The organism is Paenibacillus sp. WC2504, assembly GCF_052682475.1.
In genome coordinates, this window is the sequence record NZ_JBQZFH010000001.1 from 2,345,587 (window position 1) to 2,403,257 (window position 57,671).

Below are 57,671 nucleotides of genomic sequence, written 5' to 3' on the forward strand. Positions count from 1 at the left end.
CCATTGATGGTTATGCTAGAGCACGGTGAATGTTATTTGGATGATGTGATTGCTCATTTTTTGCCCCACTACAAAGATACGGATAAGGCCAACCTGACGCTCCGTCAACTACTCGCGCATACAAGCGGGATACCTGGACAGCAGCCCTTATATCAGACATCGCCTACGAAAGAGGAGCTATTGGCTGCAGTGAGAAATCTTCCGCTGCGATTTGCGCCTGACACCGATGTTGAATATTCCTCACAGGGTTACATGATATTGGGGGAAATCATAGAAGCAATTGCTGGTGACAGTCTGGATGTCGTGCTTAAGCAGATGGTATTAGAGCCGATTGGGATGAGTCAAACCCTGTTTAATCCAGGCGCACAGTTGCACCCGCGTATTGCCGCAACTGAATATTGTGAGTGGCGTGGCACTACCGTGATTGGAGAAGTTCATGACGAGAATGCAGTCGTGATGGGAGGAATGGCTGGTCATGCGGGATTGTTCAGCACTGCCGAGGATATGAGTCAGCTTTGCCAAGCGATGCTTCGGTTAGGAGAAACTGCAAAAGGCCGTTTCTTACAGCCAGAGACGGTTCGTCTGATGACAAACAATCAGACATCTTCTTTAAAACTGGCCAGAGGGCTTGGATGGCAGGCGAAGGATAGGCATGATTCTCCTGCGGGTGACTTGTTCTCCATGTCCTCCTATGGGCATACCGGTTTCACGGGAACCAGCATATGGATGGATCCGGAAGATGATGTGTTTGCTGTACTTTTGACAAATCGCGTTCATCCTAAACGTACCAGCACGGCTATCAAAAGGATTCGCTCCATTTTCCACAACTTGGCTTTTCTGTCGGTAAGAAGTTAGTGTTTATCAAATATACGGAAATTAACGGAGGACAACGATGAGTGTAATTTCGAGCAGATTAAAAGAATTAGGTATTGAGTTGCCAGTTCCAGGTGTACCTGTAGCAAAATATGTGCCAGCTGTAACAGTTAACAATCTGGTCTATACATCAGGCAATGATTGCCGTAAGGATGGAAAGCTTATTTTTGAAGGAAAGCTAGGAACGGATTTGACGATTGAACAGGGACAATTAGCAGCAAGACAAACGATGATTAACCTGCTAGGTGTATTGCAAGCGCATCTGGGTGATTTGGATCGGGTGGAGAAAGTAGTGAAGCTATTAGCCTTTGTTAACAGTGCGAGTGGCTTCGAGGATCAGCCGTATGTCATTAATGGAGCTTCGGAGCTGCTTGAGTCTGTTTTTGGTGAAAATGGCAAACATGCCAGATCGGCCATTGGCACATCCGATTTACCTTTTAACACGCCAGTGGAAATTGAAATGATTGTTCAAATCAAATCATAGGATGCCGCTTCTCGTTCAGTAGAGCGGAGGAGGTAGTTTTAAAAAAAGAAATCGTGGTTAGATGAAAAGTCGCATTTGATGCGGCTTTTTTTATTATGCCTGAAGGTAGGGCCAGTAGTTCCCCGAGAAGCCGGGCTAAACAGCTGAGGGCGCAAATAGTGCCCTCAGGATCCGCTAATTACCGCCGCGTGCAGCTTGGCAAGTCGGCGGGTAGGCTTGGCCGAGGCTGCGGCCCGGCTGTGGGGAACTACAGGGCGCTATTTCTGAGAAATAGGCCCATTACTGCGCCGAAGGGGAACTGAGGTCCCTTATTTCTAAGGATTGGGCTAATATTCCGCCAAATACATAGAAATAAGGGCCAGTAGTTCCCCGAAAAACCGGGCTAAACAGTTGAGGGCACAAATAGTGCCCTCAGGTTGCTCTATTTGCCGCCGCGTGAAGCTTGGCAAGTCGGCGGGTAGACTTGGCCGAGGCTGCGGCCCATTATTTCAATGAATTTTGTTTTTTTATCCTCATCAAAATCAGATGGAGTAGGATACTTCCAATATGTGTTAAGATATTAACGACACTCCATTTTTTAAATAGGAGGAAAATTAATGTTCATTCCACTTTCGTACTTGGGACGACCTAGTTACGGGGAGCCCTCTTTTAGTTGGTTCTCCTTTAAGAGAGATAGAGACAGGTAATATTGAAAATTTCAATTTACATTACACAGGAATAGTAAAGCATTTTATTTTGTATGGCCTGGAGAATGATTGGAATGGAACAAACAGAATAGTTTTCAAAGATGGGCTAGAAATACTAAGTAAGCTGGGATATGACGTTATACCGCTAAAACCATGACAAATTATTGCTCCGCCGCGGTATCGGTACAAGAGAGTACAGGGACATGGCTGCATTTGCATGGGGATTTTATAGAAAAAATTTTCCCTATGTCGATTTCACCATGGTTCATTCGTCGTACTATTTAGAAGGACAAATCTTAGTGAATCAGTTAAAGGAGAAATGGACAATGACAAAAGCAATTTCTAAAGGACGACTATGGACGGCGAGAGTGATGAGTGGAATAGCCATTTTATTTATGCTGCTTGACAGTATCATGAAATTATTTAAACCTTCATTTGTTGTTGATTCTGTCAATTCACTTGGTTTCCAGGAGCATCATATTTATGTGATGGGCATACTCGGACTTCTTTCAACCGTTCTTTATATAGTGCCACGTACAACGATCTTGGGTGCTATACTGTTGACCGGTTATTTTGGAGGCGTAATGGCAACTCAGGTTCGTCTAGACGCCCCGCTTTTCTCCACGATTCTGTTTCCCGTATATCTGGCAGTGTTGGTTTGGGGAGGTCTTTGGTTGAGGAATGAGAAAGTACGCAAAATCTTTTCTTTGCAACAGTAGTGTGAGTGGGGTAAAAGAGGAACATGATTACATGAAAAGTCGCAGGTGATGCGGCTTTTTCATTTTATATTGGGTGACTACAACATAAAATACATTCATTTAGGTAAAATTTATAAGAAAAGCTTGAGTAAGACGCAACGTCATACTTTAAATTAATGGAGAGAGGAGAGTGTGACTTGGGTCAACAATATTACCATACGAGCGAATTTGCAAAAAAAACATCTGTAACTATTCGTACTCTTCAATATTACGATAAGATGGGCGTTCTTTCCCCTTCGGAGCATACACAAGCTGGATATCGATTGTACTCTAACGAAGATCTGCTCAAGATGCAACACATTCTGGCTCTGAAGTTTCTCGGTTTCACTTTAAGCCAAATCAAAATCCTGATTCAAAAAGGTCCACAGCAAATTTTGCCCGCTTTACAAACACAAAAAGAGATGCTGCTGGAAAAACGCGCGCAGCTCGATTCCATCCTTTCTATAATCGGAGAAACGGAGAAGATGGAGAAGGACGGCGTGGTCGACTATCATTCAATCGTCAAACTAATGGAGGTTATGCAAATGGAATTGAAACCGGAATGGGTTAATAAATATTTGACCCCTGATGAACGGAAGACGATGCGTAATCTGGCTATAAATTCATATTCACAAGAGGCGTTAAAAAAGCTTTCAGACCAGGAGTTCATCGAAGAATCGCACCTCCAATATACCCTATTTCGAGCAGAGCTCAAACGGCTTGTGGCAGCAGGTGCCGATCCAGGTAGCCTGGAAGCCCAGAATCTGGCACGTTCCTTAACGGAACTAAACGCACGCCGATCGCAGGGAGACCCAGAAATCCTTAAAGGAATGGAACAGGCCTGGCTTAACTTCAACTCGCTTCCCAGCGAAAAGAAGCCGCAGATTTACACGCTATCCATGGAAGAGAGGGATTTTATCAAACAAGTATTTATCATCATGTACAAGCAATCCGCCGACTAATAATAGCATCTGTAACCTAACGGCAGCTCTCGGAAAGTGGATTTTGACTAAGGGAGAGGGGAAAGCGTTTGAAAGTTAAATATCGAATCGAAGATAGTGATCTTGTAACAAAGCTTGATAAAGAATATGGGATACAAGTTGAAAGCGTTAACTTCATACCCCTGGGGGATTCAGCTTACTCTTATTTGTTGAATTGCACAAACGGGGAACGATACTATCTGAAATTATATGACCATCAAAATGACAGACAAAGAAGTAATACTGAGAGACTTCAATACTACTTACCATTAACTTGGCAAATGTATCATCAAGGACTTTTTCGGAACATTACATATCCAATTAAGAATCAGAATGGTGGTTTTAAAACAACTTTCACTGATATCACTGTAGTATTGTTTAATTTTATTGAAGGGGAGACATTGGCGGAAGCCTATCCGTTTTCAAAGGAGATTCTTGAAACCATTGCTAAATCAGTGGCACTAATTCAGAAAATTACCCCTTTTATAGAAAAGACTGCATTGTTGACAGAAACATTTGATATTTCGTTTGAGTCTGACCTTGAGAAGTGTATTTCGCTGCTTGAGAATACCAAAACATTTAGCAATTCTATTAAACAGACCCTAAGAGAGCATGTTTTGGTAAAGAAAGAACAAGTTTTTGCCTTGTTGAATCTCGTGCGTAAGCTTCGTGGCATAGCCCTAGCTGATACAAAAGAGAAAGTACTGTGCCACGGTGATATTTGGGGAGGTAATTTGATTCGTTGTGAGAATGGGTTGTATTTTATAGATTGGGAATCAGCGATGATTGCGCCTCCAGAATATGATTTGGTTGGCTATATAGGTGAGGAATTCGGTGTTTTTTTCTCAACGTACGAAAAGCATACAGGCAAAATTGTGACGATTAATCCTGACTTATTACGGTTTTACTCTTATCGTCACCATCTCAGGAATCTAACTAGTTGGTTAATGAATATTCTGCATCGCAACACTGAAGAGGAGCAGAATGAAAACGATTTGGAAATGATTCTTTGCCATTGTATGAACCGTTGGGATAGTATTGAACCAAGGATTAGGGTTGTGGAGGCTTTGTTGAATAACAGGAGGGACGGATAGATGAAAACGGATATGAGGCGGGGGCATAAAGCGCCGGCGTTGCAAGAGGCATACGGCGCTAATCGTCCGCAATCGAGTGTGAACGGGGGAGGTGCCGCTTATCAGAAACTTCAAACTGCGCATCAAACGTTAGGCAATCGGGCAGTACAGCGGATGGTGGAACAGACCTTTCCCAGGATAAAGGAACATCCCGGACAGGAATCCTCAGCAGGTCCCGTAGTCCAACGTTTGGAGGACAACGAGAGCTTCAAGAAGAGGACACCGGTCATGTTAAGACTGATGAACAAAATTAAAAGTGTCGATAGCGCACTCGCTGATTATCATAAGGTGGCTGAGAATGATTACGCTCAACGAAACACGCAACTGGAGAAAATCATAACGGAATGCAATACATATCTAGATAATCATCCGAAAAAGGATTTGGTTCCTGGGGTGAATGAGCTGAAGCGGCAGGCGATTGCAGAAAAGAGCGTCATCGAGTTGATCGCACAGGCTGAAGGTGAGTCGGGAACGCAGAAGTTTTACAATATGGTCGAAGCTCAGGATAAATGGCTGCTTGTGAAGAACGATGTGCCAGGTCTGGGCCGCATCGTATTTGGTCCGATGTTTGATAAAATTATCGTGGAGCTAAGAGCGACTCCCGGAGCCATCGAAGAGATACTGCAGCACGAGGCCGACCAATTGAAGGCTATAGCCGACGATTCGGATACGCCCAATATTACGAAGCAGGTGCTGGCCGAGGTCTTGGGCAATAAGGGTGAAATCAAAATGAACGCGTTGAACCCGGGAGCACGCTTTACGAATGATAAGGAGAAGAAACAAGGGGTGCAGGAGAAGTATGTGGTCAATCACGGTCTCAATGCGCCGGGCGGCTCGGCGGAGCGGCTAGGGTCGCTTACCCATGAATTTACGCATGTATCTATCTCAGAGAAGTTCGACAACACGCCGTTGTTCTTCGCCTTCGATCCGAGTACGAGTGAGGACGAGGTGATGCAGCTTGTGAATAAGCGCCACCAGCATCTAGACACGCTGATCAGCACCCTCGACTCGGGGGAATTCTCACAAGAGCAGCTATCTCTGCTCAACATGAAGCTAGAATATCCTCGCAAAGGAGGCCCAGGGGGTGTGCAGCGATACATTACAAACTTTTTCCAAAGTAATAAAATAACGGCACAGGAGAAACAGAAGGCCGAATCTTTGGTTAATAAAGGAATGGACAATACAGTCATTGAATTTGATACGGTCATCAATCAGATGCTGATCTATATGCATCAGTGGAAAATTGCCTTGGAAAATCCGTTCTACAAACTACTGCGGGCGGTTGCCGAAGACGCTTACAACCACCGAATGGGGGCATAGTAGCGGAGATTACCATATATCATTAAGCGTGTTAATGGCTTTAACCTCAAAAAATCTTCACCAAAACGGTGAGGATTTTTTGAGGTTAAAGCCATCTTGATGAAAATGAATCATCTTTATATTAACGTTAATCATTAGTAAGAATGTTAGTTCAACACAACAGTTTGTTTAACGAGACGGCAGCCGGTCATGGCTGCCGTTTTCCATTGAAGTAACGAGAGATTAATGAAAAAAAGATAATTTCAAAATATATTGGCACAATATAGAAAGAAAAAATCATAATTTACAGGAGATGAGACAATGAACATTTCAAAACAAATTGCTCTTGTAACAGGAGCTAACCGTGGTCTAGGGCGTCATCTTGCAAATGAGCTTCTCTCCAGGGGAGCAAAAGTTTATGCGGGCGCCAGAATACCTGAATCCATTGATCTTCCGGGAGTGATTCCACTGAAACTCGACATTATCGACGAGAAGTCGGTTGCTGCGGCGGCAGAGGCGGCTAACGATGTAACTTTGCTAATCAATAATGCGGGATCGAGTACTGGCGCGGCGCTACTAGACGGGGATATGGAAAAAATTCATTTGGAAATGAATACGCATTACTTTGGCACACTCTCGATGATACGCGCTTTTGCTCCGATTCTTGAGACAAACGGCGGGGGAACGATCCTGAATATTTTATCTGTTCTATCCTGGTTCAGCTCCAGCGGTTATGGTGCGTATTCAGCGGCAAAATCAGCACAATGGAGTTTAACAAACTCGTTCCGATTGGCTCTAGGACCTAAAAATATTCGTGTTTCTGGCTTACATGTAGGATTTATGGATACGGATATGACGGCAAACATTCAAGCGCCAAAAGTGAGTCCAGCTGAAATTGCCCGAATTGCCATCGACGGGATTGAAACCGATAGCTTCGAAATTGTGGCAGACGAAACAAGCCGCAAAGTACTGCAGAATTTATCCGGTGGTGTAAGTGCGGTTTACCCTCAATTATTTAGTAAATAAGGGTCTGCTAACGTTGAATTTGTTAGTGTTTCGCCGCAAATCGCCGAGCTAACGCCACGCACAACACAACCCCCATATTGACAATAAAGATGGGCCATCCAATGGTTTCGTGCAATAATAAAGCGGATAATACAAGGCCAAAGAAAGGCTGAAGGAGTTGCAGCTGCCCGACAGCTGCAATTCCTCCTAGCGCAAGACCGCGATACCAAAAAACGAAACCGATGAGCATGCTGAATAAAGAGACATAAGCAAGGCTCAAGAGCGACGTAACACTGGTACTAGACCAAGAATCCGGCTTGAAATAAAGCGAAAGCAGTGCCATAACGGGCAGCGACAGGATAAGCGCCCAAGAGATCACCTGCCAGCCCCCTAATCTCCGTGAGAGTCTAGCCCCTTCCGCATAACCGTAACCACACGCGATAATAGATGCCAGCATGAGTCCATCACCAATAAGCGAAGATGCAGCTCCATTTGTTAAAGCGAATCCTACGACAAGGGAGCTGCCCAAAACCGATAGTATCCAGAAGATCGGTCGTGGACGTTCACCACCTCGCCATACACCGAAGATCGCTGTCGATAGTGGCAGAAGCCCCACGTAAATAATCGCATGCGAGGCCGTGACATATTGGAGGGCTAAGGCAGTGAGCAGAGGAAACCCTACAACCACACAGAGTGCTATTACCAATAGAGGAACAATGTCACTTTTGATAGGCCGTTGCTGCCTGAAGATGAGTAGTAACACACCTGCCAGCACACCAGCTATAGCGGCTCGGCATACGGTGAGAAACAAGGGGTGAAAATCCATGACAGCCAATCGTGTTGCCGGTAGAGATCCACTGAAAATAAGTACCCCTAACATTCCGCTAAACCAGCCATTTGTCGTTTTGTTCATTTGAATCACCTCGAATAGATCTTTGGTTGGTGATTTGTATTATAATAGGTACAGTAAATGGCGTATACTGAGTTTATTGTGGTTTGTATGGGTACAGATTTTTAGTTGGAGGTGTATGGATGACGAGTAAAAAGGAATCAATCATACAGAGTATTCGCTCTGACATCATGGGTGGTCTCCTTAAACCCGGTCAAAGACTGCCATCGATTCGGAAACAGAGCGAGAAATACGATTGCAGCCTTAACACAATCATTAATGTGTATCAGGAACTGGAAACTAAAAATCTGATTTATTCCCGGCCGAAGAGCGGTTATTTCGTTGTTGCGCAAGAAGTGCTGCTTCCTTTGATTCAAATGAAACGAATCGATTTTGCATCCGCTGCTCCAGATCCATCGTCGATCTCACAAAGTGACTTCCGTCAATGCATGAACAAAGCCATGGATCTATTTGAAGATTCCATTTTCACCTATCCCGATTCGCAAGGTTTACTTTCGCTTCGCCAAGAGATTGTGAAACTGTTTCAACAGCAGCAAGTATTCGCTTCCGAACAGCAAATCTTTGTATTCTCAGGCGCGCAGCAAGCACTTCATCTTCTATCCGGGATGCCTTTCCCTAATGGAAAAACGAATATTTTGGTGGAGCAACCAACCTATTGGGGGATGCTCGCTGTATTAAGAGCCCAAAAACAAACAGTGATCGGCATCGAAAGAACGCCTGACGGGATTGACTGGGCAGCTTTGGAACGCCATTTTCAAAGCAATATGATTAAGTTCTTTTATACCATTCCGCGATTTCATAATCCGTTAGGCACTTCTTATACACAGGAAGAGAAGCAGAGACTAGCAGAACTTGCGAAAACTTACGACGTTTATATCGTTGAGGATGACTATCTTGCTGATTTGGAAACAAACTCGAAAGCAGATCCTATTCGCGCTTATCATGGCGCCAGTCATGTGATTTATCTTCGAAGCTTTTCCAAAGTGATGCTGCCTGGTTTAAGGCTTGCGGCGGCAGCGGTGCCGGACTTATTAATTCCTTTGCTCCACTTGCATAAACAAACAGCGGATCTGAGCACCTCCGTTCTTTCTCAAGGTGTACTGGAGATTTACATGAAGTCCGGGATGTATGCTCATCATGCCAAGCAAATGAAAGCCTTGTACAATCATCGCATAAAAACATTAGGGGAAATTTCAAAGCGATTATTGCCACGTGAGTCCTTATATTCCGTACAATCCAGCGGAGGGCTTTTCGCGTCAATACGCCTTCCAGGCCCTAATACGGAAGAAATGGTTAAGCGGTTGGAGATGCGGGGAGTTGATGTGGTGCCATCCGATCAGCAGTTCCTTTCTTCTTTTCCCAAAATGAACTTGCTGCGACTTAGCATCATACGAACGGATGAGCAGGATATGGAAGAGGGCATCCGCATTATCGCTGAAGAATTGGAACGTGCTCAGCCTACAAGCAGTTCCCCTAAACCATTTGCTTGGATTTGAGAAAATCATAAGAATCGAGGCGTAATAAACATGCAAATACGAGAGTTAAAAACGAATGAACAACCGCCATTAGAGCTGCTATTGTTAGCGGATCCCTCACAGAAGCTTGTAGAAGGCTATCTTCAAAGAGGACAATGCTTTATTGGTACATTGAATGAGCAAATCGTAGGTGTCTATGTGTTGCTGCCAACAAGACCCGATACCGTAGAATTAGTTAATATTGCCGTTGATGAAGGACACCAAGGCAAAGGTTACGGAAAACAGCTGGTGAAGCATGCCATACAAGTTTCCACAGGACTTGGATTTAAAACTATGGAGGTAGGCACCGGAAATTCCAGTGTTGGGCAGCTGGCCCTTTATCAGAAATGCGGCTTTAGAATAACGGGGATAGATAAAGACTTTTTTATTAGACATTATGAGGAGGAAATGATTGAAAATGGGATACAAGTCATCGATATGATACGGCTATCACAAGATTTATAAAGGCTAGATTGCTCAATCTAGCCTGCTTCCTCCCTGGTAACCAACACTTTGTTCTCCCAGGCCCTACTTTTCCAACGGAATAATAAGAGCAATCCCCGCACGCCTTCGTCCATGATGAACACACCCCACATCCCAACGAGTCCGTACCCTAGACGAATGCCTACCCAATAGGTTAACGGGACGCACAGTCCCATGATGACACCCACGCCAATAAGAAGGATGAATCGCGCATCACCGGCAGCCCGGAGGGCTTCACCTATCACAATGTTCAGACATCGTATAGGCTCCAGAAGGAAACCAAACGTCAGTAAAAATGCTCCCAGTGTAATGATTTCGACGTTATCCGTAAACATACCGATCAACTGTTTTCTGAACAAAACGGTTAATGTGACCGCGGCAAGTGAAAGCAGTAGGCTGAGCAGCAAGCTGCGAAACAACTGCCTGTAAGCCTCTTCTTTTTCCCCGGCGCCTACCAGTCGACCGATAATAATTTGAGTTCCCCGTCCTAGGGAAATAGCCAGCACCATAATGAACGTCATAATATTTTGGGTATAAATCCGGGTGGAAAGCATTTCAGCGCCAAGCTGTGTGATAAAATAGGTCGTCATCAGCTGGCTGATCGAATAGACGAGGGAGCCCCCGGCTGTCGGAATCCCGATGGACAATATCTTTTTCAGATCTGCGAATCTAGCTTTGTAGAAGCTGCTGAAGGATAAGTTCAATCGAACGATTTTCTTTAAAATGATGCTGTACACCATGAGTCCAATGAATTGGCTGACGATTGCCGAGATCGCGACACCCGGCACGCCGAGTTTGGGAAAGCCGAAAGGACCGAAAACAAATAAAATACTGCCGGTCAAATTGACCAGGTTAACACCTAAGCTGACCGCCATTGTATATCTTGTATACCCATGCACCTGCGTGATGGATGCAATAGTCAGATTAACGGCCTGAATAAATAAAGAGCCGCCCACGATTGAGAAGTATATGCGGGCCTGCTCCAGTGCAGCTGGCTCCAATCCGAAGGGCTGAAGCAGCTGTTTACTGAAGCATACGATACACAGGCTGACCAGAAAGCCGAACAGGAAATTAAGCGCGATGGCTCCAGCGGCAAACTTCTTGACTTCTCTGCTTTTATTCGCGCCCAAACATTGTGAAATAACGATGGCGGAGCCGGTTGAGATGACTTGCAGCAGCAAAAATAAAAAAATAATGAGCTGATTGCTGACGCCAACCGCTGCAACGGCTTCATCCGAAATATGGCTCACGATGAACGTATCCGAAGTTCGCATAAACACCTGTAAGGAAGATTCAATAAATAAAGGCCACGTAATGGCAAATAGGCCTAGTTTTCTTGGAGTGGTCATGGGTAAAAGAGCTCCTTCGATGCTGCGCGATATGAATCTATATGAATCTTCTCTTTATCTTGGGGGATGATGAAACCGTTTTCTTTGCAAAATGTGGGCAAATCATTGCTTATATTGACTCAGTAAGAGAAGAATTTTCCTGGCGAATCACTAGGCATTCATGGCGGATTAAGCGATAGAGCCTTTTTCATGTATGAGGAAACTTGCCGTATTCCTTTATTTGTAAAGTCGGCAGGAAATAGCGTGCATCGTGAAGAAAATCACTTTGTTGGCCCATGCGATCTGTATGCTACAATCCTTGAACAGGCAGGTGTAGAGCGGGAAAAAGCGCGGAGAACCGGGATGGACGGTGCCTTGAAAATATTTAAGCGCATGCGGGATCTCCCTTAGAAAGTTGAAGGAAATCAAATTTGGGGAAGGCTGGTGCTACATCATGCAGGCTAAAAGACCGAATGTCGTTTTTCTTATTTCAGACGATCATCGCGACGAGGCAATAGGTGCTTTCTGTAATACGGTTATACAGACTCCCATATTGGATGGATTAGTGAATAACGGCGTCTCGTTCAGGAATACGCATATTTTCGGCGGATTAACGGGCGCTGTCTGTGCCCCAAGCCGGGCGTGCGTTAATACGGGGAAATCCATTTTTCACACCATGGTGGGGCAGGAACTGCACAAATGTGAGCACTCTTCAGGCATTCGTCCCGACATCAAATTAATGCCGCAATCGCTGCGGGAATCGGGATACTATACGCATGCGGTCGGCAAATGGCATAACGACAAAGCGAGTTTCGCGAGAAGTTTTGATGGCGGTGACAAGCTGTTTTTTTACGGCATGAGCCCGCATACCCAAGTGCCTGTCCAGGACTTCGATCCGACGGGGGAATATCCCAAGGAGCGGGAATATATTGAAGAAACGTTTTCGACGCAATTATTTACCGATGCAGCCGTGCAGTTTGTTGAAGCCTATAATGATGAGAGCCCGTTCTATCTGTATGTGGCGTATACGGCACCTCATGATCCACGAACAGCGCCTGAACCTTATGCTTCCATGTATCATCGGGACGATATTCCGCTGCCTTCTAACTTTAGCCGGGAACACCCTTTTGACAATGGAGAGATGTTGGTGCGCGATGAGAAGTTGGCTGCCCTGCCTCGGGATGCGGAGGAAATTCGCCAGCATATCGCAGACTATTATGCGATGATCACTCACATGGATGCGGAAATCGGGCGTATCGTGGAAGCTCTGAAAGTGAAGGACATCTATGAGAACACGCTTATCGTGTATACCGCAGATCATGGGTTAGCCCTTGGGCAGCACGGTCTAATGGGGAAACAGAACCTCCATGAACATAGCGTTCGAATTCCGCTCATTATGTCTGGGGTTGGCTTGCCGCAAGGCAGACAGATCACGGGACTTTCAAGTAATATCGATATTTTCCCGACGGTTGCTGCCATTTGCGATGTGGAACTTCCGAAAGAAACGGAGGGCATTTCATTACTCCCGCTCGTCTCAGAGGAAGAGGGTGCCATCCGAGACGTTGTATGTTCGGTGTACAAAGATGTGCAGCGCATGGCGATGGATGGGCAGTGGAAGCTTATACGTTACTACCGCTCGCCCATTTCGGGATTAGGAACGGACCGCGTCCAGCTATTTAATCTGATGGAGGACCCTTGGGAAACGACGGATTTATCCACTCACGCGATCGGGGCTGAACCGAAGGAACGGCTAACCGCTGCGCTTGAGGATTGGATGCGAGTGACCGGCGACTTTCTGGCCAGCAGCAGCCCTAGTTCGCTAGTAGATTAAAGACCTAGCTCGGAGAGGCTCGGATAGTTATCCGGGCGCCGTCCCAATGGCCAGTGATATTTCCGCTCAGCCTCGGTAATCGGCATATCATTAATGGAAGCGTAACGGCGTTGATTCAATCCCTTGGCGTTAAATTCCCAATTCTCATTCCCGTAAGAACGGTACCATTGGCCGCCGTCGTCATGCCATTCATAGGCGAAACGTACGGCGATCCGATTGCCGCTGTAGGACCAGAGTTCCTTGATGAGTCGATAGTCCAACTCTTTATTCCACTTTCTCGTAAGGAACTCGATGATTTCTTCTCTTCCTACAGGGAATTCGACTCGGTTCCGCCAGCGGCAATCTTCGGTGTAGTCTAATGCAACCAGTTGAGGATTTCGTGTATTCCAGTCATCTTCGGCTTTTCGGACTTTGGCCGTTGCCGTTTCCAATGTAAAAGGCGTTAAAAAAATTTTCATACAAGTTCTCCTTTGCAATATTTCCTTCTCAAAAGGGAGGCATAGTCATATGTACCAGTATATGTACTTGTGAGATAGGTGTGTGTCATTAAAACCTCTTATTCTTCTTCCGAGTGAAGGTGAATGGGAGGTTTTTTTGGTGATGTTAGTGCTCTTGCATGGGTTGAGGGAACTCTAGTCCGCTATATTTCTGAAAAGGGACTTCTTCTATTTGTAGTGGGAACTACGATCCACTATCTTGCCCAATTTCACCGGAAAACCGCGCCATGGCGGTCAAATAAGAGCCTGTAGTTCCCCTCCGGCGAGAAAATAGCTTGTTTTCCTATAAATAGAGGACGCCAGTTCCCTTCCGCTAAAAGCTTGGCGGAAATCTTCATCCTCGCGAAGTTCCTTGTGATATAATGGGAGAAAAAATGGTAGGGAGCGGTTGGATGAAGCATTCATACTCGCCCGGCGAACTGAAACAGGAAATTATTAAAATCTATAATTCTATCAACCAAGAAATATTCGGAACCGGCATCAAATCGCAAAAGATTGACATCTCCGGGGACAAGGTGTTTATTTTTGCTACGCACAAGCGTATACCGGCTTTGAAAATACTGGACGGCTCGAATCGGAGTTTAACCGCTAGCGTGGACATACTTCTTATGGAGGCTAACAAGCGCATGCTCAAACAGCAGATAGAGAGCAAGCTTGGCCTGGAGGTCAAGTTGGTGCTGAAGGATTACGATCCGGAAACGGAATTATCCGGTACCGTGATTTTGTTCAAAGAGCCTTTGGAATAGTTGTGTTATATAATATGACGCGAAAATGTGCTATGAACTAGATTCTTCAAATTTTCATTGACATGAATCTTATTTGTTGTTATATTAACTGACATAAACGTTTGAAAAATAATTTTGTATACAATATGCAATTACCAGAGTATTTTCCGCAAATTTATGCTATGATGGCAGTGTAAGCGTTTTACAAGAGGAAGCATTAAGGGTCGAATCCTTGTGTGAACAAGAGATCAGATGCCATAGTGCTGCTCTTCACAAGCCTATTTTCATGCAGGTGCTAAGGAGCTCCAATTATAGGAGAGCTTTACGACCGCTACTAATGACACTATCGGATTCTTTATGTCCGTATGCTCATAAGTAGCGGTTATTTGTTATTTGCCAGGTTAGAAAAAGCAGCAGGAGAAAGGAAGGGCGAAAATGAAGAAAATCCAAAAGCAAACGGATGTAGGACAAGTACTTGAGGCACTGAATACCATTTCTAGAGGAAGGATGGTGATGGATTGGAATGAGATTACTTCAGGGACAAACCCGTATGTTGTTATGAAAACCTCGAACATCCCGGGCAAAAGTGTCATTGAAATTCCTGGTCTCATTTTTGGCGATAAAAAGAAACCGGTCAAGAAAATCGGCGTGGGCATGACCCTGACCGAATCGGTGATCGAGCTGGCCTCGGCCATGAAGCTTGACCTCATTGTTGTGCATCATCCCGTAGCAGACGCCGCCAGCTCAGGGGGAGTGCCATTCTCGGATTACTTGCCTTTATATAATTTGGCGTTGATCGAAATGCACGAAGCGTTCCACGGGCTGCACCCCGGCATGACATTCTTGCATGGTCATCGCAAATTGAAGACGGACATTGCCTTCGGCGGTGTTCCGGGGAACATTTTACATAAGGGAATAGCCTTGGAAGGGATTAAGACGGCGGGCGACATCCTGGAACGTATCCATCATTTGATGGGCAGAGAGATGGATGATGACATTCTTGAAGCCGAACGGGCGATTCGTGGAGAGCACTCCCTGCAAGAAGCGACGCTTGCAAATCCGGCACAGCTGCTCAGCGGCACGGTGAATAGTCCTGTTGAGCATGTTCTGCACTTTTTCCCGCATACCGGATTTTCCATGAGCAATCTGGAAATGGCCTTGCAAATGTATCCCGAGACCGACACGATTATCGCGAGCATCAGCCGGGTAAGAGAGGATCATGCATTTGTTGATCTAGCCAAACGGCGCGGACTTAATTTTATCGTCGGTAATTCGCATTCCGTTGAGCTTATGGAGAATGGGCTTCCACTCGCGTACGCCATAGAAATGCTGCTCCCCGATGTCGAAGTGTTTTTGCTCAGAGAGCGTATAACCGCTGTTCCCCTCAAGGATGTAGGACACAAAGTGATGGTTGATTATGGGAAAGAAATGGCAGAGACGCATTTGGTGACCAAACAGCCCCAGGCTGTACAATTCCTATAAACATTTTTGAAAGGATGATTGCTCATGTTCAAAATGAAGAAAATCGCCATTATTTCACTCGCCGCTATGCTCCTGACAGTTGCCACCGGATGTGGCTCGACAACATCTTCGACAACCGTGCCCGCCGCTGCAGCGGACAAGAAAAAGGAGGAAGCCCTGCAAACCGTCAAATTTTCTGAGGTTATCCGTTCTGTTTTTTATGCGCCGCATTACATTGCTATGGAAAAAGGATTTTTTAAAGAGGAAGGGCTGAACGTGGATATGAATACCGCGCAAGGCTCGGACAAAGGAGCGGCTGCACTGATCGCCGGCATTGCCGACATTTCGCTTGTCGGACCCGAGACCGCCATCTACATTTATAACCAAAAAGGCGATAAAACACTTAAAATCTTTCACCAGCTCACGATGAAGGACGGCTCTTTTTTACTCTCGCGAAATAAGGTTGATAACTTCAAATGGAGTGACTTGGGAGGCAAGTCAGTGATTGGGTGGAGGCCTGGCAGTGCGCCGCAAATGGTGCTGAACACGAAGTTGACGCAAGAAAAGGTTGCTCAGACGGACGTTGTGACGAATATCGCCTCGACGGCCATGGCGGGTGCTTTCACAAGCGGCAAAGGGGATTACATTCAAGTCTTCGAGCCCATCGCGTCCAGCTTAGTGAAGGAAGGTAAAGCTCACTATGTTGCTTCCGTTGGACAAGATTTTGGGGCTTTCCCTGAAACATCTTATGTGGCCACCTCCGATTACATAAAGAAAAACCCTGTCATTATCCAGAAATTCGTCAATGCCGTAGCCAAAGGTCGAGCATGGATGCAAACCGCATCTCCAGACGATATCGCTAATGCATTAATGCCGTTTTTTGATGGGACGCCTAAAGATATCATTATTCAATCTGTTGATCGTTATATGAAGCAGGATACTTGGCCGGCGGTTCCGGAACTGAATGCTGGGCAATTTGACACGCTGCAAAAAGTTCTGATCGATAACGGTGTGCTGAAACCGGAACAGAAAGTAACGGATATCAACGCCGTAGTGGATATGAGCTTTGTGAAAAAAATCGGGAAGGCGGAATAGACGGATGGCACAAATCCAATTGAAGGATGTTTGCCTCAGTTATTTTACTCTGAAGCAAGAGACCGAGGCGATACGCAAAATCAATATGTCGATTCAAGCGGGTGAGTTTATTAGCATTGTTGGTCCAAGCGGCTGCGGCAAAAGTACGATGCTTTCTCTGATCTCCGGCATGTATAGACCAACAAGTGGCAGTGTGTTGATTGATGGGCAGGAAGTGATCGGCACTTCGCCAAAGGTGGGATACATGCTGCAGCATGATCATTTGTTTGAATGGCGTGATATCTTGAGTAACTTGCTAGTTGGCGCTGAGGTACGCAAGATGGATTTGCAGAAAGCCAGGCGGAAAGCCATGGAGTTGCTGGACCGTTACGGGTTGGGCGGTTTTGCTCATCATAGTCCGGCACAGCTTTCAGGCGGAATGCGCCAAAGGGTCGCCTTAATCCGTACGCTCGTGACGGAACCGGACATTTTGCTGCTGGATGAGCCGTTTTCCGCTCTCGATTATCAAACGCGGATCACGCTGAACGATGAAATTTTCAGGATCATCAAAGATCAAGGAAAGACCGCCGTGCTTGTCACTCACGATATATCCGAGGCCATCAGTATGGGAGACCGGGTCATGGTCATGTCCAAGCGGCCGAGCACGATTTCATCGGTTTACGATATTGAACTTGGTAAGGGAGAACCGTTAACTCCGTGGAACAAACGAGAAGCGACCGGTTACAATGAGTACTTTAATCAAATTTGGAGGGAGTTGGAAGGACATGTCGTCACTGCCGGTTAGTGAGCCAAGTATGGGTTCGGAGGCGATAAAAGAGCAATCCATAGCCTTGGTTCCGGGAATCCCGGAAAAGGCAACATCCGTTCAGTATGCCAAATATCTGCGGGTGCAAAAACGCAAGCTGTGGGCGGTTCGCCTAACCCAACTGTTGGTACTCATCCTGTTCCTGGGGCTCTGGGAACTCGCCGCTAATATGAAGTGGGTAGACTCCATGTTAACGAGCAAACCATCGCAAATTGTCAATTCATTTCAAGAGCTTGCCTTCCATGGCGATCTGTTCAAGCACACATGGACTACGGCAATTGAAACTTTTATCGGGATAGTCGTGTCCATGCTGTTAGGTACACTCGTAGCCGTTGTGTTCTGGTGGTCAACCTTTGCTTCCAAAGTATTGGAGCCGTACGTCGTAGTATTGAATGCATTGCCGAAGGTAGCGCTTGGGCCGATCTTTTACATCTGGCTTGGAGATAAGTACTCGATTTACGGGATGGCCATGGCGATATCGGTCATCGTCACCATTATTATGGTGGAGAGCGGGTTTAAGGAAATTAGCAAAACGAAGCTCAAACTCATGGAATCCTTCGGTGCAACCAAGGCGCAGATGCTGCGGATGGTGCTGCTGCCGGCTAGCATTCCTAACTTGATTGCAACGTTAAAAGTCAATGTCGGTTTGACGCTTGTCGGCGTCATTATGGGAGAATTCCTGTCCTCCAAAGCGGGGCTCGGTTATTTAATTATCTACGGCGGTCAAGTTTTCCAAATGAACATGGTCATGGTGAGCATAGCGATGTTGGCGCTTCTATCCATTGTTTTGTACGGATTAGTGAATGTGATCGGACGGATTGCGAAGAAAAAGTATCACTTTGAAGCATAGTTTGTTGGCTAATTTCGGGAAGGGATGAATGTGGGTGAGGAGGCTTCGAGTGATTAGCTCGGAGCTTTTTTGTTTATAGTGCTAACGGACTGAGTGGACCTCTGTCAAGAAAGTAAACACATCATTAAGTGACGAACACGCAGTTTCTGAAAAGGTCGCCGCAAACTGAACAGGCGAAACATAGCCGAGGGAGCTATGAACTCGTTTGCGGTTATAGAAGAATTCAATATACCGAAAAATGGCTTCGTATGCCTGGTGCTTGGTTTTGAATTTCGTGCAATAAATAAGTTCTTTCTTTAAAATGCTGTGGAACGACTCTATGCAGGCATTGTCGTAGCAGTTCCCTTTGCGGCTCATGCTGGCTTGCATAGAGTATGAAGCTAGCTTTTCTCTGTATTCTTTAGAGGCATACTGTGATCCACGATCGGTATGATGAATAAGTCCCTTAGCTGGCTTTTTAGCTTGATGAGCGGCTTCTAGAGCGCTCAGAGTGAGCTCTGTTGTCATCCGATCATGAAGTCGCCAGCCTACAATTTCTTTGGTGCACAAGTCCAAAACACTTGCTAGATACAGCCGGCCTTCTCGACACGGGATATACGTAATGTCTGCCACCCAGACCTTCTCAGGCTTATCGGTTGCAAACTTTTGATAAAGTACATTTGGGGCAATCGGGAGGCTGTGATTAGAATCTGTCGTTTGCACTCTAAATTTGCGAGATACGCAGGAACGTAAACCTAGCTCTTTCATGTAAACACTGACGGTACGCTCTGAGATGGTTAAGCCCTCTTTCCACAGCATACGAGTAATTTTGGGGCTGCCATAGCGTTCCCCGGAATCATGAAAGTGATAAACAATTCGCTTCAGTAGCGCTGTTTTATGCAATTCCTGTTCGCTTGGTAGCGCCTGTTGCCACTTGTAGAAACCGCTCCTCGATACCTGCATGACCCTGCACATCTTCGCCACCTGAAACTCAGAGCGATGATCTTCGATGAACTGGAACCTTAGTTCCTTTCTTTGCTGAAGATGTGCAGCGCCTTTTTTAGGATCGCTAGTTCTTCCTGCAGATCCTGCTTCTCCCGCTCAGAGGCCTGCAGGCGTTTCTCAATGTCCCGAAGTTTCTCTGGGTTACCTACAGGCTCGTTTTCAAAGGAACGATATTTTGTCATCCAATTCTTTAATGTTCCAGCGGGGATGTTCATTTCCTCTGCGATTTCCGGTAATGTCTTTGTTTGTTCTTGAACGTATTTTACTGCTTGTTTCTTAAAATCTTCATTATATCGTTGGCGTTGCTCTCCCATGGGCGGACCCCTCCTATTCGTTAAGTCTATTATTGGGGTCACTTAACGATGTGTCCACTTCTAATTCTAGCCCCAGAGCAGCCGTTATTTGGCGAAAAAAGGCCGGTACCTGATTCTAACGGACATCAGCGCGGCTATTCATGCATCTAGCATGAAATTCGGATGAGATTTGATCATATAACGCCCCATGGAGTCCGTTAGAATCGAAAAGAGGCGGATTTATTGAAAATAACGGCAATGAGGTCCGTTAGATCAGACAAGCTTTATTCGTGCATGTTAAAAAGAGAGAGGCGCTTAACGCGTCCTCTCTCTGCAGAATAACATGTATCTTTATTTATTGTTCGGCAACGCTTTGACAGCTGCAACGGCATTGTTTGCAATTTCAGTTGCATCAACACGGGAAATTTCTGCTTTTGGATTGAAAGTGCCGTCTGCATTTAATTTAATGATATCAAGAGCGATCGCAGTTTGAATGGAACCTGATTTTAAAATATCGATCTGGTCATTGTCTTTGATATCAACTGGAACTACCTTAATCATAGGTAGTTTACCGCTTGATTGAAGCGTCGTCACGAGCAGATTCGTGAATGACTCACGAGTCATTTTGGAGTTCGGGTCAATCTTGATGTTGATGTCTGAACCAACGAGTCCAAGTGTTTCCGTGATCAGTCTCACGCCTTCCGTAGCAGTAATAGCTGCACCTGGATCTGAATGCACTTGGTGAGATTTCAAATAATCAACAACGTTATTAGCAATTTCCGTTGCATCTGCACGGGTAATTTCAGTTTTAGGATCGAACTTGCCATCTGAATTCAACTGCACGGCACCAATGGCAATCGCTGTTTGGATAGCGCCTGTATTTAAAATGTCGATCTGATCATTATCTTTGATATCAACTGGAACAACCTTAATCATAGGCAGTTTACCGCTTGATTGAAGCGTCGTAACGAGGAGATTCGTGAATGACTCACGAGTCATTTTGGAGTTCGGGTCAATCTTAATTTTAATGTCTGTATCAACAAGTCCCAATGTCTCAGTGATCAGTTTCACACCTTCTGGTGCTGTAAGGGCTTCAGTTGGAGCCGCTGGCGCTTGGTGAGCTTTCAAGTACTCGATGGCGTTGAAAATTTCTTCTGCCGCATCCGCACGGGTGATTTCAGCTTTTGGATTCATTTTTCCATCTGCACTCAATTTGATCACCCCGTAGTTAATTGCGCGCTGGATGGAACCTGAATATTCGACGTTAATTTGATCGTTATCTTTAATATCTACAACAACCGGATTAATCAGTGGAAGCTTACCGAATGTTTCAATAGCACGAATGAGCTGATGCGTGAACTGTTCGCGAGTTAAGGTTGCATTAGGATCTAAATCCTTTGAAAGCTCAACATTGTTGACGGCAGCCGTAATAAGCGCATTGGCATACCAAGAATCATTATTCGCTTTAACAAAATAATCAGTGGCTTTTGGTTCTTTTACGAATCTTACCAAATCGAGATTCAGCTTGAATGCATTAACAAGTAATTGAATGCCTTGTGCTTGTGACATCGCTGCTTGAGGAGCAAACAATTCAGGCGTGATGCCGGATACGATGCCGCTTTGTTGAAGGGACATGATTTTGTCCTTGGCTGCAACTTTATCCAAATCCGTAAAGCTTGGCGCTGCTGCGAAGCTTTGTCCTACAAGCGTTAAAGAGAAAACAGCAGTGGCTGCTGATAGAGTCATCGTTTTGAATATTTTTTTCATGAAATTCACCTCATATAGTTTGTTTATTGCTTTCACATCCTCATAAACGGCAGGCTGAAAGAAAAGGTTGCAAACTTTTAAAAAAAATTTTGCTAACTCTCAAATGATAGCATTATCACAATTTGCGTTAGTATTTTTGCACAAATACTCTAAAAATTATAAGAAATTAAACCTATTGACTCTTCAGTTTGAGCAAATATATAATAATCTCAGAATTTGGAAGAGTCGTGTTAGGTTTAATGACATATTTTCCAATTCGCTTCTCCAGTCGTTCGTGAGCTGCAAGTAAGGTCGTCGGCCGCGTAGCAGACCGTTGGTACTGTGGAAGAACACACGCAGAAGATGGGGGGTGTATCAGGACAAATATCCGTATTGTTTTTTAGGCTGCACGAGAGAATTACGAAGTTAAGGATAGGATACTTACTTACTAGTAGATCGGCATGATTTTAAAGCGCTTTCATTTTGGACTTTCAACCAAATATGTGAAGGAAGTGACAAGACTTGACCAGGAAAAGTAAGAACATGGCTTCCGCTCTTCTTTCATCGATGCTGCTATTTGGAGTTGTGACGCCTGCTTTAGCTGTGCAACCCGAGAAAAACGATCCGATTAGAAAAAGTCAATGGACGGAAGGACAAGCTTCCCTTGACCCAACGATTTCCGTTGAATCACACACGAATAGTTCGCTGCAGGCTACCGGCCAACAGCCCTCATTCGTCAACTCACTGCCTGAAAAGCAGAAGTACGCCGCCGATCATGTCATCGTCAAGTACCGCTCGGAATCTGGATCGGTATTTGCGGATACGCTGTCCAAGCAAGTAATTGGCACAAGCCCGTTGGCGGTTCCCAATGCGAAGCTGCTGAAACTTGCGGCTGGGGCTGACGTTTCTAACGTTATTCAAGAACTTCTCAAGGATCCGAACGTTGTCTATGCGGAACCCGACTATAAAGTGTCAAGCGTAGTTAATCCGCAAACATTCCGTCCAGCCAATGTCCCGAGCCAATCGGCTGTTTCGGCTGCGGAAACTGGTGACGACTCACCGCCATTGCCGAATGATCCGCTGTTTCATGAGCAGTGGGCACTGAATAACACCGGTCAAGATCTCAATGGAGGCGTGGTGCCGGGAGGCACGCCCGATATAGACCTGGATTTGCCGGAAGCTTGGCAGATAACCAAGGGCAGCAAAGACGTGACTGTCGCTGTCATTGGCACGGGAGTGAAGCTCGATGTCCCTGATTTGGTCGGCCAAATTTGGACGAACGAGAAGGAAATCCCGGACAACAACATCGATGATGATGGCAATGGACTTATCGATGATGTGAACGGATGGGATTTCGCGCACGGCGACAACACATTGTTTGATACGATTGATGGTCTCAACGATGTCTATGGTACGACGGTTGCCGGTCAAATCGCAGCCAAGATGAACAATGACGAGGGGATTGCCGGGGTTGCGCCTAATGTCAAGATTATGCCTATCAAGGTAGCTTCTGAAGCAGGCGGTTACTTCACAGATGTAGTGAATGCTATTCACTATGCCGAAGAGAACGGTGTAAAGATCGCCACGCTTGGGATCGTGTACACCTACAGAAGCAAGTTGATTGAAGACGCCATTAATGCTTCTACCATGTTATTCGTGGCTCCTGCCGGCGAAAGTGGCGGTGCAATTTTGAATGCGGATGTCAGTCCTGTATACCCGGCCGCTTACCCGAGTTCGAACGTGCTGTCGGTCACAGGCGTTAATATCCTTGGTACCATGGCTTTAGGCGCCGCGCGTGGACAAGCCTCCGTCGATGTGGCTGCGCCGTCCGAGCTTATTATTTCGACGTCGCCTGACGTGAATGCCGGTTATGCCGCCCAGATTGATAACGGCGTCTACAAAGCTTACTACAACGGCATCGGGTTTGAAGAAATTCCGATCGATACACCGGAAACAGCGGGGCAGCGGCAAGATATGTTTAATCGTGCCATGGCCTACCTCAAGCCGGTTGGCGGAGCCGAACCGAAGATCTTACTCGTGAACGACAGCCGCCGCAGCGGTGGAGAAATCGGTCCGATGTACGAGAGCGATCCATTTGCCGTTTATAAAGGGTTGCTTGAGAACGCCGGTTATACCTACGAAACCTTTGAAACACCGGATGAGTCCTTCGATGGTCCGCCGCTTGAACAGTTAAAGCAATATAACGTTGTTGTTTGGTTCTCGGGCACGGCAGCAACTGCCAACAATTCGAAGTTGTTAACGGATGTCGATCAAGACAATTTGACTCGTTATCTCACGGATGGCGGCCATTTGATGCTTACAGGCCAGGATTTAATTGACCAAAGTTTAAATTCTAAGTTTGTACTTGATGTTTTAGGAATCAAGCTCGTCAAGGAAGGCGGGTATATCTTCAAAACATGGGGAGTTCCCGGCACCATTTATGATAATCAAACGTATAGGCTGATGGATGTCTCGCTATTTTACGACACGGTTATCAGCAATAAACCCGAGATGACTACCATCAATCTCAAGAACAGCAACGGTAATTACTCGTATTCCCAAGGAACATTGTACGCTGCCGCCTACGCTGCAGGGGTAGCTGCGCTGGTAGCAAGCCAGAACCCGGCAATGGACGCTTTGGACATTAAGCAGCGCGTCGTGAATAGCGGCAAAACGCTCAGTGATTTAAAAGCGAATACCGTGAGCGGCAAATTAATAAGCGCTTATCGCGCGCTGTGGAATAAGGACATCCCTGGCATGTCGTTGCTGGATTCCTCTGTCAACGCTCGACTCGATCAGGCGAACGACCCGAATCATGTTTATTCGGTAGAACTGAATGCCGGTGAAGAAGCAACCTTCTCCCTTACTGGCGCTGCGGAGACGGATTTTGATCTCATTTTATACGATTCTTCCGCTAAAACCGTGCAAAGCAAGGAAGGGGCTGTCGCATTTTCCGAATCCGCAGGCAAGTCATCTGAATCGATCACGTACCGGGCTGACAAGACGGGAACCTATTACATCAATGTTTACGCCGTAGCCGGAGCAGGCAACTACACGTTGAACGTTCGATACAGCAATGAGTCTGAATCCATTGAAGATGAAGACCCTACGCTCCACTACGATGGAAACTGGGCTGCGCTTTCGGGTCCTTCTTATTCCCAAGGAACGATCAAACAGCTTACCGGTGATGGTTACGTCCAATTCGGATTTAAAGGCAATATGTTTGAATGGATCGGTACGAAGAACGACGAACAAGGCATCGGCGAAATATGGATTGACGGTATTATTTCAGGGTATGCCGATCTATACAGCAAGACGCCGCAATCGAAGCAGTCGCTTTTCAAAACGGTGCTGCCTAACGGACATCACGATGTAGTCATTCGATCCTCAGGCGGAGGAGGTCAAAAGAAGAGTATTAATGTGGATGCCTTCCATTTATCAGGATTAATTTCACCTACTCATGCGGCGGCTAACTATACAGGCCCTTGGGCGACCCGGTATGGTGCCAACTATCCCGACGGCGTGCAGACCTACACAACGACACCTGACAGCTCCGCCGAATTCACATTCACGGGCACCAAGGTCACCCTGTGGTCAACGACAGGCAGCAACCGTGGAAAAGTAAATATTTATATCGACGGAATCTCTGTAACACCGGTTCCGATCGATTTGTACAGCGAGAGTCTACGTTATCGGGTGCCTGTCTTTCTGTCGGGCGAGTTGTCAAATAGCATGCACAAAATCAAGATCGTGCATGCGGGAGAAGCGAATTCCAAGTCGAGCAACAGCATTGTTACCATCGACGGTTTGGACGTCGAGAACTTACGCTAGCCTGCGAGGAAGCTTTTAATCTGATCCGAAATGGGGTACCTGAACGTGAAACGATCACTACTCAAAAAATCGCTGTCGCTCGCGATGATCTCTGTGCTAGCCGGGAGTCTCGTCACGACAAGCTTACCTACCGCCTTTGCTGCTCCTCGAGAAAAGACCACCTTCGTGACTATGGAAGGCTTGAAATCGATTACACGTCTGTTGAAGGATTCTAAGGCAGACCCCAAAGTTAATTCGGTTCCGAGCCAAGCGCACGTTGCCGAAGACATTAATACGACTTCCTCGGAAGAGATGAAAGTCATCGTTCAACTGAGCGGCCAGCCTGCTGCCGTCGGGCAGTATGCCGCCAAACTAGGTTACAAGCTACTAGCTGCAGAAGCCAGCGAGATTACTGTGCAATCGGAACAAGATGCCTTCGTAAGCAGCGCACGGACAAGCAGCATTCCATTTACGATTGAACGCAGCTTCAACACCGTACTAAATGGGCTGGAGGTCACGATTCGCGCTGATCTGATTCCGCAGTTGGCCAAGCTTCCTGGGGTAAAGTCGATTCATAAGAATGTCATCTACTATCCGATCGAAGAGCATGACAGCTTTCTAGCTGCAGTTGACTCGCCAAATTTCGATACGGTTCCGCTCGAACAAATCGGTGTCTTGAAGGCGTGGGAGCGCGGGTTAACAGGCGAAGGCTTGAAAGTTGGCGTCATTGATACCGGCGTCGATTACCTTCATCCCGATCTTGCCGGTGCTTATAAAGACGGCGGTTACGATGCGATCAATCAAGATGACGATCCTTATGAGGACTTGCCGATGAATGACTATGAAGGCTCCCACCATGGTACGCATGTCTCAGGTACTATCGTTGGCACGGCTTCGAATCCGACATCTGATCGCGTGCAGAAGGGGATTGCTTATAAAGCCAAACTTTATGCTTACAAAGTGCTCGGGCCGGATGGCGGTACTTCCGCTCAAGTCATCGACGGGATTGAACATGCTGTCGAAGACAAGATGGATGTCATCAACCTTTCTCTGGGAAGCGATTTGGAAAAGGACCCTGACTCCCCAGATGCGGTTGCAGTGAATAATGCTGTTTTGGCAGGTGTCGTGGCTGTTGTGGCCAATGGCAATGCAGGTACTGGAGCTCACTACTATTACTCCATGGGCTCGCCGGCATCCTCACAATTGGCGATCTCCGTGGGTGCAGCGACCAGCGACGGCAATCGCGTCACGGGATCTGTGTATAGCGCTGTTAGCTCGGATGTATATGGCGAAGCCCCATTGCTGGGTTCTGATGTCAATATGAGTTTGATGAGCTGGACAACAGGGCAAGAAAAGTTCAATGAGATGTTTGGAGCCGATCCGATTCAAGGCGTATATGTCGGTCTTGGCGCGGATTCCGATTATGATGACCTTAGCTCTGACTTTTTGGCTGATAAAATCGTCTTTATCTCCCGTGGGCTCTTAACTTTCGATGAGAAAGTGAAACTCGCCGCCAAGCATGGCGCGAAAGCTGCTGTTATTTTCAATGGCAACAGCAAGGATATAGTGGGGAGTACCGTGCCCGATTTGTCCGAGGTTATACCGTCGCGCGACGGTCCGATCGGACCTGTTGGTTTCCTGGGCGATGGTTATGATTATATTCCGACCTTTGACATGCCGGGTAAAATGGGACGTGCACTTGCCCGTGAGTTGACTGCCCATCCGGATCTGAAGCTGAAGTTCACGATCAAGAACGACTTTCATACTTACTTCGTAGCGGGTGACCGAATGGCCGATTTCAGCTCCAGAGGACCTAACTCCGATGGCAATTATGGCATTAAGCCGGACTTGAGCGCACCCGGGGTTCAAATTTTCTCATCGGTGCCAGCTTTCGGCAAAGTGAATCCTGACGCCAGCTATGACAAAGCCTATGCGAGACTGAGCGGCACGAGCATGGCAGCGCCTCATGTGGCGGGACTCGCCCTTCTGCTTAAGCAAGCGCATCCGGAGTGGACGCCGTTTGACATTCGTGCGGCACTGGCGAATACGGCGGACGAGATCCGTAATGAGGACGGAACGTTGTATGACGTTTATTCGCAAGGCGCAGGACGGGTTAACGTCATGAACGCGATCGATACACACGCCATCCTTGAATCCCTTGACGAGATTACGATCTACGACAACAAAATGAATCCGACAGTAATCCCGAGTCAAGCGACCAGTGTAAGCTTTGGGAAGTTGTCTCCGGGCGCTGAAGCCGTGAAGAAGCCGCTTCGCGTGAAGAATGTGTCGAGCACCCCGGTTACATACAAAACGCAAGTCGTGATGCATTCGTCAGTAACATCCGAGCCCAATAATCCCGTTCCTACGCCGGATTCCAGCGCAATTCTGATGCGACTGGAGGGACTTGAGGCTAACAAGATTACGTTGGAAGCAGGCGCTCAATTCGATTTTAACCTCTCTGGGAAGGCCATACCGAACGCGCCAGCAGGTGTGTACGAGGGAGAGGTGTTACTTGAGAGTGAAGGAATTCCTTCCCTTCATTTGCCCTTCGTCATTCACGTTGGCGATCAGTCTGACGGCAATGAATTTATGATTCAGAACATGAAGCTCAGCAGTGCAGCGGTGTCCAAAGACGCACCTATCGATATTACGGCAATGCTACCAACCAAAGAAATCAATCATCTGTATGCCGCACTCTACGATATGAATAATGAAATGGTGGGCACTGTTGCGGAGATTTTTGATCTGGACGAAGAGAAGGACGTCTTGAAGCCGCTCCCTACGAATATCATTATTCCGGAATTCGATGGTTCCTATGCGATTGGCATCGATGAATTCACCAGCAACAAGGTGACAGCTTATCTGCCGGAAGGCCGTTACAAAATGGTACTCATAGGTTCAGTGTATAACGAGAATTATGAACTTGTTGACCAAACAGCAACATTCAAAACATTCTACATGAACAGTGAAGTTGTCGGAGATGCGCCTAATCCGCCGACGCCAAATGATCCTGATGACCCGTATCATCCACCAGTTTCCGGACCAGGTCCTGTCACGCCGAGCGGAGCGGCGTACAATAAGGAAGTCGTCGCATCGGTGCTTACAGCTGGGCAAACCAGTGTTTCAATCGCGTCGCTCACGAGTCTGGTAGGCACGCAATTGTCTGTCTCAATTACAGATGCGGAACTGCAAAAAGCACTGGAGCAAGAAAAGCAAACTTCCATTGCGTTAACAATTGGAGCGGCATCCGATAATGCCAACGCTGCTCAGTTGAAAGTAACGGCTGCACAAGCAAAGATGCTGAAGGAAGCTGGGCTAAAGGGGTCGATTGTCTTCATTTGGAACGATGCCTCTATCGCTTTACCGCTATCCGTCTTAGAGGAATTGCCTACTGCAGCAGACTTAGTAATCACGATTAAGAAGGACGAAAGCAGCAAGTCCGAATTTACCAAGCAAATGAAAGAGGCTTCTATTCTTGGTACGCCTTATCTCTTCGAAGCAAGCAGCTTGAAGCTCGGTGCTGCCGAACCTATTAAGTTGAAAGCCGATCAGGTGGTCACTAGATCTTTTCTAATCGAGAAAGGCATGGATGCAAAAACGGCTGGCGCGTTGTATCTGGAGAATGGCCATGTCTATCCCGTACCGGCAAAAGTCACGCCTGCAAGTGATGGTGCATCTATTGTAACAATACGTCGTCCGGGCTTCTCCATGTATGCGGCTGCCGTAAGAAAGGTAACGTTCACGGATATTGATACGTCTTGGGCGCGCGATAAAATTCAGTCGCTTGCAGACAAATTCCTGCTGAACGGCACGTCCGACCATATGTATTCACCGAAGGTCAACGTGACGCGTGCTCAATTCGCGTCGATGCTCGTCCGAGCGCTTGGCTTGCAAGTTCAATCGGAAGCCAGTCCTTTCCGTGACGTGATGAGCAGCGACTGGTTCGCTAACGATGTGACAACAGCCTTCAAGGCGGGACTTGTCACAGGCGTAGAAGCGGACCAGTTCCAACCGAATGAGACCATTACCCGTCAAGATTTGACTGTGATGCTGGCTAGAGCGATTAAGCTTATTGGCCTGCAGACGCCAAAACAATCCGGCAATTCCGCCTATGCCGATGCTCCGCAGTTCAGCAGCTATGCGCAAGAGAGCATTCAAGCTGTGACGGATCTCGGATTGATGGAGGGCTTTGAAACTGACGGCAAGCTCTATTTCGGCCCGGCCGATGCTACAACACGTGAAGCAGCTGCTAAGGTTCTGCAGATGCTGCTTCAAGCATCTGGACGGATGTAGTTTTACCCGTCCCATTAACTTCAGAGGAACTGCCAAGCATCGTTCGGCAGTTCCTCTTTTAGTTTCTCATTTTAATGGGGAGGCGCCTTCCTTTAGTGGGAAAATCTTCAAACAGCTCGCCTATCGATAAGATTGATTAGAGCCGATACGGGCGCTAGCCGTCCAAGGGTCTCTGGCAGCATGCATGCTATTAAAGGCATTAACTGCGGCAGTGGCTACTTCAATATCTTGGGCGCTTGTGCCTCCGCTTACACCGATGCCGCCGATGACTTTGTCGTTAAGGATGAGAGGTATGCCTCCACCCAGAATGGTAACTCTACCATGATTGGTCGTGTTGATCCCGAATGAGGGAGAGCCTGGCAGTGCCGATTGCGCAAGGTTGGCTGTCGGCATTTGCATGGCTGCGCTAGTCCAAGCCTTGCCTTGGGAGATTTCGATCCCGGCAATTCGCGCGCCGTCCATACGATGGAAAGCGATCAGGTTCGCGCCTTCATCAACAATGGCGATATCGCTGTTCAGTCCCATCTGCCGGGCTTTCTGTTCGGCGACTTCCATTACATATTTTGCCGTTTCTAACGTTAGTTTGTACATCACGTTCACTCCTCGGAATTTGGATACTCCGATATTGTATGGTCATTCCCCCAGCGGGGTGAATTCATCATAGGAATTCAAATTCATGATATGATGTGAAGTAGCGAGAGTCTCATAAAATATGCAATTGCTTAAGACACTCGAGGGTGATTGTCTTAGCGGTCGTACCACTGCTGTCCACGTTGGTGGCGAATACCCATGAAGTCTTATCGGTCTCCACATAGCCGATATACCACCCTAGGCCCATATCGGAAAGTCTTGTCCCTGTTTTCCCATGAACAGTATATGCATCCTGTTCGTTATCGATCATGATGCGTTTGACCGTTTTCATCGTTTGCTCATGGAACGGCAGGGTTTCTTCCACGAGATTCTCTAGGAACTGAACTTGCTCTTGTGCGGAGATCGTTAAGCTGCTGTTCAACCAGAAGGTATCAATGCCACCACTAATGTCTTGATTGCCATACCCAATTCGATTGAGATTGCTTTGCATCCGTTCAGGACCAATGTCCCGAGCCATCGCTTGGTAATACCAGATAGCGGAATTTCGCATAGCGGAAGCTAGCGTATGATCGCGATTCCAGACATCGAACTCCCGAACGATCCCGTCCCAGCGTTTGACTTCGTACTCATCTTCTACAGCATGTTCTTCCAAGCCGATGAGTGCATTAGGAACTTTGAATGAGGATTCCGGTGTGAACCGCTGATTGCTCCTCTGGAGATTATAGGTATACATGTTATCCGTTTTCAAATTTTTGATCACGATTGTCCCTGTTACTCCATGGAATAATTCTTTTACATGAAGTTCCTTGATGCCAGGCTTGGCGTTAGCCGAACTGGCGATACTGGCGAAGGAGCCTGTACTTGTAAATAGCATGGCAATAAGCAGTAGAACGATTACCTTCATTTTATTCATTTTTTTCATCATGCATCACTCCTCTTCGGTTTGAAATGGAAACAAATAACTTTCTTCACGTTGAGTATACGAGGAATGGGATGAATTTTATATGGCAGTATTCTTGAATTGTACCCTTACAGTTGGGAAGGAGAGGGGATGAACCCTATGCTATATGAAGAGATTGTGGATCAGATGATGAAGCACATCGAAGATGGGACTTTGAAGCCGGGAAACAGGTTGCCTTCTATTCGTGTTTTAACCCAGGAATTCGCATGCAGCAAAAATACGGTAATGAAAGCATATGGCGAGTTAGAGAAGAGGCATATCATCTATTCGGTGCCCCAGAGTGGCTACTAAGTCGTGGAGGGATATCGAAGACGGGAAAAGTTGGAGGGAGTACACGGCACCATTGATTTCCTCTCGGCTGGACCTGATCGGCATGCAATGCCTTATCGGGATTTCCAACATTGTATCAATCAGGCCATTGAACGCTATAAAGAAGAGATGTTCACGTACTCGGACATTCAAGGGCTTGGGTCGCTACGCGTTCAGCTGGCCCGGCATTTGCAAGAACTGCAGGTGTTCACGGTGCCTGATAAGATTTATGTTGTATCCGGTTCGCAGCAAGCTCTGCATCTGCTTGTATCTCTGCCTTTTCCGAATGGCAAACGTCATATCTGTCTGGAGCAGCCCACGCACGCCGGGTTTATTGAATCTATTCGTCAGCATGGAAGCGAGACTTATGGCATTGAAGTAGGAAACGAGGGGATCAATCTAACGCGGTTGGAGCAGCTTTTTAAGCATAACGATATCAAGTTGTTCTACACAGTCTCCAGATTTCACAACCCGACCGGCTACAGCCATACGAATGAAACGAAGCGAAAAATCGTCGAATTAGCGCAGCAATATGATGTGTATATTATTGAGGATGACTATATGGGTGATCTGGACTCGAATGCCAAGGCTGATCCGATGTTTGCCTACGATCCTTCCGGCAGAGTGATTTATGTCAAAAGCTTCTCGAAAGTTATGCTGCCCGGCCTCCGACTTGGCTTAGCCGTACTCCCTGATGCCTAGCGGGAAGATTATTTGCGAGCTAAGTTTGCCGCAGACGTACATACGCCTATGCTGACACAAGGCGCGCTTGAGATTTACCTTCAAAGCGGAATGTTCAGTGCCCACATTGAACGCATGAGGAAACTGTATAGGAAGAAGGCTGCGCTCTTGCAGCAAGCTTTCCAGAAGTGGCTGCCTGCTGTTGCCACTTACTCGGGTTCCTTATCCGGCTTCTATTCCACCATCGAATTGCCGGTGCCGATAAAAGCGAAGCAGCTTCAGGAATACCTGAAGCATCAACATGTCTTAGTGGATCATGCAGAGCGCATGTATCTTCCTGATTTTTCTAAAGATAACGTGATTCGCCTCAGTATCTCTCAAGTGGATGAGGATTTGATTGAGCGAGGCGTTCAGATGATCGCAAAAGGAATAGCTGAGCTGCTCAGCAGGCGGACGGAAGTGAGATTTGTGAGTGGAAATAAAAATAGATGACCCCTATACCCTATAGGAATCATCTATATTTGGTTTACATTATCCTTGTTCATGCTTTTGAACGGCTCGAGCTACCCGCTCTCCTAGTTCGGTGGAGGCATGATAGAGATAGTTCAGAACAATGTTTTGCGTATTCTGGGATATGCCGGACAGATCGCCTGAGAGATTAGCAACCAAGTGATCTTGCTGCACCGGAGAGAGAGAGTAATAGTACTGGCCAGCTTGTGTAAAATCATCCTGCTTCGGGATGTCCGATCGCATGAGATGGCCTTCTACGTATCTGCCATTACCGCTGGTCACAAGAGAATCAGGAGACCAGTTGGCTTGGTGGTTAATAGGAACCTTACGGAAATCCGGCCCCATTCGCCGGCGCTGAGAATCCCAGTAAATATTGTTGCGTCCCTGCAGCAGCTTGTCGTCTGACAATTCGGCACCTTCCAATAAATTGGCGGGTGAAAAAGCTATTTTCTCCACTTGCTCCATGTAATTATCCGGATTACGGTTCAGCACAAGTCGGCCAACCGGCTGCAGCGGATATTGCCGTTCATCCCAAACTTTGGTATCATCCAATGGATCAAATGGAAGAGCCGTTTCATCTGATGGGTTCATCAGCTGAACATAAAGTCCATATTCAACCGTGTTTCCCGCTGCTAAATGATCGTTTAAATCCTTGCCTGCGAAATCCGGGTTCTCCGCTGCCAACTGAGCAGCTTCGTGACTGTCTATGTACTGCACACCGGCAAAAGGAACCCAATGATATTTAACATACGTGCGGGCGCCTGCGGCATTTTTCCAAACATAAGTGTTAACACTGTGTCCAGGGGTGTGACGGAAACTCTTAAGCGTACCGGCGTCGGAATAGAGCCAGAGAAGAAAATGCATGGACTCCGGTGTTCTCGCTATGAAACTCCATAACCGCTCGGGATCGACGAGATTATTTACGGGTGATGGTAAAAAGGCTTTAATAAACTCTGGAAACCGCATGGCGTCGCGTACCGCAAAAACGGGGATGTGATTGCAGAGGAGATCAAACACACCTTTTTCTGTATAAAACTTGGTGGAGAATCCACGCACATTGCGGGAAGTGTCCGGGGTACCCTTGTTGCTGACCGCAAACGAGAACCTTACGGTGACAGGGACCTGCTGACCAGGACTTTGAAGAAAACAAAGCTGCGTGTATGCCGCCATGGAATGGACGGTCTGAAAGTATCCGAAAGCGCCGTATCCTTTGACGTGTACCGGCCTTTCAAGAATCTTCTCATGGATGAAAGTTTCCAGTGTTTCATGCAGAACGCTGTCCTGTTCCAGTACGGGACCTCGGTCACCGACAGTCTGCGAATGATGAGCGGCCGGTTTAACAGTTGACCATTGTGTAGGGGAATGACCATGAAGCTGCTGATCATTTATCATAGGCTGCGATGGCTGGATGGAAGGTCTTCGGGGGAATTCCTTATTATCTTTCATCATTGTACCTCCTGTATCAAACAGTCAACTCTCCCTGATCTCTTATTATTTATGTTGAGCATCCCTGCACTTATGACAATACTTTATGGACGAAATCGCTTACGTAGAGGGAGATTAACCTTTGACAATTGTAATTAAAAAGTTACAATGTGTATGTTTTGCTCTGGGTAAAAGGTTTACAAAAATCACATATTCGGTGACAGGCTTCATGAGGGAACCGCATTTATCCAAACCATCCTGACCTGAATCAGGGGAGATAGAAGGTCTTTGACAGCACAAAATCGACATATTTACTAAAACGTCTGCGAAGTTTAATCTTCAATTTGTAAGCGCTAGCAGCTTTCAAAGATGACCATAAGGGAGGACATGCAATGTTGAAGAGAAAGAAGCAAGTCGTGGCGTCCGCACTCGTGTTAGCGGTATCACTGTCCGTATTGAGCGGCTGCGCAACTAAAAAAGAGAATGAAAGCGCCGCAAACGGAAGTGCAAGTTCGAAGGCAAGTTCAGTGAACAAAGAAGGGTTCCCGATCGTGAAGAATCCGATGACTTTATCGATCATGGCTCCGGATATGGGGATTCAGAACTGGAAGGATATGCCGGTTATGCAAGAGATGGAGAAGCTTACGGGCATCAAAATCGATTACCGGAATGCTCCTCGCGACAGCTTTGACACGAAGAAAAACCTTGTTTTCGCAAGCGGCGATTACCCGGACATTTTCTTTGCGTCGAAACTGACACAGGCAGAAGAGTTGAACTACGGAAGCCAAGGCATCTTGATTCCTTTGGAGAAGTTGATCGATGAGTACGCTCCGAACATTAAGAAAGTATTGGCCGATAAACCGGACATTCGGAAGTCAATTACAGCACCGGACGGGCATATTTATTCGCTTCCACGCATTGAACCGTTTCAGCCATGGTACCGAAATCCGATGTGGTACAACGGCAAAATGCTGAAGGAACTCAATGTGACGAAGCTGCCGGAGACGACGGATGAGCTGTACGATTTGCTGAAGCGCGTCAGAGATGAAGATCCGAACAAAAATGGCAAGAAGGATGAGATTCCGTTGTCCTCTTCCTCAGGTATCAAGCTGAGAGATATCCGTACATGGCTTCTTGGCGCATTTGGAGCCTATGAAGAAGAATTGTACGTGGATGATAAAGGAAAAGTTCACTATACACCGGCTGAAGATGCTTATAAAGGCTACGTAACGTACCTTAACAAGCTCTGGGCCGACAATTTGCTGGATCACGAATCCTTCTCACAGACGGATGACCAGAAAAAAGCGAAAATTAAAAACGATCAAGTGCTGCTGTTCTCCGACTGGCATGCTTACATGTCCCATGGCGGGAAGCCTAACACCGAGGACGTTATGTTCAGTCCGGTTCGCAGTGACAAGGTAAGCGCTCCTGCCATCGCGAGCAACAAAGGTTTCTCGACAGGCACGTTTGCGATCTCCAAATCCAATAAATCTCCGGAAGCGTCGATTCGTTGGGTAGACTATATGTACTCACCGGAAGGCCAAATGCTGTTCAACAAAGGGCCAGAGGGCATTCTGTGGAAATATACGGACAGCACCAAGAGCAAAATCGAATACCTGCCAGTACCGAATGGTGAAGATAGAGAGACTTACCGCTCCAAGATTACACCTAACTATGGTATCGCTTCACCCATGGTTGTACCGGATGAGCCTGTGAAGGATGATTTCGCGAAATGGGTGGAAAATGAGTCCAAAACCAAACTGCTGGACCGTGGCGCACGCGTACCGTTCCCGGCATTATACTTGACGGAAGCGGAGTCTGGCGAAGTTGCGGCACTGCGCTCCGATCTCACAACTTATGTTGCGCAGATGGAAGCGAAGTTTACTACGGGACAAGAATCGCTGGACGGTTGGGACAAGTATGTACAAACCCTGAAGAAAATGGGCTCGGACCGTTTCCAAGAGATCTATCAAAAAGCGTATGATCGTTGGAAAAACAGCTAGTGAATGACTAAACAAGTTGGAAAATAAACGGAATAGAAGTGGGCGTAGAGGTGAAATTGACCTTTACGCCTTTTTTATGTCGAAGGGAACTATGATCCGTTATTTTCCTGAAAAAGCAGTTTTTCCGTCTGGGAGGGGAACTACGGGGCGTTATTTTGGCGATTTCACCCGAAAAACGTGGTGTGGCGGTCAAATAAGATCCTGTAGTTCCGCTCAGAGGGGGATCCGATCCTTTTGCGCTAAATAGGGGACTCTAGTTCCTTTAAGGGAAGCCTTGGTGGGATCTCCGCTGGTTAATGAAGTTGTAATTGGTGGGGAATTGGTGGGGACGGCGGAAGTTGACTGTACGGTGAATAGTGTGATGGGATGATGCGTAGTTGGCATCGAAATGTAAATGTGGATACTGGTGCAGGTGGGCATGGATATTGGCATGAGCATGAGCATGAGCATGAGTATGAGTTTGGGAATAAGTGTGAATGTGAGTATGAGTACGGGGGCGGATGTGAGTAGGGTATAAGCATGTGAATAGGAGGCGGTAGAGAGCCCAGAGGCAGCCGATATATAGAACCGTAGGGAATGGAAGCATTAGCGTAACTAAAAAGCTCCCCGCAGCCGGTAAGGGCTAACGAGGAGCTTATTATGCTACTAGACGAGTCCTTCGTCCATAGCCTTGCAAATCAGGGAGGCGAACAGACTGTTAGACCAAGCGAACCACGGTCTCGAGAAGTTGGAAGGATCATCCGGATGGAACCCTTCATGCATATAGCCGGTATCCGCATCCGTATTAATCAGCGTCTGGATGAGCTCCTTGATCTCGTCGATATTGTTGGAAGTCAACGCTTGCACAGACAAGGCCATATGCCAGACGTAGCCGCCTGGCGTATGCGGGCTGCCGATGCCTTTGGCGTATTTGCCTTCGAAATAATACGGATTATCGAAGCTAAGCGCAAACTTGCGCGTATTCTGATAGATCGGATCGTCGATGCCGGTGTAGCCGATGTAAGGGATCGTGATCAAACCTGGTGTGCCGGCATCGTCCATCAGGCAATAGTTGCCATAACCGTCCGTTTCGTAGGCGTAAATTTTGCCGTATTTCGGATGGTCGACAATGCCATAGGTTTGGATGCCGAAGTCGATCTCCTTCCGCAGTTTTTCTGCGCGTGCAGCTAAGCGCGTATCGTTGTAGATATCCGCAGCCATTTCGATAATGTGACCGAGAATCACGACGGCAAACATGTTGCCCGGAATGTTGTAGCCGTACAGGTTGGCATCGTCGCTCGGACGGAAAGCGGACCAGGTCATGCCGGTGTAGTTGGACGGAAGACCGCGCCCGTTATTTTGGAGCGTTTCCGTATGCTGCTTTGTTTGGCGCGTAAAATGATACAGTGACATTTGATCATGATGCTGTTCGGTAATCATCAAGTTCACGATGGACGTCAACGCCTGGTAAACCGAATGGGTGAAAACTTCCGTAATCCCGGTTTCCTTCCAGTAAGAGTAAAGAAGCTGCACAGGGAAGCAGAGAGAATCGATCTCATACTTCCGCTCCCACATCCACGGGTTCAGGTCGCAATCGTCTGTGTCTCGGTAGTGCTTATCGCTAGCGGTTTCATTAAAAGCATTGGTGTAAGGATCAATGTTGATGTAGAACATCTGACGCGCGATGAGACCGCCGATGATGCGTTGCAGGTCCTTATCCTGCTTGGCGAAAGGAATATAATGGCGAACCTGCTCCGTAGAGTCACGCAGCCACATGGCTGGAATATCGCCGGTAAATACGAAGGTGGTGCCGTCATCAAGGAGCTTGGTTGTTGTTTCCAGCGTGTTTGGGAAGCAGTTTCTGAAAAGCTTTTGCAGCTTCGGGTTGTGTGCCAGTTTAAGGTTGGCTTCGTTCAGAAATTCGGTAATGGAAGCGGGTAAATTCATGATGAATATTCCTCCTGGGATATAAGTTTTAGGATTTAGGACTGCTCATGCTGAAAAGCATAAGTGATAATTTCACACTTGCCCGCAGTGGTGCGGATTAGCCCGTCTGCGAGCTCGGTTGAATCGTGCCGACGCTCCAGGATGTCGCTCTGGTAAGCTGAAGCGACCGGGAAGGATGGCTTCAGCGTCAGCTGATCCGTCTCGTGGGCAAGATTGTACAGTCGGACGATGACATCATCATGGTCCAGAGACATCTTAAATGCCGACAAAGCAAGGGATGAGCCACTCCATTCCAACGCTTGATAACGGGGCGGTAGTGTACCTTGCTGCTGTTCCAGCGCAGTCGTGTGGAACCATGGCGACTGGAACTGATACGCCGAGACGAATGCGCCGGCTTGGATCGCGGTGCCCTTATGCGGATAAACCGCAAACTCGACCGTATGATCGCCAAGACATTGGGCTTCCGGTGTCGCGAAAACGCCCCAATCGCCCAACTCGGACACACTGCGAAGCAAGGTGACGGCAATGGTGTTCTTGCCGCCATGCAAGACCTCATATTCGTTCAGCCCTTTATTCGCGATCGTCAGGCCTTGTGTGCCATCCGATACGCTGATGAAAGCTTGTTGATGCTGCGCGTTGCTCGGATTAATCCACTCCTTGGCAGGAATCGTATCGCGCTCAGCAGCTTCAAAAATCGAATCGGCCAGATGCGTCGACGCTGTCAGCCCGGTAGGGAACAGTACCCGGAGGCGGTGATCCTTGGCTTGGTTATTGTAGGAAGCCGACACCTGAATGCCTTTCCCAGATTGTTCGAGGCTGATGCGGGTGGTCAGCTCGAATGGCACCAATTCGCTTGAGCGCGAAGCCGTACGCTTGCGGAAGGGAACCATTTTCCGCTTCTCTTCTTCGAACAGCTCCGATGCGGAAGCCGGGATGAGCCAAGTATGCTTAATCTCATAGGTCACTCGATAAGGTTCGTTTTCAACCAGCTTCACTTGAGCCGGTAACCCTTTGGTAGTCAAGGCAACATCTCCGTCAGGCTGGCGGAAGACGTACTCGTTGCCGAGATCGCCGCAGTTTTCGTACACACCCATGCCTTCATAGGTGTAACCTGTCTCTTTATCGGTAATGTCGTAGGAGCCGTCTGCGTGAATGCTAACCGCTATATGCGCATTGGCCATGCCGAAATCCGTTGCGATTAGCGGACTGTTTGTTGCTTCAGCATGCGCTGTAGGTTCGCTAACCCATGCCCACGTCTTGAAGCCCAACGCCGGAACCTGCTGCGCTTCGAAAGTCAGCGCGATTCTGCGCGCCATGTAAGGCTGCCGGAATTTGTCCTTCGGCAATTCGTAGCCGAAGTGCACGCCCAAATCCTCCGCCTTGGCCGAAATAGCCTGGCCTAGGTCGTCTAGCAGTAAGCCATTGTCCAAGTTCAATGGCAGTTGGGCCAGTCTCTCCGCAATGGCCGGAGGGTTCGGGCCTTCCTTGAAGTAGGATTTGGCGACGATCAGTTCAATACGGACTGTACCTGTACGCTCCCAGCCCGTCATGTTGTAGATCGTGAATGGCAGACTGTTTTTCGGCCAGAAACCTACGCTGGCTGTATCGATTTGTCCAGCTATAACCTGCAAGCTTTCGTCGATGATGGTCTCGGTCAAGTGCCTGCTCTTGTCGAATCGCGTGACCATCTCCCGATGAACCTCGTCCACGCTGCATCCGCAGATGCTGTCATGCGGGTGGTTCTGCATCAGCGTCTTCCACGCATGGGTGAGCAGTTGGTGCGGGTAGGCTTTGCCGGCCGCCAGATGAGCTAGCGTCGCAAGAGGCTCGGCGCCTTTCTCAAGCAGCGTCTGTCCCAGCTGGTTCAGCTGCTTGAGATAGACACGGGCGGATGCGGTATTGACCAGCGTGCCCCAGCCGTCGGTATGCTGGCTGCGCAGCTCGCCTTGGATGGTCACCATGTCATCGGGCAGCTGCTTTTTGAGCGCATCGATATACTGCTCGAAGCTAGAGTGAATGAAATCCACATCAGGGTAGAGCGCTTTGGCGGTGTCGATAGCTTCGCTAAGGTCGCGTTGGATCGGCTGATGGTCACAGCCGTTCATGAACAGCAGCTCCGATGTCGACGCGTATTTCTGTGCATCGCCAAGACGCTTGTCCCAGAATGCCTTAGCTGCTTCGGCTTCGACCGGAACCTCGTTGCCGTTGCTGTACCAGTTAGCGAACAGGATTCCGATAACTTTGGAGCCGTCCGGGGCCGACCAATACATCTCCGAATACGGAGATTCATAACCGGAGCCGTTCACGTCAATGACAACATTGTCGAAACCGGTTGGTTTTACACCGCGCCCGAACACGGCCGTATCGATGTCCGCTTGTTTTAGCAATTGTGGCGCTTGGCCCATGTTGCCAAAGGAATCAGGAAAGTATCCCAGCTTGGAGATAACGCCGTATTTGGCCGCATCCTGATGTCCGATCAGCAAATTCCGGACATTCGCTTCCGAACTGGTCAGGAATTCATCCTGCAGGACATACCAAGGTCCAATAATGATGCGGCCTGCTTTGATGTAGGCTTCCAATTGCTCTCTTTTTTCAGGATGAACCTGTAGATAGTCCTCGATAATAATCGTTTGTCCATCCAAATGGAAATAACGGTACTCAGGGTCACGCTCCAACGTTTCTAGCAGATCGTTCATCAGTTCGGTCAATAGATAGTGATGACGCTCATAAGGCATATACCACTCTCGATCCCAGTGACTGTGTGAGATCAGATGAGCTGATTTTTTAGTCATAGAATAAAAACCCTCCTTTTATAAAGTAAAAATGGTGACCAAAAATCAGTTATTTTTATTGTACTTCGTAGACAGATTCACACAGATCGTTGTGAATGACAATATGTATGATTTGCTCATGATAATTCCTTGCCTATCAAGGCTTTGAAGGGCTGAAGAATGACAATGCAGATTTCACATATTTACGAAAACCCTCGGTTTTTCTACACTTTAGAAGACGAATGAAAGCGTTAGCAGCAACCAACATGCAGAGAAAGGAGAGGATGAAGGAAATGAGTACAATGAGTCAGCAAACAGCAAGAAACACGAAGGTGTCAAGCAGCAGTTCACTGTTTATGAGAATGAAGAAAAACTGGGAACTGTACTTATTTATCGCCCCGGCCTTTTTGTATTTCCTGATCTTCCAATACGGACCGATGTACGGGATTCAAATTGCCTTTAGAAATTTCACGCCAACCAAGGGGATCTTTGGGAGTGACTGGGTAGGATTCGCACATTTTGAGCGGTTTTTTCATTCCTACTACTTCTGGGATTTATTGTGGAATACGTTTAGTCTCAGTCTTTATGAGCTTGCGATCGGATTTCCGCTTCCCATTATATTGGCTCTAGCTTTTAATGAAGTGAAGAATGGTTTTTTCAAGAAAGGTGTTCAAACGATTACGTATGCACCGCATTTTATTTCTGTCGTGGTCATGGCGGGGATGGTCATTACCTTCCTATCCCCATCAAGCGGAATCATCGTGAAGTTGATAGAGCTGTTCGGTATCCATGCTCCGGCTTTCTTGACGGAGCCGAGCTGGTTCAAGACGGTGTATGTCTTCTCAGGGGTTTGGCAGAATACCGGCTGGGGGACGATTATCTACCTGGCGGCACTGTCCGGCGTAGACCCGCAGCTGCATGAAGCGGCTATCGTGGACGGAGCGAGCCGGTTCAAACGCGTTATTCATATTAATCTACCGACAATTGTGCCGACGATTACCATTTTATTGATTTTGAATGTGGGTAATATTCTGGGCGTGGGTTATGAGAAAGTATTGCTGCTGCAAAACCCGCTGAACATAAATTCGTCCGACGTGATATCTACATTTGTCTATCGTACGGGGCTTGTCAGCGCACAATACAGCTTCTCCACAGCCGTAGGTCTGTTCAACTCGTTGGTCAACGCTATCTTGCTGATTAGCGTTAACAAAATTGCCAAGCGCATAAGTCAAACAAGCTTGTGGTAGACAAGAAGAAGGGAGGAGTCATCTATGGCTGTTGCCACTGCAGTGAAGGAGACGAAGGGTGACCGGATTTTCCTCATCATGAACTATGTGTTTTTAAGCTTAGCTTTGATCGTGGTGTTGTACCCCGTTCTGTATATTATTAGCGCCTCGATGAGCGATCCCAAGTATGTAAGCTCTGGTGAGATGTGGCTGTTTCCAAAGGGGCTTAATTTCAAAGGATATGGGCTTGTATTCGATAACATAAAGATTTGGAACGGCTATGGAAATACACTTTTGTATACCTTTATCGGTACGTTGCTGAACCTGGTCGTAACGCTGCCTGCTGCCTATGCGCTCAGTCGAGCGGACTTTGTTGGCCGCAAGTTTTTCATGGGAATGTTTCTGGTCACGATGTTCTTCAATGGAGGTCTCATTCCGACCTATCTGTTGGTGAAAAACCTGGGATTGATGAACTCCATTGGAGCACTCATCTTGCCGGTAGCTGCTTCGGTGTGGAATATCATCGTTGCTCGCACGTTTTTTGAGTCCAGCATCCCCAAGGAGCTTCATGAGGCAGCTTATATGGATGGCTGCACGAACTTTAAGCTGTTCGGGCTTATTATCATTCCGTTAGCTGCGCCAATTATTGCGGTGATGGCCCTGTTTTATGGCGTAAGCCATTGGAACAGTTATTTCCCTGCGTTAATTTACCTTAATGACGAGACGAAATATCCGCTGCAAATGGTGCTGCGCCAAATTCTCGTCCTGCAAGAAATGACGGCGGAGACCACAGGTGCTGCGATTAGCGGCGATATGGCTATCGCGATGAATAACAAGGCCGAGATTGCAGCACTTGTAAAATATGTGGTTATCATCGTGTCCACCTTGCCAATTGTCGTAGTGTATCCTTTCTTGCAGCGCTATTTCGTACAAGGCGTCATGATCGGTTCCGTCAAAGGCTAGTTGCAATTTACCCAAATACCTAGGAGGCAATAAGTATGAAAATTACAAGACATCAGAGTAACCCGATTGTCGTTCCGGGAGGCTACGAATGGCGCAAAGTGACGGTGTTTAATCCGGCTGTTATCATTGACAACGACAAATTCTACATGATTGAGCGTACGGCGGGCTCCCTGACCCCTTGCAAAAACTTCCTGGGCCTTCTGGAAAGCGAGGACGGCGTTAATTTCACCCATGTGAAAGATGAACCTGTTCTGACGCCTGATGAGCTCGGATTCCCTTATGGTAGTGTTCAGGATCCACGTGTTGTCAAAATCGATGGCACGTTCTACATGAACTATGCTCTGCGTCCATGCGCCATGAATTACTACCCGACGAATCGCGGTGTTCCGGAGAGATCGTTCCCGTCGTATCCAGACGGTTGGGGAGAGCAGGAAGTTCATTGGCGGACGCGCTCTTCGATCGCCAAGTCGACCAATCTGATCGACTGGGAATTTGTAGCGGACACGACTCCGCTGGAGATCAATGATCGCGACAACATTTTGTTCCCGGAGAAAATTAATGGCAAGTTCGTTATGCTTCGCCGTCCTGAGGAATATGTAGGGGAAGAATACGGCACGGAAAAGGCTGCCATGTGGATTACGTATTCGGAAGACTTGATTCATTGGGAAGAGCCGAAACTGCTGGCCAAAGGCGAGAATCCCGCATGGGAATCACGGAAAATCGGAGGCTCCACGCCGCCGGTAAGAACGGATAAAGGCTGGCTGGTGCTCTACCACGGTGTCGATGACGAGATTGTCTATCGCATGGGGGCGCTGCTGCTGGATCTGGAAAACCCGGAGAAAGTGATTGCCCGCACGAAGAACTTCATCATGGAACCGGAGACGTATTATGAGAAATTCGGCTACCAAATTCCGAATGTGATCTTCCCAACAGGGAATGTCGTGAAGGATGGGCTGCTTTATATTTACTACGGAGTGACGGATACGGCGATCGCTTTGGCTACCGTGCCTCTGGACGAGTTAGTTGACTACATCCTTAACGAGCCTCAATAAATTTTGAAAAAACCAAGGAGCTAAGCGGCCTGTTCTCGCTTAGCTCCTTGGTTTTTTTATTTGCTTTCCGTAATTCAACATGTAGTGAAATCTTCCCGTTATTCCTGTTCTTTTTTGGATGAAGCATATAGTTTCCGATATTGACCCGGCGTGTAGCCCGTTTCTTTCTTGAATTTACGGATAAAATTCGGAGCGTCCAAGTAGCCGACCTGTTCGATGATATCCTTTAGGGGTGCGGTTGTATGGACCAGCAGGCGAATGACTTCTTCCATTCTTCTTTGCCAAATATATTGCGTAAAGTTATGGCCTATTTTCTCTTTGAAGGTGCGGCTCAAGTAGGAGATCGATATGGAATATTTGAGCGCCACATGCTCGAGACTGAGCGTGTAGTCAGCGAATTTCTGATCCACATACGCAACGATATCTTCAATTAAAGAAGGCTGCTCCGTTTCCGTATTCCGTTCGACCTGCTGGCAGATGCTGACGGCCAGGGAGGTTAATCGGTCCTCAAGTTCTTCCAACGTTTCGAAAATGGTGAAGTTGTGAATGCCGGCGAACACTTCGCTGACCCCCAACTCATGGGCTGTTTTCAGTAATGAGTTCAACAGATCAAAGCAGATGCAGCGCAGTAATGCGGCGGGGACGGCGGCCTCCTTGATCTCGGCGATCAGATCAACAATGACCTGATTAGCTACCGTTTCGTTCCCTTGCTTCAAGCTTTGCTCCAGCTTGAGCATCGACTTCTTCGGCAGCCAGTAGGCTTCGGACGAAGTTGATGCGATCATATCTTGCAATTGTTCGAAGTAGGTCACTCGTCCGTTAGATCCCAGGATCCGATTATCAATCGCCGTGGCGGCTTCAATAAACGATTGGTTGATCGATGCGAGGTCCGGGTAAGGCATTCCGACACCGATATAAGGCATAATTTGAATGTTGTTGTTGATCATGACTTTGATTGCTTCGACAACATCCTCAATTCGCTTCTGGGCTGGCTCTTGAGCATCCTCAGGGACGGAGACGAGCAAGGCCAGTTGGTCCTTCGTCGAAAATTCTACGCCGTAAACGCGGGCTTGAAGACTCGGAAATTCCAATTCGTTGAACATCTCTTGCAGATGCTGCCGAATGTTTGAGGAATCCCCGCCCTCGAGATTGTCATCCCACGCGAGAATGAGGGAGACGTATAGTCCTTGCCCGTGCGGGTATTCCAGCCCGGCACTCGCCACCATGCGCTCAATTTCCGGATCATCCGGCTTGCCGTGCTTAAACAATAGCAGCAGACACTGGTTACGGACGAATGGCTCCTGGGTATCGATGCGGGCGCTGTAATCATGAATCGTTTGCTTGATCCAGTCCCATTCGTTCCGGGTCATATCATAATTGGAACTCTTCATCTTCGTGAATTCGATCAAATCCCTAATCGGGTGATACTGCCGCTTGGCTAAGATCATGGCTACGATGATGCCGAATAAAACGGTGATACAGAACACCAGAAGGAATAAGGTCTGGATATGGACTACTTTGCTGAAAAATTGATGACTTGGGATCGCAGTTACATAATTCCAATTGTTCTCCTTGGACCTTACCGAAACTACGGAGTGTTCTATGCCGTCGAGCTTCATGCTATGTATACCAGGTTCTAGAGAGGCCAAGGACGCAACGGCCTGTCCCGGAAGTGCGTTTCCGTGATTATTAGACGTGAGAAGCTGCCCGTCTTGATTGAAAATGTAGCTGCTGCCTGAAAAATTGTTGAGTATCGTGTCCATAACGCCGGTCAGCTTCGCCTCACTGACCATATAGACGACTGTGGCCGTAGGATAGAGATCGTTCGGTTTGATCGGGAACAGCATCGTCAGCATGGAGTCATTACGCGAGTTAACGGTTACATTCTCGGCTGGGCGAATCATCGGCTGCTTGATTTTATTCAAATCGTTATAGATTTGGTCGCTGTTCCAATTGCTATAGTGGTACCAGTCTCCAAATGCTACATGCACATTCGTTAAACCTCGATATGAGTAAATATTCTCATCGTTATGGAAGTATAGAAACAAATCTTCCAGAATGCTGCTATTCACTTTGTAATTCCCCAAGGTATCGATAGCTTCCATCTCATAGTACGGATGATGCACCATGTAGGAGCTGAGCTGCTTGTCATAAGCAATGCGGCTTGTAATTTGCTGCAGTTCACTCATTCGTTCATCGATTGATAATTTGACTTGAATGAGTTGGTTGACGTTCGTCTGCTCAATTTCTCTGCGCAAATCATTGATTGCGTTTTCATAGATGAAAATCGTAACGCCGGTCAAGGGAATGAGGAACATTAATATGTAAGATAAGGCATATTTAAGAAGCAGCTTCGATTTAAAGCTGTTCCAAGACATTTGGAAGCTGGACACAACGGATGACTTAAGGGATGATTTCGACATGAATGCGCTTCCTCTCCATACTAGACTAACATAGATCAACTAGAGGGTTTTAATTGTTTGCATCTCCTCATTATGGCTGAAAAATAAGCCGGTGTAAAGGAAGGAGAGAGCACCTTTCTAGTAGGATATAAGTTTTTGTCGCACCCGACTGACCCAAAAATAAAAAAAATAGCAGCGGCCATGGACGAAAATTATGTCCTAGACTGCTGCTGTTTTCTGATGAGAGTGAGAGAGCAAGATCACCGTATCGCCTATTGAAGTAGTTGAGCCGCAAAATCCGGGTCTTCTATGAGCGGTCGACCGATTGCAATCATATCAGCCAATTGATCCTGAATGATTTGGTCTGCAAGACTGCGACTATTAATTATTCCGACAGCAATAACTGGTATTTTCAAATGTTGTTTAATAATGGCTGCATGGGGAACCTGATAAGCAGGATATATATGATTCGGTTGCGCAGAGACTAGACCACCCGTTGAAACGTGGACTGCATCAAGCTCTGATTCCAGTGGCTGTAACATTCGGGCTATGTCCTCAGGAAACAATCCACCTTTTACATAATCCGTGGCGGAAACCCGAATCGTAATCGGATAATTCTTGCCGACTTCTCCTCTGATAACCGTAAGTACATCCCTCAAGAACCGTGACCTGTTTTCAGGACTGCCTCCATAGGAGTCGATACGTTGGTTCGACAACGGTGATAGAAATTGATGGATCAAGAAACCGTGAGCAGCATGGATTTCAATCCCATCAAATCCGGCCATAACGCTACGTTTTGCAGCTAAACGATATTGTTCAGCAATTTGTTGGATATCAGCCAGTGACATAGCTTCTGGTGACCCGTAATGTTCATCATAGGCGATTGAACTTGGGGCCATTAGCTTTTTTGTAACCAACGGTGATGATTTTCTTCCCCCATGCGACAACTGTATAAATAAGGGGGTTTGCTTAGCGTGAACAGCCTCTGTTATCTTTTTGAGCGATTCTATGTGATGATCGGTAAAAATACCGATGTCGTTATTGAAAAGGCGCCCGCTGTCCGATACCGCTGTCGATTCCACGATGACTAATGAAACATGATTAGCTCTGCGGCTATAAAATTCAGTATGATGATTTGTGGCAAAGCCTTCTGGGGTTCCTGCATATTGCTGCAAAGGTGCCATAATGAGTCTATTTTTTAAGCTTATTCCGCCAATCTGGATGGGTGTATGGATTGTCATTTCTTCATCTCCTCTCGGTTTGTTAATGACATTTTACTTCGGGAAATATATAATTCACATATGATAATTAAGTTGTATTCAGTATTATAACTTAAATATTTATTTGATTAATTGAACATTCTTTATAAAATGAGGTGTTTCTTTTCATGGACCATATCGATTCCAAGATTTTGTCATTCATGCATGAAAACGCAAGGATCCCCATATCAGAAATAAGCCGAATGATTACAATGTCACAGCCTGCAGTCACAGAACGACTCCGGAAGCTTGAGGATCAAGGGATCATAACAGGCTACCGCACAGAGCTTTCTCCGCAGAAACTCGGTAAACTTACAACGTCTTTCGTTTTATTCCGAACCAATAGATGTAAGGATTTTCTAGCATTCAGCGAAAATTCTCCGGAAATTATTGATCTTTACAGAATCAGTGGTGAGTATAACTATTTGATGAAAGTTTTAACGGAATCTACTTCATCTCTTGCCCAATTCCTGGATACCTGCAATGCTTTTGGATTTAGTATGCCTCTAATTGTTCTCTCTACGGAATTTGAAGACAGAAGTCTAATTGCAGCAATACAAACAGTGGAGTGAACATACCGTCACGAAGACTCTATTCCTAAATTTACAAAGGGAATAGAGTCTTTCTTTTTTTGAAAAACAATACCGAATATGCCCGTTCTTATCCATAAAATGACCGTTCTGACTACAGCGGATAACGACTTGTGTAAACATCGGTAACATCGGCAACAATTTCTTAAAGCATCTATAATTATCAGCAAACAATTGCTGGCTACAATAAGTGAAGTAAGGTGAACAAAAGGCAGATAAGAGAGGAGATTCCAAGTGATAACGAAAGAAGCTGCTGCTTATGACAACAAGCCTATTCCAAAAATGCGGGAGCGTATCATCGTCAAGTCGCGTTCTCGGAGAAAAGCAATAGAAGCTCGGACGGGATTATGTTATGCCCTTCCGGCATTGGCTCTGTTATTGCTGTTTCGATATTGGCCGCTTCTATTCGGCATGTGGATGAGTTTGTGGAAGTGGGGTTATGTGCCGGAGCGATTCGTAAGATTCGATAATTACATTCGTATTTTTACAGAAGACCTCGTTGTGCAAGATCCAACCGTCGGTTTACAGCTGGGCCCTGTCGGACAAGGTTTCATGGTTACCGTATTTTACGCCATAGGCACGATTCCTTTGTCATTGTTGCTTTCATTTTTTGTTGCCTATGTCTTGTTTCATATAACGAGAGGCAGAACCTTGTTGCGCGTCCTTTTCTTCCTTCCGTACGTTACTTCACAGGTTGCGGCGGCAATTGTATTTAAATGGATTTTCCATCCAAGCGTGGGCCTTGCGAATTGGGCTGTAAACAAGGTGGGAGGAACGCCGCAGCAATGGCTGACGGACCCGGATCCCATTCTAATTAAGCTGATTCAATCGCTTGGCGGACACTGGCCATCTTCGATCCCAACGGCATTCGCAGGTCCGACTTGGGCGCTTGGTGTCATCATGTTGTTCACGATATGGGGGAGTCTGGGCTTCCAAATTGTTGTGTTCTTATCAGGGTTGACGCAAATTCCTCATGATTTGACGGAGTCGGCCCGAATCGATGGGGCAAGGACGTGGCATACGATCCGTCATATTACGCTGCCACTACTGTCGCCGACTTGGTTTTTACTCATCATTGTCTCTGTGATTGGCGCTTTCGAATCGTTTAATGCGTTTTATGTGTTCTCTGGTGGAGAAGGTGGGCCATTAGGTTCCACGATGTCACTGCCTTTGTATATTTTCAGAAGCTTCTATGTGTACGGTCAAGTTGGTTACGCATCGGCCGTTTCGATGGTATTATTCGTACTTTTGCTTGGATTAACTTGGCTGCAGCTGCGTTACGGCGAGAAAAAGGTTCACTATATGCATTAATGCAGAATGGAGGATGAGAAGAATGTTTGGCTCAGTAGGATCAAGCCGATCTTCCCGAATAACATGGTTAATCGTGTGGATTTGCACGGTGTTGTTAGCCTGCTGTGTGGTGTTCCCATTCGTATGGATGATTCTGACTTCGCTAAAAAGTGCGGAGGAAATTAATCGCATGCCGCCAACGTGGCTGCCGGATGTATGGCACCTCAAGAACTACGCGGAAGCATGGTTAAAACCGGAATCCACCTTTCAGCGCTATTTTGTCAATACGGTGATTATCGCTGGTGTTGGCACGGCACTCCAATTACTTGTGTGTGTACCGATTGCTTTTGCCATTACCCATTTTACATTTCGCGGTCGTAATCTCATCTTTATGCTCGTGGTGATCACCATGCTCATTCCCTTTGATGTTACCTTGGTCCCTAACTTCGTGACGATGCGGCATATTCCGTTTGCCGGCGGTAACGATTGGGCGGGGAACGGGGGGCAAGGTTTCTATGACAGTTATATGGGCATGATGCTGCCGTTTTTGGCGGAGGCTTTCACCATATTTTTGTTAAGACAAGCTTTTCTATCTGTGCAAAAAGAGTACTGGGAAGCTGCTCAAGTGGATGGCATGTCGAGCGCCCGATATCTGTGGTCCGTACTGCTGCCACTCGTACTGCCTTCCTTGATTACGACAGCATTACTTGCTTTTATCGGAAAATGGAACGGTGTCCTTTGGCCATTGTTGATCACATCAAGTGAATCGCTCAGGCCATTGCAAGTGGGTTTATTATATTTCGTTAGTGAAGAAGGACCTAATTATCACCATTTAATGGCGGCGGCTACTTTTACAATCGCTCCAATTGTCGTGCTGTACTTGGTCGCGCAGCATTGGTTTCATCAAGGGATTACCTCAGCTGGGCTAAAAGGATAAGCCAAAGTTGGACGCTTTAGAATTATAAAAAAACAAATAAGAAAGACACTGGAGGAACATCAGATGGATTGGCTGCATGAGATTGAAGTCGTCTTATTCGACTTAGATGGCACGCTTTATCAGGACGGCACATTTTACAAACGGTATTTGGAATTGTTGTTTCAAGAGGGAGATCATGCAGCAAGTTTGGATGAGATTCTGGAAGAAATGGATCGTTTACTTGAAGGTAAGCATACAAGCGGCATTGGGGACTGGTACCACCCGAGCACGGATACTTGGTCACGGGTAACGTTAGAGAATCCAGTGGAACCACCACATCAAGATGAGAATCCCCCAGGTATTTATGCCGGCGATGCATGGAGCTTGGTTAGCATTTTTACCGTCAAGCACGGGATCGGTGAGGCTAAGCGTCAGGAAGCTTTTCAGCAGGTGCGCAAGGAAATGCTTCAGGGCTCATCGAGTTTCGAACGCCATGCAGGGTTATATGAGGCTATTCGTCAATTGAGCGGAGTCCGCTTGAAGCTGCTGCTCACGAATTCGCCTGAGAATACAGGGCGTGAGTTTATTGCTGCACTTGGCGCCAACGAGTTGTTTACGGATATTAAGTACGGGGCGGGCAAGCCGGCTGGATTGGAACATTTCATGAGTGAGCTGATGAAACGAGAGGGGCTGCGGCCTGAACAAATTCTCTCGATCGGCGATCACGCTTGGAACGATCTGTATCCGGTGCGTCAGCTAGGCGGACGCACAGCGTGGATATCCGCGTACCCATCGTCCGACCCGTCGCCGTGGGATGTACGATTGACAACGCTGGATGAACTAGCATCCTTTTTGACGGATATTCAGCATAGCAGACTTAAACACGTTTAGAGGAGGTAATGTGTATGAATCAGCAGCATCAGTTGGAGGAACGCATAACGTTTTATGGTGGGTTGACCACGATTGGCGGAGTTCATATCTTATACAGCTGTGGAGATACGGGAATCGTGTTTGATCTTGGTATGGCACGCGGATTTTTCAAAGGCGAAGTCAGCGTCCTTTCAGACTTTGGGATCCGAAGCAGTCTGCTGACACGGATGGCGCCGCCAGTGTTGGGATTATACGATCCTGCTTTCCTTGGCGATGTTGGGGAAGCTGAGCTTGCGCAAGTGTGGGGTCAAGATCACTTTCCTCAGGTAAATAACCTGCATGGTTTTGTAAGCCACATCCATCAAGACCATATGGCACTGCTTCCTTCCTTGCGTGAAGGACTTCCCGTCTGGATGCATCGTGACGCTTATGCAGTGTATGAAGGTGTTGTAGCTGCAGGCGAGTATGAAGGTACGCAGGCCGATATTCGTCTTATTGAGGACGGACAGATCGTCGACTTCGGCACTTTCCGCATAGAGTTCATCGAAGTGGATCATGACAGTCCTGGAGTTACGGGCTTCATAATTCACGGACCGCAGCACAAGATCGCTTTCACGGCCGATTGGCGCCGCCATGGTCGGAATTCGCACCGCTTGGATCGCTTCATTGAACGCTGCCAAAGCGCTGAAGTTGATCTGCTCATCACCGAAGGCACAAGAATGCGACCGGACACGTTGTTCCGCAAGCCGAAGGATCGGCTTGAAGTTGAAGTGGCTGTCGAATGCCGCCGTGCGATGGAAGACACGGAGGGCTTGGTGTATGTTAACATTCTCGCTCGCAACGTGGAGCGCGTCGCTGATTTAATTATCCGCACCAAAGAAGCGGGTCGTCAGCTTGTCATGGACGAAAGTACAGCCGTTCTGTGGAAAGAGGCTTCCACGAGACTAACGGTGCTAGCCGGGCATCAAGCGCTTGATGTCGATCGGGATGTCATTCGACTTATGAGCACGCCGCAATGGTCCAAGGGGCCGCACCCTACCAAGGAAGTTGATCTTCCTTACGAGTCCATAACGGTAAATGAAATTACGGCTAATAAATCGTCGTATGCCGTTTATCTTACGTATCCGAACACACCTCTTATAGCGGAAATGGAAACCTTCGGTTCACGCGCTTCGGCATCGATTTACGTTCATGCTGACGGTAACCCGTTGACCCCATCGGACGAAACGCTTCTGAAGTGGCTCACGGAATTTGGTGTTCAGTATCGCTATTGCGCAACTGGAGGTCATGCTTCCCCGCAGGAGATATCCGAATTAACTATGCGGATTTCCCCGAAATTAGTTGTTCCTTTGCACAGCTTGCACCCGACATTGTTCAACAGTGGCGGCATAAGGAAGTATTGTCCGGCTCCTGGAGAAAGCTTTGAACTTTCAGAACTCGTTAGTAAATAGATGCTTCATGCAACATACAAATCGAGGGAGTGATAACCATGAATTTGACGAAACGATTTCCAGCTTGGAAAGCTTCAATGGCGAGCCTTTTGCTTCTCGCAACCATCGGTTGTGGAACGCTGCAGCAAGCAGCGCCCGCTAGCACGGGCACGCAAACGGATAAAAAAGAGGAATCTAAAGTAGCACAAGGGATTGAGCTTGGGAAAAACGGGCCGATTTCGATCGATTTCTGGCATATTCAAGCAACGATCTATGGTGATGCCATCAAAGAGATGGTCGCAGCTTTTAATAAAGAGTATGAAGGTAAAATTATTGTCAAAGAAGTGTTCCAGGGTTCGTATGACGATTTGAATAAAAAAGTGCGCGCTTCCCTGCAAGGCGGGGGCCTTCCGGCGGTAGCTATGTCCTATGAGAGCGATACGTTGGAATATATGAAAGCAGACAAAATTGTAGCGCTCGACGACTACATCAACGATCCGGTTAACGGGTTGAAAAAGGCAGAGCTTGATGACATCATGCCAGGCGTATTGGCTCGTCAGCGAATCCCGGAATACAATGGGAAAACAATGAGCTGGCCGCACGGCAACTCGTCCATGGGTGTGTATTACAACATAGATTTGCTTAAGAAAGCAGGTCATGAGAAGCCGGCAGCAACCTGGCAGGAATTTGAAAAGATGGCGCTAGACATTAAGGAGAAGACGGGTGTTCCCGCTCTGGTTATGGGGAATGCCAATAATGGCGGAACGTTCCGCACCTGGCTGCGCACTTACGGCATTGATCCGATTAATCTGGATCAAAGCGGTGTGAACTATGATAATCCGCAGGCATTGGAATTGGCTGGAATCATCAAGAATTTGGTGGATAAGAAAGCGATTCTGTTCGCACAAGACACGGAGCAGGAGTTTACGAACGGCAGAGCCGCGATGGAAATCGGTACGACGGCTCGCACAAGCTCCAAACTTGATTTGGTGAAAGATAAGTTTAAATGGGGTATTACGTTAATCCCGCAGGGGAAAAGCGGAAGCAAAGTGACGGAATTATACGGCGGCAATCAAGTCCTGTTCAAGACAACGCCAGAGAAACAGCTCGCTGGTTGGTTATTTATGAAGTATTTCGCTGAATCTAAGGCCCAATCGATTTATGCTGCCAAAACAGGTTATTTCCCAGCAACGTTATCCGCACAGAATACGGATTTATTGAAGAAAAACTATACGGATAACCCGCAGAAAAAGCAGGCTTTCGATGAAGTGTTCCCTTATGCGCGAATCGATGTATCCAGCGCTGCGCGCAACAAGATGGATACGGCGGTTGGAGAGGCTTTGCAAGCGATGACTGCCGGTAAATTATCTCCGGCCGATGCGCTGAAGAAGGCGCAGGCTGATTCCACGAAAGCGCTCAAAGAATTTAAATAAGCTCAGAAACAATAGGTAACAGGCTTCCTGCGTAAGCGCCATTAGGCTTATGGGGAAGCCTTGTTTTACTCGCATCTGGGGAGGTTATAGGTTTGAACTCAGTCCGTCGAAGAAATGAAATTATTATGGATGTGCGGCGTTCCGGCAGCGTTTCTGTTGATGAATTAATGTTGGCCTATGGTGTCTCGGTGGAAACAATTCGCCGGGATTTACGTATTTTGGACGAAAAAGGCATTGTTCGCAGAACATACGGCGGTGCGGTTAAAAGAGAGCAGACGACGTGGGACATGCCGTATTATGATCGCATGCAGCTGAATCTGGAGCGTAAAGAGGCTATTGCCCGCGAGGCGGTGCTCTTATTGGAGGATGGCGATAGTGTTTTCGTAGATGGCAATACGACCGGGCTTGTGCTATCGCGCTTGATTCCAGCCGATAAAAACCTGACGATCGTGACGAACTCGGCGATGGTCGCCTTGAATCTCGTTCAGAAGAAAGGAAAGCTGAGTGTCTACATGGTCGGTGGCGAGGTGGGCGAGGATGGGATGACATTCGGCTATAAGCTGCACTGCGAGCTTCGTCAATATCGCTTCGACAAAGCGTTGTTTTCCTGTATGGGGTTTGGTACACAAGGCATTTATTATTCCAAATGGGAGCCCCTGCAAATTGCGCAGATGATGGTCGAGCAGAGTAATCACCTCATTCTCATGGCGGATTCGTCCAAAGCTAACCGCAGCGGATTTCTGTTTGGGATGGAGCTTGATCGGATTCAAACGTTAGTGACCGATGAAGGGACGCCGCACGATATGCGCGAGAGTCTGCGGGAAACGGTCCGTAACCTGATCGTCACCAGCAGCGATGATCAGAGTGAAAGGTAAGATGAGGTAGTCCTGCAAATTGCAAAGAAGAGGCTGTCCCCCGGTCATTAAATGACTTGGGACAGCCTCTTTATTTATTATTCGTATACTTCTAGTTCAAATAAGGAGTAGCCGTATTGCGTATTGCGTTGTGTGCCGGCAACTTTCACGTAACGAGCGTCAACAGGGGTGAAGAGGATGTTGTCTTTACCGCCGTCTCCGTACGTTGTCGAGGAAACTGTCGTCCAGTTCTCGCCGTTCGTGGACACCTCAACTGTGTAAGCCTTCGCTGAAGCATTCTCCCAGTTCAGAAGAACACGCCCGATCTTGTAGGATTGCCCAAGATCTACGCAGATCCATTGTGAATCGCTGAATGGTGATTCCCAACGTGTGCTTTTGTTTCCATCCACAGCGAACTGCGCACTTTGAAGCGGCGTTTCAGAAGTGGTGACTTGTTTGTTAAGTGCTAGATTAGCTGCAGGAAGAATGGCTTGCACAACGGTATCGTCGTCATAACCAGTTGAGCGCACCTTTACTTCGTATGGGCGAGCTTCCGTGAACAAGGCAGCGTTAAACGTGATTTTGCCTGCGGATACTTTATATTGGTCAGCGCGAAGGGTAACGCCGCTCAGTTCAACTGCGTTGATTGCGTTTCTCCAAGCGCTATTGTCCGCAAACGTGACGTCGATGGTTTGACCAAGAATGTTATCGGTCGTATCTGCTGTCAATTCAGGACCTGCAAGCGGAGCTTGATTCCCGGCGTAAACTTCGAATTCCCATAACGAGAAGCCGTATGGTGTTCCACGTTTGATTCCGTTCATTTTGACATATCTTGCACTCACTGGAGCAAATGTAAGATCGTCAACGTCCCCGTTGCCATTCTCCGTAGCATATACGGTTGTCCATGTTTGTCCATCCAAAGAGACATCGATGGTATAAGCTTTGCCGTAGGCATTTTCCCACGTCAGAACGACGTGATTAATCGTTTTTGGAGCTCCTAGATCAACGCTCATCCATTGGTTGTCTTCAAAAGCAGACTCCCAGCGGCGATCGAATCGACCGTCGACGGCATCCGCGCTGGAACGGTGGTAGTCCGGCGATGAAGCTGTCGGTCTATCGTAAGCGAGATTTAGCGGATTCGGATTCGTCGGATTTGTAGGATTTGTTCCATGGCCTTGATCGGGGTCCGGATCTGTATTCGGATTCCCTGGAATATCTTTTGCTGCGACAGTTTGCTGTACGGATGCTTCCGTGTACCCTTTCGCTTGAACCGAAATTTGGTACGTTTTCGCATCTTTGAAAAGCGAAGCGTCTAAAGTGATTTTACCTGCGGACAATGTGAATTGGCCGGAGCCCACCACCGTATCGTCAACTTTGATGGATTCTATTGTGCCTCTCCATGCTGCATCATCGTCGAAGGTGATGTCGATCGGCTGACCGACTTTCGCGTCCGTTGTATCAGCTGACAGTTCCGGCGCGCTCGGCAAGCTGGAAGCATTGCCGTACACTTCAAATTCCAAAAGCGAGAACCCGTAGGCTGTCGTCCGCTCAGTTCCGTTTACTTTCACGTATCTTGCCTCTGTTGGCAAGAATCCGATATCGTTGATGCCTGGTTTGCCTGCTGTTGTCGCATAGACCGTTTTCCAGTCTTTACCGTTTGAAGAGACTTCAACCGTGTAGCTCTTGCCGGCTGCATTCTCCCAGTTCAGAAGCACACGGGAAATGGTGTTATCCGCACCAAGATCGACGGTTAGGTACTGCGGATCGCTGAAATCGGACTCCCATCTCGTAGCGGTGTTTCCGTCAACGGCATTTTTGCCGGCTTGTTTCGGATTCGCAGAGGTGAACGTCGGTTTGCGCAAGGCAAGGTTGACGTTCGAGTTCGTAACGATCGTTTGCTGAACTGCAGCATTGGCAAAGCCTTTGGCCTCGACGGAAATGTCGTAGCTGCCAGCTTCAGGGAACAAGGCGCCATTCAGTGTGATTTTACCTGGTGAAACGACGTATTGTGCAGCAGATGCCGCCACGCCATTAACTTTGACACCAAGGACTGCGTTTCTCCAATCTGCGAAGTCATCAAAGCCGATGTCAATTGGCTGACCTGCGCGGTTCATGGTCGTATCCGCAGTCAACTTCGGAGCGTCAAGATCGCCTGCCGGCGTACCGAACACTTCCATCTCCCATAAGGAGTAACCGTAGTTTGTCGTCCGCTCTGTGCCTTCTACTTTGACATATCTGGCATTCACGGCTGGGAATTTAATGTCGTCGATGCCTTCATGACCACGTGTGGTCGTGTACACCGTTTGCCAAGTTTGGCCGTCTACAGAAGTTTGAACGGTATAGCTTTTACCAGCTGCATTCTCCCAGTTCAAGCGGACATGACT

At 47.3% G+C, this 57,671-nt stretch carries 43 protein-coding genes and 1 pseudogene (2 of these 44 only partly in view); 30 read left to right on the forward strand and 14 right to left on the reverse strand.

The genetic code is table 11. The features are described 5' to 3' along the window. The 7 genes from ACUN27_RS10350 to ACUN27_RS10380 form a co-directional block, all read left to right on the forward strand. On the forward strand, nt 1-855 hold the 3' portion of the coding sequence (locus ACUN27_RS10350; RefSeq protein ID WP_326062372.1) for a serine hydrolase domain-containing protein. Its footprint begins 192 nt before the window's first position; only the last 855 of its 1,047 coding nucleotides appear in the window; its start codon lies beyond the left edge, outside the window; its stop codon occupies nt 853-855. A 37-nt stretch (nt 856-892) separates the two neighbouring features. After that, nucleotides 893-1,357: a RidA family protein gene (locus tag ACUN27_RS10355; RefSeq protein ID WP_326062373.1), complete on the forward strand. Its 465-nt coding sequence runs from the start codon at nt 893-895 to the stop codon at nt 1,355-1,357. 889 nt (nt 1,358-2,246) lie between these two features. Next, nucleotides 2,247-2,762, forward strand: a complete 516-nt coding sequence (locus tag ACUN27_RS10360) for a DoxX family protein (protein ID WP_326062374.1) — start codon at nt 2,247-2,249, stop codon at nt 2,760-2,762. Between the two features lie 176 nt (nt 2,763-2,938). After that, entirely contained in the window at nt 2,939-3,742 is an 804-nt protein-coding gene (locus ACUN27_RS10365) for a MerR family transcriptional regulator (RefSeq protein ID WP_445558839.1), read from the forward strand. 68 nt (nt 3,743-3,810) lie between these two features. Then, complete coding sequence (locus ACUN27_RS10370; RefSeq protein WP_445558840.1) at nt 3,811-4,854, forward strand: phosphotransferase; 1,044 nt, start codon at nt 3,811-3,813, stop codon at nt 4,852-4,854. Beyond that, nucleotides 4,855-6,213, forward strand: coding sequence for a hypothetical protein (locus ACUN27_RS10375; RefSeq protein ID WP_445558841.1), 1,359 nt, complete (start codon nt 4,855-4,857; stop codon nt 6,211-6,213). It abuts the gene before it with no gap. Between the two features lie 300 nt (nt 6,214-6,513). Next, entirely contained in the window at nt 6,514-7,218 is a 705-nt protein-coding gene (locus ACUN27_RS10380) for an SDR family oxidoreductase (RefSeq protein WP_445558842.1), read from the forward strand. Nucleotides 7,219-7,240: 22 nt separating this feature from the next. Here the strand turns inward: ACUN27_RS10380 and ACUN27_RS10385 are convergent, their stop codons facing one another. Continuing rightward, nucleotides 7,241-8,110 (reverse strand): DMT family transporter, encoded by an 870-nt coding sequence (locus ACUN27_RS10385; RefSeq protein ID WP_445558843.1) that lies wholly within the window; start codon nt 8,108-8,110, stop codon nt 7,241-7,243. A 119-nt stretch (nt 8,111-8,229) separates the two neighbouring features. Between ACUN27_RS10385 and ACUN27_RS10390 the strand changes: the two genes are divergently transcribed. Further along, a complete protein-coding gene (locus ACUN27_RS10390; RefSeq protein WP_445558844.1) occupies nt 8,230-9,603 on the forward strand; it encodes an aminotransferase-like domain-containing protein in 1,374 nt (457 codons plus the stop codon). A 30-nt stretch (nt 9,604-9,633) separates the two neighbouring features. After that, the gene (locus tag ACUN27_RS10395; protein ID WP_315951536.1) at nt 9,634-10,086 is read left to right on the forward strand and encodes a GNAT family N-acetyltransferase; all 453 of its coding nucleotides are present in this window, start codon (nt 9,634-9,636) and stop codon (nt 10,084-10,086) included. Between the two features lie 17 nt (nt 10,087-10,103). On the opposite strand, the gene ACUN27_RS10400 is transcribed toward ACUN27_RS10395, so the two are convergent. Further along, entirely contained in the window at nt 10,104-11,453 is a 1,350-nt protein-coding gene (locus ACUN27_RS10400) for an MATE family efflux transporter (protein WP_326062381.1), read from the reverse strand. 189 nt (nt 11,454-11,642) lie between these two features. Here ACUN27_RS10400 and ACUN27_RS10405 point away from each other — a divergent pair, with 189 nt between their 5' ends. Together ACUN27_RS10405 and ACUN27_RS10410 are read left to right on the forward strand one after the other, a co-directional pair. After that, entirely contained in the window at nt 11,643-11,843 is a 201-nt protein-coding gene (locus tag ACUN27_RS10405; RefSeq protein ID WP_315951531.1) for a hypothetical protein, read from the forward strand. Between the two features lie 43 nt (nt 11,844-11,886). Next, nucleotides 11,887-13,263 carry a sulfatase-like hydrolase/transferase gene (locus ACUN27_RS10410; protein WP_445558845.1) on the forward strand — a complete coding sequence of 459 codons (1,377 nt, stop codon included), beginning with the start codon at nt 11,887-11,889 and terminating at the stop codon, nt 13,261-13,263. Here the strand turns inward: ACUN27_RS10410 and ACUN27_RS10415 are convergent. Beyond that, entirely contained in the window at nt 13,260-13,721 is a 462-nt protein-coding gene (locus ACUN27_RS10415) for a nuclear transport factor 2 family protein (RefSeq protein ID WP_315951528.1), read from the reverse strand. The two genes, ACUN27_RS10410 and ACUN27_RS10415, sit on opposite strands and share 4 nt — an antisense overlap. Nucleotides 13,722-14,152: 431 nt before the next feature. Here ACUN27_RS10415 and ACUN27_RS10420 point away from each other — a divergent pair, with 431 nt between their 5' ends. From ACUN27_RS10420 to ACUN27_RS10440, 5 genes are all read left to right on the forward strand, one after another. Then, entirely contained in the window at nt 14,153-14,506 is a 354-nt protein-coding gene (locus ACUN27_RS10420; protein ID WP_315951527.1) for a Na-translocating system protein MpsC family protein, read from the forward strand. Nucleotides 14,507-14,920: 414 nt separating this feature from the next. Then, nucleotides 14,921-15,967, forward strand: coding sequence for a Nif3-like dinuclear metal center hexameric protein (locus ACUN27_RS10425; protein ID WP_326062382.1), 1,047 nt, complete (start codon nt 14,921-14,923; stop codon nt 15,965-15,967). A 24-nt stretch (nt 15,968-15,991) separates the two neighbouring features. Next, a complete protein-coding gene (locus ACUN27_RS10430; protein WP_315951525.1) occupies nt 15,992-17,041 on the forward strand; it encodes an ABC transporter substrate-binding protein in 1,050 nt (349 codons plus the stop codon). 4 nt (nt 17,042-17,045) lie between these two features. Further along, nucleotides 17,046-17,825, forward strand: a complete 780-nt coding sequence (locus ACUN27_RS10435) for an ABC transporter ATP-binding protein (RefSeq protein WP_315951524.1) — start codon at nt 17,046-17,048, stop codon at nt 17,823-17,825. Further along, nucleotides 17,806-18,696, forward strand: coding sequence for an ABC transporter permease (locus ACUN27_RS10440; RefSeq protein ID WP_315951523.1), 891 nt, complete (start codon nt 17,806-17,808; stop codon nt 18,694-18,696). The genes ACUN27_RS10435 and ACUN27_RS10440 overlap by 20 nt, the downstream gene beginning before the upstream one ends. 81 nt (nt 18,697-18,777) lie before the next feature. Here the strand turns inward: ACUN27_RS10440 and ACUN27_RS10445 are convergent, their stop codons facing one another. The 3 genes from ACUN27_RS10445 to ACUN27_RS10455 all read right to left on the reverse strand — a co-directional run bounded on the left by ACUN27_RS10445 (nt 18,778) and on the right by ACUN27_RS10455 (nt 21,740). Then, complete coding sequence (locus tag ACUN27_RS10445) at nt 18,778-19,686, reverse strand: IS3 family transposase (protein ID WP_445560611.1); 909 nt, start codon at nt 19,684-19,686, stop codon at nt 18,778-18,780. Between the two features lie 11 nt (nt 19,687-19,697). Further along, nucleotides 19,698-19,994 (reverse strand): transposase, encoded by a 297-nt coding sequence (locus tag ACUN27_RS10450; protein ID WP_326063633.1) that lies wholly within the window; start codon nt 19,992-19,994, stop codon nt 19,698-19,700. 330 nt (nt 19,995-20,324) lie between these two features. Then, nucleotides 20,325-21,740: an S-layer homology domain-containing protein gene (locus ACUN27_RS10455; protein ID WP_326062385.1), complete on the reverse strand. Its 1,416-nt coding sequence runs from the start codon at nt 21,738-21,740 to the stop codon at nt 20,325-20,327. A 501-nt stretch (nt 21,741-22,241) separates the two neighbouring features. Between ACUN27_RS10455 and ACUN27_RS10460 the strand changes: the two genes are divergently transcribed. Both ACUN27_RS10460 and ACUN27_RS10465 read left to right on the forward strand, forming a co-directional pair. Beyond that, a complete protein-coding gene (locus ACUN27_RS10460; protein ID WP_326062386.1) occupies nt 22,242-25,550 on the forward strand; it encodes a S8 family serine peptidase in 3,309 nt (1,102 codons plus the stop codon). A 45-nt stretch (nt 25,551-25,595) separates the two neighbouring features. Continuing rightward, a complete protein-coding gene (locus ACUN27_RS10465; protein ID WP_445558846.1) occupies nt 25,596-29,825 on the forward strand; it encodes a S8 family serine peptidase in 4,230 nt (1,409 codons plus the stop codon). Between the two features lie 120 nt (nt 29,826-29,945). On the opposite strand, the gene ACUN27_RS10470 is transcribed toward ACUN27_RS10465, so the two are convergent. Both ACUN27_RS10470 and blaOXA read right to left on the reverse strand, forming a co-directional pair. Beyond that, complete coding sequence (locus ACUN27_RS10470; protein ID WP_315955489.1) at nt 29,946-30,416, reverse strand: GlcG/HbpS family heme-binding protein; 471 nt, start codon at nt 30,414-30,416, stop codon at nt 29,946-29,948. A 112-nt stretch (nt 30,417-30,528) separates the two neighbouring features. Next, on the reverse strand, nt 30,529-31,320 hold the full coding sequence (gene blaOXA / locus ACUN27_RS10475) for a class D beta-lactamase (RefSeq protein ID WP_445560612.1): 792 nt from the start codon (nt 31,318-31,320) through the stop codon (nt 30,529-30,531). A 156-nt stretch (nt 31,321-31,476) separates the two neighbouring features. Here blaOXA and ACUN27_RS10480 point away from each other — a divergent pair. Further along, a pseudogene (locus ACUN27_RS10480) lies at nt 31,477-32,859 on the forward strand (aminotransferase-like domain-containing protein). Nucleotides 32,860-32,898: 39 nt separating this feature from the next. Here ACUN27_RS10480 and ACUN27_RS10485 read toward each other — a convergent pair. Next, nucleotides 32,899-34,269, reverse strand: coding sequence for a catalase (locus ACUN27_RS10485; RefSeq protein WP_445560613.1), 1,371 nt, complete (start codon nt 34,267-34,269; stop codon nt 32,899-32,901). A 425-nt stretch (nt 34,270-34,694) separates the two neighbouring features. On the opposite strand from ACUN27_RS10485, the gene ACUN27_RS10490 reads away from it, so the two are divergent. Beyond that, the gene (locus ACUN27_RS10490; protein ID WP_315955487.1) at nt 34,695-36,305 is read left to right on the forward strand and encodes an extracellular solute-binding protein; all 1,611 of its coding nucleotides are present in this window, start codon (nt 34,695-34,697) and stop codon (nt 36,303-36,305) included. Between the two features lie 645 nt (nt 36,306-36,950). Here the strand turns inward: ACUN27_RS10490 and ACUN27_RS10495 are convergent. Together ACUN27_RS10495 and ACUN27_RS10500 are read right to left on the reverse strand one after the other, a co-directional pair. Continuing rightward, nucleotides 36,951-38,231: a glycoside hydrolase family 125 protein gene (locus ACUN27_RS10495; RefSeq protein ID WP_315955486.1), complete on the reverse strand. Its 1,281-nt coding sequence runs from the start codon at nt 38,229-38,231 to the stop codon at nt 36,951-36,953. A 35-nt stretch (nt 38,232-38,266) separates the two neighbouring features. Next, nucleotides 38,267-41,023, reverse strand: a complete 2,757-nt coding sequence (locus ACUN27_RS10500) for an alpha-mannosidase (RefSeq protein ID WP_326062388.1) — start codon at nt 41,021-41,023, stop codon at nt 38,267-38,269. 281 nt (nt 41,024-41,304) lie between these two features. Here ACUN27_RS10500 and ACUN27_RS10505 point away from each other — a divergent pair, with 281 nt between their 5' ends. The 3 genes from ACUN27_RS10505 to ACUN27_RS10515 are packed head-to-tail and all read left to right on the forward strand — an operon-like array spanning nt 41,305 to nt 44,243. Beyond that, nucleotides 41,305-42,249, forward strand: coding sequence for an ABC transporter permease (locus tag ACUN27_RS10505; protein WP_445560614.1), 945 nt, complete (start codon nt 41,305-41,307; stop codon nt 42,247-42,249). 24 nt (nt 42,250-42,273) lie between these two features. Next, the gene (locus ACUN27_RS10510; protein ID WP_445558847.1) at nt 42,274-43,191 is read left to right on the forward strand and encodes a carbohydrate ABC transporter permease; all 918 of its coding nucleotides are present in this window, start codon (nt 42,274-42,276) and stop codon (nt 43,189-43,191) included. A 35-nt stretch (nt 43,192-43,226) separates the two neighbouring features. Then, nucleotides 43,227-44,243 (forward strand): glycoside hydrolase family 130 protein, encoded by a 1,017-nt coding sequence (locus ACUN27_RS10515; RefSeq protein ID WP_315955483.1) that lies wholly within the window; start codon nt 43,227-43,229, stop codon nt 44,241-44,243. Nucleotides 44,244-44,341: 98 nt separating this feature from the next. Here the strand turns inward: ACUN27_RS10515 and ACUN27_RS10520 are convergent, their stop codons facing one another. Further along, nucleotides 44,342-46,666 (reverse strand): helix-turn-helix domain-containing protein, encoded by a 2,325-nt coding sequence (locus ACUN27_RS10520; protein WP_315955482.1) that lies wholly within the window; start codon nt 46,664-46,666, stop codon nt 44,342-44,344. Between the two features lie 251 nt (nt 46,667-46,917). Then, the gene (locus ACUN27_RS10525) at nt 46,918-47,886 is read right to left on the reverse strand and encodes an oxidoreductase (protein ID WP_445558848.1); all 969 of its coding nucleotides are present in this window, start codon (nt 47,884-47,886) and stop codon (nt 46,918-46,920) included. A 146-nt stretch (nt 47,887-48,032) separates the two neighbouring features. Between ACUN27_RS10525 and ACUN27_RS10530 the strand changes: the two genes are divergently transcribed. The 7 genes from ACUN27_RS10530 (at nt 48,033) to ACUN27_RS10560 (ending at nt 55,308) form a co-directional block, all read left to right on the forward strand. Then, nucleotides 48,033-48,476: an Lrp/AsnC family transcriptional regulator gene (locus ACUN27_RS10530; RefSeq protein ID WP_315955480.1), complete on the forward strand. Its 444-nt coding sequence runs from the start codon at nt 48,033-48,035 to the stop codon at nt 48,474-48,476. A gap of 252 nt (nt 48,477-48,728) precedes the next feature. Then, the gene (locus tag ACUN27_RS10535) at nt 48,729-49,805 is read left to right on the forward strand and encodes a carbohydrate ABC transporter permease (RefSeq protein WP_445558849.1); all 1,077 of its coding nucleotides are present in this window, start codon (nt 48,729-48,731) and stop codon (nt 49,803-49,805) included. A 22-nt stretch (nt 49,806-49,827) separates the two neighbouring features. Further along, complete coding sequence (locus ACUN27_RS10540) at nt 49,828-50,721, forward strand: carbohydrate ABC transporter permease (protein ID WP_315955478.1); 894 nt, start codon at nt 49,828-49,830, stop codon at nt 50,719-50,721. 63 nt (nt 50,722-50,784) lie between these two features. After that, a complete protein-coding gene (locus ACUN27_RS10545) occupies nt 50,785-51,591 on the forward strand; it encodes an HAD family hydrolase (RefSeq protein ID WP_445558850.1) in 807 nt (268 codons plus the stop codon). Between the two features lie 14 nt (nt 51,592-51,605). After that, on the forward strand, nt 51,606-53,021 hold the full coding sequence (locus ACUN27_RS10550; protein ID WP_445558851.1) for an MBL fold metallo-hydrolase: 1,416 nt from the start codon (nt 51,606-51,608) through the stop codon (nt 53,019-53,021). Between the two features lie 38 nt (nt 53,022-53,059). Then, complete coding sequence (locus ACUN27_RS10555) at nt 53,060-54,433, forward strand: ABC transporter substrate-binding protein (RefSeq protein ID WP_445558852.1); 1,374 nt, start codon at nt 53,060-53,062, stop codon at nt 54,431-54,433. A 92-nt stretch (nt 54,434-54,525) separates the two neighbouring features. After that, nucleotides 54,526-55,308, forward strand: coding sequence for a DeoR/GlpR family DNA-binding transcription regulator (locus ACUN27_RS10560; RefSeq protein WP_315955474.1), 783 nt, complete (start codon nt 54,526-54,528; stop codon nt 55,306-55,308). Nucleotides 55,309-55,385: 77 nt separating this feature from the next. Here ACUN27_RS10560 and ACUN27_RS10565 read toward each other — a convergent pair whose 3' ends face one another. Beyond that, nucleotides 55,386-57,671, reverse strand: partial view of a galactose-binding domain-containing protein gene (locus ACUN27_RS10565; RefSeq protein ID WP_445558853.1) — the end only. Its footprint extends 3,675 nt past the window's final position; the window shows 2,286 of its 5,961 coding nt (coding positions 3,676-5,961); the start codon falls outside the window, past its right edge — the gene reads right to left on this strand; its stop codon occupies nt 55,386-55,388.

What these genes read in the sequence shown, in the direction of transcription:
- ACUN27_RS10470 (WP_315955489.1), bottom strand. Translation starts at nt 30,416, where the DNA reads ATGTACAAACTAACGTTAGAAACGGCAAAATATGTAATGGAAGTCGCC.
- ACUN27_RS10360 (WP_326062374.1), top strand. Translation starts at nt 2,247, where the DNA reads ATGGCTGCATTTGCATGGGGATTTTATAGAAAAAATTTTCCCTATGTC.
- blaOXA (WP_445560612.1), bottom strand. Translation starts at nt 31,320, where the DNA reads ATGAAGGTAATCGTTCTACTGCTTATTGCCATGCTATTTACAAGTACA.
- ACUN27_RS10500 (WP_326062388.1), bottom strand. Translation starts at nt 41,023, where the DNA reads ATGACTAAAAAATCAGCTCATCTGATCTCACACAGTCACTGGGATCGA.
- ACUN27_RS10545 (WP_445558850.1), top strand. Translation starts at nt 50,785, where the DNA reads ATGGATTGGCTGCATGAGATTGAAGTCGTCTTATTCGACTTAGATGGC.
- ACUN27_RS10495 (WP_315955486.1), bottom strand. Translation starts at nt 38,231, where the DNA reads ATGAATTTACCCGCTTCCATTACCGAATTTCTGAACGAAGCCAACCTT.
- ACUN27_RS10375 (WP_445558841.1), top strand. Translation starts at nt 4,855, where the DNA reads ATGAAAACGGATATGAGGCGGGGGCATAAAGCGCCGGCGTTGCAAGAG.
- ACUN27_RS10405 (WP_315951531.1), top strand. Translation starts at nt 11,643, where the DNA reads ATGTATGAGGAAACTTGCCGTATTCCTTTATTTGTAAAGTCGGCAGGA.
- ACUN27_RS10380 (WP_445558842.1), top strand. Translation starts at nt 6,514, where the DNA reads ATGAACATTTCAAAACAAATTGCTCTTGTAACAGGAGCTAACCGTGGT.
- ACUN27_RS10395 (WP_315951536.1), top strand. Translation starts at nt 9,634, where the DNA reads ATGCAAATACGAGAGTTAAAAACGAATGAACAACCGCCATTAGAGCTG.
- ACUN27_RS10485 (WP_445560613.1), bottom strand. Translation starts at nt 34,269, where the DNA reads ATGATAAATGATCAGCAGCTTCATGGTCATTCCCCTACACAATGGTCA.
- ACUN27_RS10400 (WP_326062381.1), bottom strand. Translation starts at nt 11,453, where the DNA reads ATGACCACTCCAAGAAAACTAGGCCTATTTGCCATTACGTGGCCTTTA.
- ACUN27_RS10415 (WP_315951528.1), bottom strand. Translation starts at nt 13,721, where the DNA reads ATGAAAATTTTTTTAACGCCTTTTACATTGGAAACGGCAACGGCCAAA.
- ACUN27_RS10505 (WP_445560614.1), top strand. Translation starts at nt 41,305, where the DNA reads ATGAGTCAGCAAACAGCAAGAAACACGAAGGTGTCAAGCAGCAGTTCA.
- ACUN27_RS10410 (WP_445558845.1), top strand. Translation starts at nt 11,887, where the DNA reads ATGCAGGCTAAAAGACCGAATGTCGTTTTTCTTATTTCAGACGATCAT.
- ACUN27_RS10540 (WP_315955478.1), top strand. Translation starts at nt 49,828, where the DNA reads ATGTTTGGCTCAGTAGGATCAAGCCGATCTTCCCGAATAACATGGTTA.
- ACUN27_RS10450 (WP_326063633.1), bottom strand. Translation starts at nt 19,994, where the DNA reads ATGGGAGAGCAACGCCAACGATATAATGAAGATTTTAAGAAACAAGCA.
- ACUN27_RS10385 (WP_445558843.1), bottom strand. Translation starts at nt 8,110, where the DNA reads ATGAACAAAACGACAAATGGCTGGTTTAGCGGAATGTTAGGGGTACTT.
- ACUN27_RS10490 (WP_315955487.1), top strand. Translation starts at nt 34,695, where the DNA reads ATGTTGAAGAGAAAGAAGCAAGTCGTGGCGTCCGCACTCGTGTTAGCG.
- ACUN27_RS10510 (WP_445558847.1), top strand. Translation starts at nt 42,274, where the DNA reads ATGGCTGTTGCCACTGCAGTGAAGGAGACGAAGGGTGACCGGATTTTC.
- ACUN27_RS10530 (WP_315955480.1), top strand. Translation starts at nt 48,033, where the DNA reads ATGGACCATATCGATTCCAAGATTTTGTCATTCATGCATGAAAACGCA.
- ACUN27_RS10520 (WP_315955482.1), bottom strand. Translation starts at nt 46,666, where the DNA reads ATGTCGAAATCATCCCTTAAGTCATCCGTTGTGTCCAGCTTCCAAATG.
- ACUN27_RS10550 (WP_445558851.1), top strand. Translation starts at nt 51,606, where the DNA reads ATGAATCAGCAGCATCAGTTGGAGGAACGCATAACGTTTTATGGTGGG.
- ACUN27_RS10455 (WP_326062385.1), bottom strand. Translation starts at nt 21,740, where the DNA reads ATGAAAAAAATATTCAAAACGATGACTCTATCAGCAGCCACTGCTGTT.
- ACUN27_RS10555 (WP_445558852.1), top strand. Translation starts at nt 53,060, where the DNA reads ATGAATTTGACGAAACGATTTCCAGCTTGGAAAGCTTCAATGGCGAGC.
- ACUN27_RS10425 (WP_326062382.1), top strand. Translation starts at nt 14,921, where the DNA reads ATGAAGAAAATCCAAAAGCAAACGGATGTAGGACAAGTACTTGAGGCA.
- ACUN27_RS10525 (WP_445558848.1), bottom strand. Translation starts at nt 47,886, where the DNA reads ATGACAATCCATACACCCATCCAGATTGGCGGAATAAGCTTAAAAAAT.
- ACUN27_RS10355 (WP_326062373.1), top strand. Translation starts at nt 893, where the DNA reads ATGAGTGTAATTTCGAGCAGATTAAAAGAATTAGGTATTGAGTTGCCA.
- ACUN27_RS10515 (WP_315955483.1), top strand. Translation starts at nt 43,227, where the DNA reads ATGAAAATTACAAGACATCAGAGTAACCCGATTGTCGTTCCGGGAGGC.
- ACUN27_RS10420 (WP_315951527.1), top strand. Translation starts at nt 14,153, where the DNA reads ATGAAGCATTCATACTCGCCCGGCGAACTGAAACAGGAAATTATTAAA.
- ACUN27_RS10430 (WP_315951525.1), top strand. Translation starts at nt 15,992, where the DNA reads ATGTTCAAAATGAAGAAAATCGCCATTATTTCACTCGCCGCTATGCTC.
- ACUN27_RS10390 (WP_445558844.1), top strand. Translation starts at nt 8,230, where the DNA reads ATGACGAGTAAAAAGGAATCAATCATACAGAGTATTCGCTCTGACATC.
- ACUN27_RS10435 (WP_315951524.1), top strand. Translation starts at nt 17,046, where the DNA reads ATGGCACAAATCCAATTGAAGGATGTTTGCCTCAGTTATTTTACTCTG.
- ACUN27_RS10440 (WP_315951523.1), top strand. Translation starts at nt 17,806, where the DNA reads ATGTCGTCACTGCCGGTTAGTGAGCCAAGTATGGGTTCGGAGGCGATA.